Origin of the sequence: Acinetobacter chengduensis (genome assembly GCF_003664645.1) — a bacterium.
Classification (GTDB): Bacteria; Pseudomonadota; Gammaproteobacteria; order Pseudomonadales; family Moraxellaceae; genus Acinetobacter; species Acinetobacter chengduensis.
In genome coordinates this window covers 57,672-115,342 of record NZ_RCHC01000001.1, presented here as the reverse complement: position 1 = coordinate 115,342, position 57,671 = coordinate 57,672, and the positions used below count along the sequence as shown (strand labels likewise).

46 protein-coding genes (2 of these 46 cut by a window edge) are annotated in these 57,671 nt (G+C 40.5%); 26 read left to right on the top strand and 20 right to left on the bottom strand.

The features are described from left to right. Both D9K81_RS00505 and D9K81_RS00500 read right to left on the bottom strand, forming a co-directional pair. A protein-coding gene (locus D9K81_RS00505) for an acetate/propionate family kinase (protein WP_120374266.1) crosses the window boundary here: on the bottom strand, window positions 1–285 show its 5' portion. It extends 933 nt beyond the left edge of the window; only the first 285 of its 1,218 coding nucleotides appear in the window; its start codon is at window positions 283–285; its stop codon lies beyond the left edge, outside the window. A gap of 643 nt (window positions 286–928) precedes the next feature. After that, complete coding sequence (locus D9K81_RS00500; protein ID WP_120374265.1) at window positions 929–2,194, bottom strand: glutamate-5-semialdehyde dehydrogenase; 1,266 nt, start codon at window positions 2,192–2,194, stop codon at window positions 929–931. A gap of 301 nt (window positions 2,195–2,495) precedes the next feature. Here D9K81_RS00500 and D9K81_RS00495 point away from each other — a divergent pair, with 301 nt between their 5' ends. Continuing rightward, a complete protein-coding gene (locus tag D9K81_RS00495; RefSeq protein WP_120374264.1) occupies window positions 2,496–3,827 on the top strand; it encodes an alpha/beta fold hydrolase in 1,332 nt (443 codons plus the stop codon). A gap of 35 nt (window positions 3,828–3,862) precedes the next feature. On the opposite strand, the gene D9K81_RS00490 is transcribed toward D9K81_RS00495, so the two are convergent. Together D9K81_RS00490 and nagZ are read right to left on the bottom strand one after the other, a co-directional pair. Next, window positions 3,863–4,735: a class I SAM-dependent methyltransferase gene (locus D9K81_RS00490; RefSeq protein WP_120374263.1), complete on the bottom strand. Its 873-nt coding sequence runs from the start codon at window positions 4,733–4,735 to the stop codon at window positions 3,863–3,865. Between the two features lie 136 nt (window positions 4,736–4,871). Further along, window positions 4,872–5,897, bottom strand: a complete 1,026-nt coding sequence (gene nagZ / locus D9K81_RS00485) for a beta-N-acetylhexosaminidase (protein ID WP_120374262.1) — start codon at window positions 5,895–5,897, stop codon at window positions 4,872–4,874. A gap of 200 nt (window positions 5,898–6,097) precedes the next feature. Between nagZ and D9K81_RS00480 the strand changes: the two genes are divergently transcribed. The 5 genes from D9K81_RS00480 (at window position 6,098) to D9K81_RS00460 (ending at window position 17,150) form a co-directional block, all read left to right on the top strand. Continuing rightward, complete coding sequence (locus D9K81_RS00480) at window positions 6,098–8,296, top strand: carboxy terminal-processing peptidase (RefSeq protein WP_120374261.1); 2,199 nt, start codon at window positions 6,098–6,100, stop codon at window positions 8,294–8,296. 317 nt (window positions 8,297–8,613) lie between these two features. Further along, complete coding sequence (locus D9K81_RS00475) at window positions 8,614–10,677, top strand: bifunctional diguanylate cyclase/phosphodiesterase (RefSeq protein WP_120374260.1); 2,064 nt, start codon at window positions 8,614–8,616, stop codon at window positions 10,675–10,677. Between the two features lie 351 nt (window positions 10,678–11,028). After that, window positions 11,029–12,843, top strand: a complete 1,815-nt coding sequence (gene atzF, locus D9K81_RS00470) for an allophanate hydrolase (RefSeq protein ID WP_120374319.1) — start codon at window positions 11,029–11,031, stop codon at window positions 12,841–12,843. Window positions 12,844–12,861: 18 nt separating this feature from the next. Further along, entirely contained in the window at window positions 12,862–16,461 is a 3,600-nt protein-coding gene (uca, locus tag D9K81_RS00465) for an urea carboxylase (protein ID WP_120374259.1), read from the top strand. Between the two features lie 2 nt (window positions 16,462–16,463). Then, window positions 16,464–17,150 carry a GntR family transcriptional regulator gene (locus D9K81_RS00460; RefSeq protein WP_120374258.1) on the top strand — a complete coding sequence of 229 codons (687 nt, stop codon included), beginning with the start codon at window positions 16,464–16,466 and terminating at the stop codon, window positions 17,148–17,150. A 184-nt stretch (window positions 17,151–17,334) separates the two neighbouring features. Here D9K81_RS00460 and D9K81_RS00455 read toward each other — a convergent pair whose 3' ends face one another. From D9K81_RS00455 to D9K81_RS00440, 4 genes are all read right to left on the bottom strand, one after another. After that, window positions 17,335–18,693 carry a sensor histidine kinase gene (locus D9K81_RS00455; protein ID WP_227601994.1) on the bottom strand — a complete coding sequence of 453 codons (1,359 nt, stop codon included), beginning with the start codon at window positions 18,691–18,693 and terminating at the stop codon, window positions 17,335–17,337. Then, window positions 18,694–19,374, bottom strand: a complete 681-nt coding sequence (locus D9K81_RS00450; RefSeq protein ID WP_120374257.1) for a response regulator transcription factor — start codon at window positions 19,372–19,374, stop codon at window positions 18,694–18,696. 260 nt (window positions 19,375–19,634) lie between these two features. Continuing rightward, window positions 19,635–21,908 carry a TonB-dependent receptor gene (locus D9K81_RS00445; RefSeq protein ID WP_120374256.1) on the bottom strand — a complete coding sequence of 758 codons (2,274 nt, stop codon included), beginning with the start codon at window positions 21,906–21,908 and terminating at the stop codon, window positions 19,635–19,637. Window positions 21,909–22,054: 146 nt separating this feature from the next. After that, window positions 22,055–22,489, bottom strand: coding sequence for a Fur family transcriptional regulator (locus tag D9K81_RS00440; protein WP_120374255.1), 435 nt, complete (start codon window positions 22,487–22,489; stop codon window positions 22,055–22,057). A 1,245-nt stretch (window positions 22,490–23,734) separates the two neighbouring features. On the opposite strand from D9K81_RS00440, the gene D9K81_RS00435 reads away from it, so the two are divergent. From D9K81_RS00435 to D9K81_RS00415, 5 genes are all read left to right on the top strand, one after another. Further along, a complete protein-coding gene (locus tag D9K81_RS00435) occupies window positions 23,735–25,324 on the top strand; it encodes a peptide chain release factor 3 (RefSeq protein WP_120374254.1) in 1,590 nt (529 codons plus the stop codon). Between the two features lie 103 nt (window positions 25,325–25,427). After that, window positions 25,428–26,264 carry a hypothetical protein gene (locus D9K81_RS00430; RefSeq protein WP_120374253.1) on the top strand — a complete coding sequence of 279 codons (837 nt, stop codon included), beginning with the start codon at window positions 25,428–25,430 and terminating at the stop codon, window positions 26,262–26,264. Window positions 26,265–26,397: 133 nt separating this feature from the next. Further along, window positions 26,398–27,351, top strand: a complete 954-nt coding sequence (locus D9K81_RS00425) for an RsiV family protein (protein WP_120374252.1) — start codon at window positions 26,398–26,400, stop codon at window positions 27,349–27,351. A 12-nt stretch (window positions 27,352–27,363) separates the two neighbouring features. After that, a complete protein-coding gene (locus D9K81_RS00420; protein ID WP_120374251.1) occupies window positions 27,364–28,176 on the top strand; it encodes a TatD family hydrolase in 813 nt (270 codons plus the stop codon). 125 nt (window positions 28,177–28,301) lie between these two features. Continuing rightward, entirely contained in the window at window positions 28,302–29,108 is an 807-nt protein-coding gene (locus D9K81_RS00415) for an enoyl-ACP reductase FabI (protein WP_120374250.1), read from the top strand. A gap of 154 nt (window positions 29,109–29,262) precedes the next feature. Here D9K81_RS00415 and secB read toward each other — a convergent pair whose 3' ends face one another. The 4 genes from secB to rsgA form a co-directional block, all read right to left on the bottom strand. Continuing rightward, window positions 29,263–29,718 (bottom strand): protein-export chaperone SecB, encoded by a 456-nt coding sequence (secB, locus tag D9K81_RS00410; RefSeq protein ID WP_120374249.1) that lies wholly within the window; start codon window positions 29,716–29,718, stop codon window positions 29,263–29,265. Window positions 29,719–29,758: 40 nt separating this feature from the next. Beyond that, window positions 29,759–30,013, bottom strand: a complete 255-nt coding sequence (grxC, locus tag D9K81_RS00405; RefSeq protein WP_106985174.1) for a glutaredoxin 3 — start codon at window positions 30,011–30,013, stop codon at window positions 29,759–29,761. Window positions 30,014–30,031: 18 nt separating this feature from the next. Next, entirely contained in the window at window positions 30,032–30,439 is a 408-nt protein-coding gene (locus D9K81_RS00400; protein WP_120374248.1) for a rhodanese-like domain-containing protein, read from the bottom strand. Between the two features lie 94 nt (window positions 30,440–30,533). Continuing rightward, the gene (rsgA, locus tag D9K81_RS00395; protein WP_120374247.1) at window positions 30,534–31,592 is read right to left on the bottom strand and encodes a small ribosomal subunit biogenesis GTPase RsgA; all 1,059 of its coding nucleotides are present in this window, start codon (window positions 31,590–31,592) and stop codon (window positions 30,534–30,536) included. Between the two features lie 122 nt (window positions 31,593–31,714). Between rsgA and orn the strand changes: the two genes are divergently transcribed. Beyond that, a complete protein-coding gene (gene orn / locus D9K81_RS00390) occupies window positions 31,715–32,272 on the top strand; it encodes an oligoribonuclease (RefSeq protein WP_120374246.1) in 558 nt (185 codons plus the stop codon). A 61-nt stretch (window positions 32,273–32,333) separates the two neighbouring features. Here the strand turns inward: orn and D9K81_RS00385 are convergent, their stop codons facing one another. After that, a complete protein-coding gene (locus D9K81_RS00385; RefSeq protein ID WP_147395914.1) occupies window positions 32,334–32,540 on the bottom strand; it encodes a hypothetical protein in 207 nt (68 codons plus the stop codon). Between the two features lie 222 nt (window positions 32,541–32,762). Here D9K81_RS00385 and D9K81_RS00380 point away from each other — a divergent pair, with 222 nt between their 5' ends. Next, window positions 32,763–33,542, top strand: a complete 780-nt coding sequence (locus tag D9K81_RS00380) for a tRNA threonylcarbamoyladenosine dehydratase (protein ID WP_120374244.1) — start codon at window positions 32,763–32,765, stop codon at window positions 33,540–33,542. Between the two features lie 220 nt (window positions 33,543–33,762). Here D9K81_RS00380 and D9K81_RS00375 read toward each other — a convergent pair whose 3' ends face one another. The 7 genes from D9K81_RS00375 to D9K81_RS00345 form a co-directional block, all read right to left on the bottom strand. Beyond that, complete coding sequence (locus D9K81_RS00375; RefSeq protein ID WP_120374243.1) at window positions 33,763–35,178, bottom strand: efflux transporter outer membrane subunit; 1,416 nt, start codon at window positions 35,176–35,178, stop codon at window positions 33,763–33,765. A gap of 10 nt (window positions 35,179–35,188) precedes the next feature. Beyond that, the gene (locus tag D9K81_RS00370) at window positions 35,189–37,168 is read right to left on the bottom strand and encodes a MacB family efflux pump subunit (RefSeq protein WP_120374242.1); all 1,980 of its coding nucleotides are present in this window, start codon (window positions 37,166–37,168) and stop codon (window positions 35,189–35,191) included. A 2-nt stretch (window positions 37,169–37,170) separates the two neighbouring features. Further along, complete coding sequence (locus D9K81_RS00365; RefSeq protein WP_120374241.1) at window positions 37,171–38,502, bottom strand: MacA family efflux pump subunit; 1,332 nt, start codon at window positions 38,500–38,502, stop codon at window positions 37,171–37,173. Between the two features lie 170 nt (window positions 38,503–38,672). Beyond that, window positions 38,673–39,656 carry a DNA polymerase III subunit delta gene (gene holA / locus D9K81_RS00360; RefSeq protein ID WP_120374240.1) on the bottom strand — a complete coding sequence of 328 codons (984 nt, stop codon included), beginning with the start codon at window positions 39,654–39,656 and terminating at the stop codon, window positions 38,673–38,675. 12 nt (window positions 39,657–39,668) lie between these two features. Beyond that, window positions 39,669–40,226 (bottom strand): LPS-assembly lipoprotein LptE, encoded by a 558-nt coding sequence (locus D9K81_RS00355; protein WP_120374239.1) that lies wholly within the window; start codon window positions 40,224–40,226, stop codon window positions 39,669–39,671. A gap of 233 nt (window positions 40,227–40,459) precedes the next feature. Beyond that, entirely contained in the window at window positions 40,460–43,081 is a 2,622-nt protein-coding gene (gene leuS / locus D9K81_RS00350) for a leucine--tRNA ligase (RefSeq protein ID WP_121523074.1), read from the bottom strand. Between the two features lie 178 nt (window positions 43,082–43,259). After that, window positions 43,260–43,622 (bottom strand): DUF4124 domain-containing protein, encoded by a 363-nt coding sequence (locus tag D9K81_RS00345; RefSeq protein ID WP_120374237.1) that lies wholly within the window; start codon window positions 43,620–43,622, stop codon window positions 43,260–43,262. Window positions 43,623–44,323: 701 nt separating this feature from the next. Between D9K81_RS00345 and D9K81_RS00340 the strand changes: the two genes are divergently transcribed. From D9K81_RS00340 to D9K81_RS00280, 13 genes are all read left to right on the top strand, one after another. After that, entirely contained in the window at window positions 44,324–46,051 is a 1,728-nt protein-coding gene (locus D9K81_RS00340; RefSeq protein ID WP_120374236.1) for an acetolactate synthase 3 large subunit, read from the top strand. Then, a complete protein-coding gene (ilvN, locus tag D9K81_RS00335; RefSeq protein ID WP_120365147.1) occupies window positions 46,048–46,539 on the top strand; it encodes an acetolactate synthase small subunit in 492 nt (163 codons plus the stop codon). Before D9K81_RS00340 ends, ilvN begins: the two co-directional genes overlap by 4 nt. A 111-nt stretch (window positions 46,540–46,650) precedes the next feature. After that, window positions 46,651–47,667, top strand: a complete 1,017-nt coding sequence (gene ilvC / locus D9K81_RS00330; RefSeq protein ID WP_120374235.1) for a ketol-acid reductoisomerase — start codon at window positions 46,651–46,653, stop codon at window positions 47,665–47,667. A 58-nt stretch (window positions 47,668–47,725) separates the two neighbouring features. Next, entirely contained in the window at window positions 47,726–48,970 is a 1,245-nt protein-coding gene (locus D9K81_RS00325; RefSeq protein ID WP_121523072.1) for a hypothetical protein, read from the top strand. Between the two features lie 286 nt (window positions 48,971–49,256). Further along, the gene (locus D9K81_RS00320) at window positions 49,257–50,072 is read left to right on the top strand and encodes an XAC2610-related protein (protein WP_120374232.1); all 816 of its coding nucleotides are present in this window, start codon (window positions 49,257–49,259) and stop codon (window positions 50,070–50,072) included. Between the two features lie 158 nt (window positions 50,073–50,230). After that, entirely contained in the window at window positions 50,231–52,186 is a 1,956-nt protein-coding gene (locus D9K81_RS00315; RefSeq protein ID WP_147433932.1) for a sensor histidine kinase, read from the top strand. 86 nt (window positions 52,187–52,272) lie between these two features. After that, a complete protein-coding gene (locus tag D9K81_RS00310) occupies window positions 52,273–53,556 on the top strand; it encodes a glycosyltransferase family 4 protein (RefSeq protein WP_120374230.1) in 1,284 nt (427 codons plus the stop codon). A 54-nt stretch (window positions 53,557–53,610) separates the two neighbouring features. Then, window positions 53,611–54,162 carry a phosphatase PAP2 family protein gene (locus D9K81_RS00305; RefSeq protein ID WP_120374229.1) on the top strand — a complete coding sequence of 184 codons (552 nt, stop codon included), beginning with the start codon at window positions 53,611–53,613 and terminating at the stop codon, window positions 54,160–54,162. Between the two features lie 135 nt (window positions 54,163–54,297). Next, window positions 54,298–54,498 carry a Fe-S cluster assembly protein IscX gene (iscX, locus tag D9K81_RS00300; RefSeq protein ID WP_106986114.1) on the top strand — a complete coding sequence of 67 codons (201 nt, stop codon included), beginning with the start codon at window positions 54,298–54,300 and terminating at the stop codon, window positions 54,496–54,498. Window positions 54,499–54,608: 110 nt separating this feature from the next. Continuing rightward, complete coding sequence (ndk, locus tag D9K81_RS00295) at window positions 54,609–55,040, top strand: nucleoside-diphosphate kinase (RefSeq protein WP_106986093.1); 432 nt, start codon at window positions 54,609–54,611, stop codon at window positions 55,038–55,040. A gap of 123 nt (window positions 55,041–55,163) precedes the next feature. Then, complete coding sequence (gene rlmN / locus D9K81_RS00290) at window positions 55,164–56,399, top strand: 23S rRNA (adenine(2503)-C(2))-methyltransferase RlmN (protein ID WP_120374228.1); 1,236 nt, start codon at window positions 55,164–55,166, stop codon at window positions 56,397–56,399. A 15-nt stretch (window positions 56,400–56,414) separates the two neighbouring features. After that, entirely contained in the window at window positions 56,415–57,239 is an 825-nt protein-coding gene (gene pilW, locus D9K81_RS00285) for a type IV pilus biogenesis/stability protein PilW (protein ID WP_120374227.1), read from the top strand. Beyond that, on the top strand, window positions 57,230–57,671 hold the 5' portion of the coding sequence (locus tag D9K81_RS00280) for a helix-turn-helix domain-containing protein (RefSeq protein ID WP_120374226.1). Its footprint extends 347 nt past the window's final position; the window shows 442 of its 789 coding nt (coding positions 1–442); the start codon lies at window positions 57,230–57,232; its stop codon lies beyond the right edge, outside the window. The genes pilW and D9K81_RS00280 overlap by 10 nt, the downstream gene beginning before the upstream one ends.

The following is a 57,671-nucleotide window of genomic DNA, read 5'->3' as shown; positions in this document are numbered from 1 at the left end:
CAATTCAGCTTTGGTGAGTGTGCCACCATGTACAACACGGTGACCAATCGCTTGTGGGTTATGATGTGATAAACGCTCAAGAATTGTTTCCAATGCTTTTTCATGATCGGCATTTGGAATAGACAATTCAAGTTCTTGGCCACCAGTGGTAATTCCTTTGATTCGAGCTTCAGGTGAGCCTAGGTTTTCCGCTAAGCCGAAAATACGGTCTTCACGACGTTCAGAAACCAACGCATATTTAATTGAAGAAGACCCGCAGTTAATTACTAATACTGATGTAGACACGTTTTTCTTACCCGAATTCTAATTAAATTATTTATCCATTTTGTGATCTGAACACAGTGAGCTGCGTTGTAGATCAGTAATAATGATGTTTTATCATGTGTGTTTTTCTAGTCCTAGATAGACTTTAGGAGATTAGACTTAAGCACTATCGACCCCATGTACAATTATAATTAAAATTTATCAGTTGATAGTTTTCATTTACTAATGAAATGGTTCACCCAAGAAAAAATACCCTTTATCTTGTTCATTAATCATTAGATTAGCATAAAATTTATACTTGTTTGGGTTTAAAACTGTATTCAATTATTGCATTTTAGATTTGCATTTCTTTTAAAAAAATTAGAATAAACATTTATTTATTAAGGTTTTTGAGTGGATGTCTCAATGGTGACGGGCAACCAATTTCGCCTGCGCTTATCTTCCCTTTCTTTTTTTATTGTGTTTATCATAGTGCATGAGTGGCTAAATTGGTTTTTTAGTATTTGTGTTTAAGCCACACGGTTATCAGGCTGAATAGGCCATAACATTTTCATAAGAACATGAATGAGCATTTAAATAAAACTCGTGATCAATACTGAGATAGAAACCCCTCAGCAGATGACTCCACTGAGGGGATTAAAAAGATCAAACTCAAAAGACAGTTTTATTGACGGATTTGACCATCACCAAATACAACCCATTTCTGAGATGTTAAGCCTTCTAAACCAACAGGGCCACGGGCATGGATTTTATCTGTAGAAATCCCAATTTCAGCGCCCAGACCATACTCGAAACCATCGGCAAAGCGAGTAGAGGCATTAATCATCACTGAGCTTGAGTCCACACGTGCAAGGAACTGACGCGCTAGGCTGAAGTTTTCAGTAATAATGGCATCAGTATGATGTGAGCCATATTTATTAATATGGTCAATCGCTTCGTCCATACCAGATACAATTTTGATCGCTAAAATTGGCCCAAGATATTCTTCATACCAATCCTCTTCGCTGGCTGGCTTCACTTGGTCGCCTAAGATACGACGTACATTAGCGCAACCTCTTAGCTCTAACTGCTTTTCTGCATAGAGTTCCGCGATACGTGGTAAAAACTCATCCGCGATTTTTTCGTCGACCAACAAAGTTTCCATTGCATTGCACACGCCGTAACGGTGGGTTTTCGCATTTAAAGCAATTGGAAGTGCTTTTTGTAAATCGGCTTGTGCTTCTACATACACATGGCAGTTACCATCTAAATGTTTAATCACAGGAATGCGCGCATCATTAGTAATACGTTCAATTAAGCCTTTACCACCACGTGGCACAATCACATCGACATATTCAGACATCGTAATGAGCTGACCAACGGCCTCACGGTCTGTGGTATTAATGACCTGTACACAAGACTCAGGTAAGCCTGCTGTTTTGAGCCCATGTTGGATGGCTACAGCAATTGCTTGGTTTGACTCTAAAGCTTCTGAACCACCACGTAAAATAATGGCATTACCAGACTTAAGGGCCAATGAAGCTGCTTCTAAAGTCACGTTCGGGCGTGATTCATAAATCATACCGACAACACCGAGTGGTACGCGCATTTTACCCAATTGAATACCCGAAGGGCGATACGCTAAATCGGTAATTTCACCAATGGGGTCTGTTAGACCAATCACATCTTTCAGACCGTGTAGCATGCCTTTAAAGCGTGTGGGGGTAAGTTCTAAGCGATCAAGAAGCGCACTGTCTAAATTATTATTGTGTGCTTTAGCCATATCATTTTTATTGGCTGCTAAAATAGCCGATTCACTATTTTCTAAAGCAGTATAAATAGCAGATAAAGCATGATTTTTAATTTGGGTAGACGCACTGGAAAGCACGCGGGATGCTTGACGTGCTTGCTGACCTACCGTGTGCATATATTGTTCAATAGACTCTTGCATAGCGCTGTGATCACATAAAAATTACCCTTTGATATTAGCAGTCTATCTGTTCGCAAAGAAGTCTCAAGAAGAAAAAACGTATGAAACAGTTGCGTTATTCACATTTTGAAAATGTTTTTCACTTGAAAACAGATGAGTGGTGCAAGAAGCAGTTGCTTGTAAAAACATCTCCTGTATAGAATGAAACATAAAGGACATTGACGTCTGATAAATTCGCGATAGAGCAGGACGCTTGAAGCAAGCAGAGATCTCTACATGATTTCTTGCACAATAAAAATAAGCAAGGATGGAGGAAAGGAACATGAATTCCGTTATCCAAATGGAACCTGAAGTACAGGCAAGTACGCACTATGGTTTCTTTGATTTATATGACCGTAACAGCTTTAAACAACCCCCTCGTACAACTTGGATCGACGGTTGGAAAGTTGAATACATGGCCATTGCCCGTGCAGATACCTTACACAGAACACCAATGGTCATTATTGGTGGTGCTTTTCAAAACTTTAATTCTTATAAATATTGTGTTGAACAATTGTTTGATGCAGGCCCGATTATTCTGATTGATTTGCCTTCAATGGGCGCGAATCAACAAATTACCAATGTAGATACAGGCATCTCTGCAGGCACTTTAGAACTTGAAGATCTTGCAGGCATGCTTGGTACGTGGCTCGATTTAGTACACATGCCAAAAGTGGCTGTTTTAGGCATGTCTTTGGGCTCAGTGGTCGCATCTTGCTTAGCGCATCAACGCCCTGACGTTGTAGAACGCATGATTTTGATGGGTGTAATGCAAAAAACCCGTAAAAGCTGGCGCATGTTACTTGAAGAATCTTTGCATCTAATGAAAGAACAACGCATGGATGAGTTTGGCCAAGCAGTGATTTTGTACTTGGTGAACCATGCAAAAATGGATTTGACCCGCATGTCTCCGACAGCGAAACGTTTGTTCTTTCGTCAAATGGCAGAATTTACGGCCACAGAACAAGACCGTTATGACATTAACTGTAATCGCTTACTGCGTTTAACCAATGTCCCTATTCCTGAGTGTGAAGTTTTAGTCGCATGTGGTCAATATGACAGTTTTACCTTGCCCCATGAAAATGCCAACTTTGCATTACAATGTCCAAATATGCAGTTCGCCATGATTGCCAATGCAGATCATGTGCCTCAATTACAGCGCCGTAAAGAAACCATGGGTTTATTTGCAACCTTTTTACGTGGAGAATCGATCCAATCTTTGGATGGTATTATTCCAATGACACGTGAGCAAATGGCACGTATTGATCGTCGTGGTGAAGCCCGTGTGACTGTACAACAAGCAGATACAGTATTAACGCATCGCCATTCAGATTTGTGTCTAGAGACCACAATTGTTGATCTTAACTACTTTGGTGTATTACTCACTTTGCAAAGTGAACAGGCAGTTCTGCAAGCAACACAATATCCTCGTGATTTGGCACTCCATTTAGAAGATGAAGAAGGTCAATTTCAAATTGAATGTCTGATTTTTGAAACGGAGCAAAATGAAATTCGCGCTTTATTTAAGCATGGTAGCTTTGATATTGCTGAGCGTTTACTACGCTTTATTCAGCGTCAAAAAGTTCAAGTGGAGTTATTGGATGAGGTCTGTTAATTTTTTAGCATGCTTTTTCCAAACAAAAAACAGCGCTATGAGCGCTGTTTTTTTATGACCGCGTGAATGACCCAAACCAAGTCACCACCATGCTCATCAGGATTTAGAAAAGGAATCACATTGCTGGTCTGTTCTTGTCTAAGGCTATTGATGGGTTGTAAGACCTCAATCTGTTGAAAGCCAGCATTTTGAAAAAATTCATGAATTTGCAATGGATTGATAAAATGAAAAGTAAAAGAACTTCGAGACATTACTTTTAATAATTTACTGCTGGTCCAAATAAAATTGGCCAGCTTGTTTTTGACTGGTTCAGGGTAAATATCGGTCAAATAATGTAATTGTTCAAAATCTTGTCCATACTCGCTAATGCCTTGTAATAAACGATTGAGCAAGGTTTTATCGAAGTAGTTAATAAGGCCTTCACTAATAATCACTAAGGGGCGCTTCGGGTCAAATACTTGAAAAATACGCTCAAAGTCTTGGCTAAAAATATCTGCGGTGAGGACTTCAGGGGCATTTTGATCGAGTTTTTGTAGTGCTTGAGTTTTAATTCTTGCCATATCTGGCAAATCAAGTTCGCGATAATCGATGGTTGGAAATTTCTGGCGAAAGTTCCAACTTCGAGGGGATAGACCGCAGGCAATTTCAAGCACTTGGAGTTGTGGATGCTGTTGGATTAGTTGCGTTAATTCACGGTCAATTAAGGTGTGGCGCTGTTTGAGTGTAGTACGCATACTGCCACCCACATGCTTTTCGGCCCAGCTTTCTAAGGGATGTACCAATTTTGCTAAAAACTTCCCTTTAGATGTTGCGAAAACTGGATTGGAAATCCCCATGCTGTACCAAATATAGCCTGTGTAATGAGCTGTAAAAGAAATATGACGATGCACAGAAAGTTGTTGAGTCATGAGAATTAAGCCTTAGATTTTATTTTAATTTTTGCTTTATATTGCAATGTATTGTTATGTTCATCATAAAGAAAAAGGAACCACTTGTCGTGTTCCTTTTGCTTAAAAGTGTGGATTGATTCAGTCAAAATAGCGTTTAAATGCTTCCCCCTTGTTTAAATGCCGTAATACGGTCGCGGATACTTATCCATTCTGCACCCAACTCAAGTTGCTCACCAATGCTGATTTGTGGAATTTGCCCGCGCATACGTTCTAGACGCTCTTGATTTGGAAGGGGTAAATTTTCAATCCCTGCCAATGCAGTACACGCAGATTCGCGATTATTACAAACTAGGCCCATATCACAACCTGCATTTAATGCGGCTTGAATACGTGCGTCTGCACCGCCAGCCACACAGGCTGCTTGCATGCTTAAATCATCAGAGAAGAGTACGCCATCAAATTTTAACTCTTGGCGTAGGATTTTTTGAATCCAATAAGGCGAAAAGCCCGCAGGATTTGGATCGACTTTTTCATAAATCACATGCGCTGGCATTAAGGCATCTAATTGCGTTTGCAACTGAATAAAGCTTTGCATGTCCTTTTGATAAATTTCCTCATAGCTACGGCTATCTACAGCAGCTGCCACATGTGAGTCTGCTTGAACAGAACCATGACCAGGGAAGTGTTTACCTGTAGAGGCCATGCCTGCACGCTTCATCCCTTTCAAGAAGGCACTCGCTAAAGGCACAATATCTTGCATGTTTTTGGCAAATGCACGGTCACCAATCACATCACTAATGTCATTCAGATCTAGTACAGGTGCGAAACTAAAGTCGATCCCAACTGCTAATACTTCAGTGGCCATCAGCCATCCACATTGCTCGGCTAAGTCGAGGGCTTTTTCAGGTTCGGTTAAGTAAAGTTCGCCAAACTGTCCCATAGCAGGAAGCAACGTGAAACCATTTTTAAGACGTTGTACACGGCCACCCTCTTGATCGACTGCAATTAAAATGTCAGGGCGAACTTGGCGCATGTGGTCGGTTAAAGCACGTACTTGTTGTGGTGAGACAATATTTCGACCAAATAAAATCATGCCACCAACTTGCGGTGCCTTTAATAGTTCAATATCTTCTTGAGTAAGTTCTGTGCCAGCAATGTCGAGCATTAATGCGCCAATCATATTCGGGGGTCCGTGTTGGTATTTTTAGGGAAAAACAATACCTGAATTCTGCAATGTTTTGCTACACTTTGTCAGCACAGATTATGATAAAACTACACGACATAAACAGATTAAGTCATTTAAGATTTTGAAAATATTTAATTCTAGTCTAAAAATGGCAAGGCAATTTGGTTCGTAAACCAAGGAAGTACGACATAGATATGAAACTTCAAACTTTAGCTTGCGCCGTTGCCTTGGCAACAGGTGGTTTATTTTTTACACATGTGGTGAATGAAGCGATTGCTGCGGAAAATGCACCAGCAACCACGCAATCGATTCAACCAACGCAAGAACAAGCCTTGGTATCACGCCAGCTTGCTACCTTAGTAGATCGTCAGCATTATTTAAATCAGCGTTTAGACGCCAATACATCTAATCGAATTCTAGATTTTTATTTAGACAGCTTAGACCCTGAACATACTTTGTTCTTGGCATCTGAAGTTGAAGACTATAAAAAGCGTTTCGGTGCAAATTTTGGTGCCAATTTAAAAGCAGGCAACTTGTCTGGGCCTTATGAAATTCATACGCAGTATCGCGCACGTTTAAAACAGTTCTATAGCTATATGTTGGCTGAACTTAAAAAACCACAAAATTTAAATCAGCCGAATGTGGTGATTGAAACGGATCGTGAAAAAGCGCCGTTCTTTAAAACTGAAGCAGAGCAACGTGCACATTGGAACAAAATGTTGGTTTCTCAGCTGATCAATCTCACGATTAGCAAAGAAGAAGAGCAAGCCAAACAAAAAGCGCTGAAAGATAATCCTGAGTTAGCCAATGGACAAGACCTAAAAGGTCCAGAAGATTTAACACCAGTACAGACGCTGACCAAGCGTTATACCCGCCAACTTGAGCGTATCAGTCGTTTAAAAAGTGATGATGTATTAGATAAAACACTGAATGCGATGATGCTGACTTACGATCCGCACAGTAACTATTTCCCACCTGTAGATGCGATGGAGTTAAACCGTCAAACCACGCTTCAACTGGAAGGGATTGGGGTGTCAATTCGTCCAGAGCGTGGCAATGAAGATTACACCAAGATTGAAACCATTGTAGAAGGTGGTCCTGCAAGTAAATCTGGCCAAGTTAAATCGGGTGATCGCATCATTGGCGTCGCACAAGATGGTGACAAAATGGTGGATGTAGTGGGTTGGCCAAGCAATGAAATTGTGGGGCTGATTCGCGGTAAGCGTGGTACTAAAGTGACTGTACGTTTATTGGGTGCAGGCGCCTCAATGAGCCAAGCCCGTAATGTGACTATTGTGCGCGATGTGATTCAAGAAGAAGATGCGGGTGTACGTTCACGGACTGTTGATATTCAACGTGATGGCAAAACGTATAAGTTTGGGGTAATTGAAATCCCATCTTTCTATTTGAACTACCGTGCCCGTCGTGCAGGGGCAGAGTATCGTTCAGTGTCTGAAGATACCAACAAAGCATTAAAAGCTTTAAATGCTCAAAATGTGGCAGGGATTATTATCGACTTACGAAATAACCCAGGTGGTTCTTTGGATGAAGTATCGCGTATGTTGGGGCAAGTGATTAAGTCTGGCCCAGTGGTACAAATTCGTGACGGTAATGGCAATGTCAGCGTATTTGAAGATGACGACGGTGGTGCGCAAACCTATGCAGGCCCATTGGCAGTTCTGATTAATCTCGCATCTGCATCGGCAAGTGAGATTTACTCAGCTGCGATTCAAGACTATGAACGTGGGATTGTGATTGGTAGCACAACCACAGGGAAAGGTACCGCACAGGTTCAATTAGACTCGTTGGCTTACGGTCAAGCAACGCTGACACAACGTAAGTTTTACCGTATTACCGGTGGAAGTACCCAAAATAAAGGGGTTATTCCAGATGTGAAATTGGTCGATATTTACAATGAAGAGTTTGGTGAGCGTAAGGCAAAAAATGCCCTAAAATGGGATACGATTCCAACCGCACCATTCAAACGTGAAGGCTCAATTAAAAACTATGTGCCTGACTTGGTTAAATCTTCACAGCAACGTGTCAGCATTGATCCTCAGTTTAAGTACTTAGAGCAACGTACCAGCCTTGCGAAAAAAACTGATGAGCAAAAGCAAGTGGTACTCGATTTACAGCAACGTAAAAAAGAATTGCTTGATCTTGAGCAAAAAACCTTAGATGCAGAAAATGCTCGCCGTACAGCGACTGGATTGAAACCTTATAGCAATTGGGAGAGTTACCAAGCGTCTTTAGATGCATTGGTTGAAGCGCGTGCCAAAATGAAAGCGAACCAACGCCCAGCATTGCCAGAGGAAGAAACCTTTGTGAATGAAGCTGCTAATGTACTGTTGGATTATGCAAGTTTACAGGCGAAACATAAGCCTGCTTCTTAAAACCTCTTATCCGTAGAAAATGAAACCAGTGCATTCGCGAATGCACTGGTTTTTTTGTGGAAAAGTGTCATAAATCGGTATAAATTAGCAACTTCTGTCAGTTGAGTGACCTAATTCAAATCAAAATTCAGGATTTCGACAAGGGGTAATAAAACGCAGAATAAACACTTGACCTTATAGACAGAGTAATGGATTCTTAAGGCAATTGGTTGTTTTATAGGTAGTCTTTTAATAAAAGCCTATTCATCTACCTTTTTGTGTGTGTGGCATTTTGGGTGTAAAGAACAATAATCAGAGCTGATGCGGAAAAGCTAAATATGACTCATATACATTATGATTACAGTCTAGTGCTTGGATCAGTAGTAGTGGCCTTGGTGGTCTGTTATTTAGCAGTTTCTTTAGAACAGTTGTTATTTCGCAGTTCTAAGCCTAAATACGAAAGAATGATCTTAGTAGCAAGCGGTATCATTTTAGGGGTGGCAATCTGGTGCATGCATTTTATAGGAATGCAGGCAAGTATGATGCCTGGGCCTTATCATTTTGATTTTGGTTTAACGTTTACTTCATACATTATTGCTTTTATTGCATCAACCTTTGCTATTTGGTTAACCACACGTCCGACTTTGCCTTTCGCCCGCTTAATTTTAGGCGCTGTGTTAATGGGGCTGGGGATTTCTGGGATGCATTACACTGGTATGATGGGTCTCATGGTGAAAGGTCATGATATTTACTATGACCCATTGGTCGTCACCTGTTCTATTGTGGTTGCTATTTGCGGTTCAGGTTTAACCTTTTGGTTAGCCTTTAAAAATAAATTAAATCAGTACCGTAATCTTTTGGCTAAACTGGCGGTATCTGCAGCATTAACGATGACTATTGTGAGCATGCATTTTATTGGCATGGCTGCTACAAAATTTATAGAAATAGATGTACAACAAAGCTTAATTCAAGCGCAATCTAGCCATGATATGCTCCTGTTTACAGTACTTTTTATTACGGCTTTAATTTTTATTGCGGCTTTTAGTGTCGCGCTACTCGAACAACGTTTAGAAGACCGTAATAAGCAATTATCAAAAGCCAATAAAGAACTAGCAAATCAAGCAGTACAAGACAATTTAACCAAATTACCCAATCGTTTGTTTTTAGCAGAATATGCTCATTTACTGTTTACAGAACATCGAAGCAATCAAGAAAAAATTGCATTTTTATATATCGATTTAGATCGTTTTAAAGCAGTAAATGATGTTTTTGGACATCATGTTGGCGATCAACTACTCATTCAATTGGCTAATCGTATACACCGCTTGCTGGACTCACGTTCAAAACTATTAAGAATTGGTGGTGATGAATTTCTGATGGTGTTAGAACACACCGAAACTGAGCAAGCGACTCAAGTTGCCCAGCGCATACTTGAAATCATTCAAGAAAGCTTTTTAATTGCAGGCAAAGAAATTAACTTATCGGGCAGTATTGGCATTGCCATGTATCCTGAACATGGCAGTAATTTACAAGATTTATTAATCAATGCTGATGCGGCGATGCTGACCTCGAAATACCAAGGTCGCAATACCTATTCAATTTTTAGCTATACCATCGATCAACACGAAACCAAAAGCCAAACCAAACTCATTAATGATTTATATAAGGCCGTAGAAGAACAACAATTTATTTTGTTTTATCAGCCGAAGTTTAATGCTGGCGATTTAAGCATGTGTGGTGTAGAAGCCCTGATTCGTTGGAAGCATCCAACCTTAGGTTTGCTTACGCCAAATATGTTTATTGGGGGGGCAGAGAAAACAGGTCTGATTATTCCAATGGGGTATTGGGCACTTGAGCAAGCGTGCCGACAAATTCAACTTTGGGAAGACAGCGAAAATGAGCAGTTCCTTCCGATTGCGGTCAATCTGTCTGCGATTCAATTTGAACACAAGCATTTATTTTCAACCTTAGAAGCGCTGTTTGATCGTTATCGAATTAATCCCAATCATTTAATGATTGAGATTACTGAATCTACGGCCATGCATCATATTGATATTAGTATTCGTACGTTTGAGCATTTACGCAGTATGGGGATTAAGCTGGCTATTGATGACTTTGGTACAGGTCATTCGAGCTTTTTATATTTAAAAAACTTACCTGTGGATGAGTTAAAAATTGATAAAGGCTTCATTCATGATTTAACCGCATCTTCAAAAGAAGAAATGATTTTAGAAAGTATTGTACATTTGGCGATTAAGTTAGGCCTAACGGTAACGGCTGAGGGTGTTGAAACGCCATTACAAGCAGAAATTTTAACGCGTTTAGGTTGCCAACAGATGCAAGGTTATTTGTTGGGATTACCTGTAGATGTAGCGCGTCTAGAAGCGCGCGAATATGTTTGATTTCAATAGATGAGTATCAGTGTTTAATTTTGTGTCTCAGATATAGATATTGTTTTAAACAAGCCAAGAATAGATAGATAAGCTTGGCCGAAGATAAGCCATGAGAAAAATAATAGCCTAGCTCTAATGTCGCATTGAGATAGAGGATACGCGCAGTCACCTGAAACTGATGTGGTGCAAGTTGGGAGGCTCGATGATCTATTTTAGAACACAGCGATATTATAATGATTTAGATTAGAATGATTAAAATCTTTATTTAAATATTAAGTATTTGAAAAATAGTAATAAAATATTTTTGGCATGATGTGTGCAACACAGTATTCAAACTTGGATACAAGAATGAGCACATCAATGAACCCAATAAAAACTTTAGGCTGGACTTTAGCAGAATGGAAAGCGGGCTACGCGGACAACACAATTCAACTCGAAGACTTATATGCATTGGTCGAGCAATTTGATCGTGCAGATCCTGCATGGATTTCAATTGCATCTAAAGAACAATTAACTGCACAGATTGACGCATTAAAAAAAATTGAAAATGCGACAACTTTAGCTTTATTTGGTGTACCTATTGCAGTTAAAGACAATATTGATGTGGCGGGCTTTGCGTCAACGGCCGCTTTTAAATTATTCACATATTTAAAAACACAGGATGCTTATGTCGTACAACGCTTAAAGCAGGCAGGTGCGATCATTGTTGGCAAAACCAATTTAGATCAATTTGCCACAGGCTTAGTCGGCACACGTTCGCCTTTTGGCGCAGTACAGAATACTTTTAATCCTGACTATGTAAGCGGTGGTTCAAGCTCTGGTTCAGGCAGTGTGGTGGCTCGTGGTTTAGTGCCGATTGCACTGGGGACAGATACCGCAGGTTCGGGGCGTATACCTGCAGCCTTTAATAATATCGTGGGTTTAAAGCCAACCAAAGGACGCTTTTCTAATACTGGCTTATTGCCAGCATGTAAAAGTATCGATTGCATTTCAATCTTTGCTTTAACCGTTGCAGATGCCAACGATGTTGCATTGCTCATGGAAGGCTTTGATGTTCAAGATAGCTATTCACGTGTCAATCCTGCAACAGCACCTGCAAAATTGAGCGAAAAATTAAAATTAGCCATTCCCAAGCAATTAGAATTTTTTGGCGATACTCAGTCTGCTGATGCATTCCAACAAGCATTACTTCAATTGAAAAACTTAGGCGCAGAGATTACTGAAATTGATTTCAGTGCGTTTAATCAATTGGCGAGCCAACTTTACCAAGGTTCGTGGGTTGCAGAACGGACTGCTGCGGTCGCTGATTTATTAGAAACATCTGCTCAGGACTTTGACCCAACAGTTTTAGAAATTATTCAAAAAGGTAAGCAATACAGCGCAGTCGATACTTATCGGGCAGAGTATTTAAAACAAGATTTGGCACGTAACATTCAACAAACGTTGGCCCAATTTGATGCACTAGTAGTGCCAAGTTCGCCAACCATTCATACGCTTGCTGAAATGGCAGAAGCGCCGATTGAAAATAATAGCCATTTTGGTACGTATACCAACTTTACTAATTTAGCTGACCTGAGTGCCATTGCTGTACCCGCAGGCTTTCGAGCAGATGGCTTGCCATTTGGCATCACCTTAATTGCTCCTGCTTGGCACGATGCAGCCTTAGCCGACTTTGCACAAACATGGCAACAGCATCTGCAATTACCACTAGGTGCAATCAATAAAAAATGGCCTGAATCTTCTCGTGCTATTTCTGCACCCTCTGCACAGCATTTTCGTGTTGCAGTCGTTGGTGCACATCTCTCAGGGATGCCACTGAATTTCCAACTGACGACACGTCAAGCCGTACATGTGGAAACCACCACCACATCTGCTGATTATGCCTTATTTGCTTTGCCTGGGACTGTACCACCCAAACCTGGCTTGGCCCGTCAGGACGAAGGCCAAAAAATTATTGTTGAACTTTGGGATATTCCAAAAGCACGTTTTGGTGAATTTGTTGCAGAAATCCCAACGCCACTGGGGATGGGAAATGTAGAACTCGCAGATGGCCGTTGGGTTAAGGGTTTTATTTGTGAGCCTTATGGTTTAAATGGTGCGAAAAATATCAGTGAGTTTGGTGGCTGGCGCGCTTATATCCAATCACTACAACAAACAACAGCAAAATCAAATTAAAAAAATCGGGGAATAATCATGTTTAAAACAGTGTTAATTGCAAACCGTGGTGAAATTGCTGTTCGTGCGATTCGTACTTTAAAAAAGCTAGGCGTGCAATCGGTTGCCGTGTATTCAGACACTGATCGTTATGCTCAACACGTATTAGATGCAGATGTAGCCGTTTCACTTGAAGGCATTAAACCTGCAGACACCTATTTAAGTATTGAAAAATTGATTCAAGCTGCTCAACAAACGGGTGCTGAGGCGATTTTTCCAGGCTATGGTTTTTTATCTGAAAGTGCCGAATTTTCCCGCGCCTGCGAAGAAAATGGCATTGCTTTTATGGGGCCAACAGCTGAACAAATTTTAGAATTTGGTTTGAAACATCGTGCCCGTGAGTTGGCAGCAGCTGCTAATGTACCTATGACCCCAGGTACAGGGCTATTGGCTAGTTTGGATGAAGCACTTGCTTCGGCAGCTGAAATTGGTTATCCAATCATGCTGAAAAGTACCGCAGGCGGTGGTGGTATTGGTCTAACTCGTTGTGATGATGAACAATCACTCAAAGATGCGTACGAAAGTGTAAAACGTCTTGGTGAACAATTTTTTAAAGATGCTGGCGTATTTCTTGAGCGCTTTGTAGATAAAGCACGCCATGTTGAAGTACAAATTTTTGGTGATGGCTTGGGCCAAGTGGTGGCTTTTGGCGAGCGTGATTGTTCATTGCAACGTCGTAACCAAAAAGTGGTTGAGGAAACACCTGCACCGCATTTGCCTGAAGCAACGCGTCAAAAATTGCACCGTGCTGCCGTTGAACTTGGTCAATTGGTCAAGTACCGCAGTGCGGGTACGGTTGAGTTTATTTATGATGCCGCTCGTGATGAAGTGTACTTTCTTGAGGTGAATACCCGTTTGCAGGTCGAACATCCTGTGACTGAAATGGTAACAGGCTTAGATTTAATTGAATGTATGCTCAAAGTGGCTACAGGAGATGCTTTAGACTGGGACAAACTCAGTCACATTCAGCCAAAAGGCGCAGCCATTGAGGTGCGAATTTATGCAGAAGATCCAGTCAAAAACTTTCAGCCGAGCCCTGGTATTTTAACCGATGTATATTTCCCTGAAGATATCCGAGTAGATACATGGGTGTCTACAGGCACTGAAATTTCGCAATATTTTGACCCCATGATTGCCAAAATTATTGTGCATGCTGAAGACCGAGACAGCGCGATTGCCAAGCTAAAAACAGCGCTGGCTGAAACGCGATTGAATGGCATTAGTACCAACTTAGACTATGCGCATACGGTGGTGTCAGATGCACGATTTGAAAATATGCAAATCTGGACACGCTTACTAGACGATTTTAAATACGTGCCAAATGTGATTGAGGTGCTACAAGCAGGGACACAAAGTTCTATTCAAGATTATCCAGGGCGGGTAGGTTATTGGGATATCGGTGTACCACCATCAGGCCCAATGGATGATTATGCGTTTCAGTTGGCAAATCAAATTGTCGGTAATCCACAGTCAGCTGCTGGTTTTGAGTTTACCCTACAAGGGCCAAGTCTGAAGTTTCATGCGGACAGTATTGTGGCGCTTACGGGTGCACCATGTCGTGCAACTTTAGAGGGTAAAGATGTCGCTTTTTGGCAACCGATCAATATTCAAGCAGGGCAAACATTAACGCTAGGCCAAGTTGAATCTGGTTGTCGTACTTACTTAGCTGTAAGGAATGGTTTAAATGTGCCTGAGTATTTGGGTAGCCGTTCAACCTTTGCCTTAGGTAATTTTGGTGGCCACGCTGGGCGTGTGTTACGTGCTGGCGACATGATTAAAATGGTCAATCCAAGCTTGCCTTTAGATGGCTTGGAGCTTGCAACAGCCACACCGCAAGCTTTGGACGCACAGCGCATTCCGAGTTATGGAAAGGAATGGAAAATTGGTGTGCTTTATGGCCCGCATGGCGCACCTGATTTTTTTAAACCTGAATATATTGAAGAGTTTTTTGCTTCGACATGGAATGTTCATTTCAACTCCAACCGTTTAGGCATCCGTTTAACAGGCCCAACACCAAGCTGGGCACGTGAAAACGGTGGTGAAGCAGGTTTACATCCATCCAATGTGCATGACTGTGAATATGCGATTGGTGCGATTAACTTCACGGGTGATTTCCCAGTGATTTTGGCCAAAGATGGGCCAAGCTTAGGTGGTTTTGTTTGCCCTGTGACTATTGCTAAAGCAGAGCTTTGGAAAATTGGTCAGCTTAAAGCGGATGATAAGATCAGTTTTTATCCAATGAGTATAGAGCAGGCCAATGCACTCGAAGTGCAGCAAATTGCAGATATTCAAAACTTTGCAGATGCACCTGAATTTACAGAAGTCACTGATTTTGAATGTAAAGCTGAAGGTGTATTGGCTGTGCGTGAGGCAGATGAGCATGCACCCAAAGCGATTTACCGCCAGGCAGGAGACAGTTATATCTTGCTTGAATATGGTGAAAACGTCCTCGATTTAGCCTTACGCTTACGTGTCTATCGTTTAATGCAGTTGATTCGTGAGGCCAATATTGACGGAATTTTAGAGCTTTCACCGGGTGTGCGTTCACTGCAAATTAAATATGACGGTCTACGCTTTAGCCAAGCCAATTTAATCCAGTTTTTATTAGGGCTAGAAAATGACATGGGCGATTTGAGTCAAATCAAAATTCCATCACGCATTATTCATTTACCAATGGCCTTCGAAGATTCAGCAACTTTAGGGGCGGTCGAGCGCTATCAAGAAAGTGTCTGCGCAAAAGCGCCGTGGTTACCCAATAACGTTGATTTTATTCAACGTATTAATGGTCTAGACAACCGTGAGCAAGTTAAAGAGATTATTTTTGATGCCAATTACCTGATTTTAGGTCTAGGCGATGTGTATTTGACTGCACCATGCGCTGTACCAATTGACCCACGCCATCGTCTACTCAGCTCAAAATACAATCCTGCACGTACCTTCACGGCAGAAGGTACTGTTGGTATTGGTGGGATGTACATGTGTATTTACGGCATGGACTCACCGGGTGGCTATCAATTGATTGGCCGTACTTTGCCGATTTGGAATAAGTTTAAAAAGAACAAGCAGTTTGGTGATCAGCAATGGTTCTTACGCTTCTTTGACCAAATTAAATATTATGAAGTGACGGAAGCCGAACTCGATCAATTCCGTTCAGATTTTGCCAATGGTGTGGCTGAAATTAAAATTGAAGAGACCGAATTTGATTTTGCAACCTATCAAGCCTTTTTGGAAACAGAGAAGGAAAGTATTGCTGCATTTAAAGCTCAGCAACAGCAAGCCTTCACCACCGAAGTTGAGCGCTGGAAAGATGAATTCGATGCACCAGCAGAAATTGAAATTCTGCAAGACGATACTGACTATAGCCAATATGCAGCTCTAAATGCATCCATGACAGGCAATATTTGGAAGATCTTTGTTGAAGCTGGTCAGTCTGTAAAGAAAGGTGAAACTATCGCAATTATTGAAGCGATGAAAATGGAGTTGCCAGTGTATGCCGATGATGACGGCATTGTAAAAGCGATTATCTGCCGTGCGGGACAAACGGTACATAGCGGTGAGCCACTGGTTTATATGGAATAAATATGACCTCGACCACAACTGTTGGGAAAAGCTCAGACAATTTGTCTGAGCTGGTTTTCCAAAAAATTAAAAACGATATTTTTGATTTTCAGCTCAAACCTGGTGCGCGTTTTACAGAATCTGAAATTGCTGAACTATATGAAGTGAGCCGTACGCCTGTACGGCAGGCTTTGTATCGCTTGCAACAAGACGGTTATGTACGGGTGCATTTTCGTAGTGGCTGGGAAGTGAAGCCACTGAATTTTAAAGCCTATGAAGAGCTGTATGATTTAAGGATTTTGCTGGAATGCTATGCCATTGAGCAACTTTGTAACATGCCGTCTGAACAGCTCAAGCAGGCTTTACAGGAATTAGTCAATTTATGGTGTATTCAGCCTGCACAGTATTTACATGATTTAAAAACTGTGTCGATGCAAGATGAAGCTTTTCATTGTCAATTGGTTGAGGCAATTGGCAATACAGAAATGGCGAAGGTGCATCGTGATGTTAGTGAGAAAATCCGCATTATTCGTCGTTTAGATTTTTCTAAGGATTATCGCATTGATGCAACTTATGCGGAGCATCAAAAGATATTAGAACAGATACTGAGTAAAAATAAAGATTTAGCATTAAACAGCATTCGTGCCCATATTATTCAAAGCCGTGATGCTGTTAAAAAAATAACCTTAGAAATGTTGGCACTTTTATAAGTTTGGGATGGTCTTATTTGCTTCATATCTATTTAAGTTTAAGATTCACATTTTCAAAAATGCGTCGGGCAGAAGTAGATTGGGCCTTTTCTACTGAGTATGTGCGGAGCATGCTGTACATGCACATGAAACATAAGTGCGCGACTCAAGGCTGTGTTTATACGTACAAATCATTTGAATTAAATTATTTTTTAAAAATAACAGAGACTTTTAAGCCTTTTAACTGTTCGGAGCTATTCAGTTGAATGGATGCATGGATTGACTCAACAGCAGATTGAACGATAGAGAGCCCTAAACCACTTCCTATGACTTGATTTTGGGTTTCTTGTAGTCGTACGAAACGTTGGAACACTAAGTCGCGTTGTTCTTCTGATATCCCCGATCCACTATCATGAACTTCGAGATAAACATGCTGATCGGTGGCATAAATGACAATCAGAATTTGACCAAATTGAGGGCTATATTTCACCGCATTATCGATTAGATTCATGAGAATACTTTCTAATGATGAGTGCTTAGCAAGAACCGCAATATTTTCTGATTCACAATCTACTTGTATATCGATATTTTTATGACGCGCATTTGCTAGCATCTGCGATACACATTGCCTAACATAATCAATGAGGTGCAACGATTGTAGGGATTCATCTTGTAGCGTTTCTTGATGCGCCAACGACATTAATTGTCCAACTAAATGCGTCATGCGCTTTAGACTTAAATTTAAATCAATAATATTTTCATTATAAATAGGGCTGTCTGGTTTGGTTTTAATGAGTAAATCAGACTGAAGGCTCAATGACGTCAACGGTGTGCGAAGCTCATGAGCGGCATTGGCCACAAAGACTTTCTGCTGCATTTGTGCTTCCTCTATTCGTAAAAATAAAGAGTTGAGCTCATTCATAGCAGGCTTAATTTCAATTGGCAGTTCTTTAATTTGTATTTCAGATAAATCATTATAATCGCGCTGAGCGAATGCCAATTTTAATTGCTCTAATGGCCTTAAATGGAAACGAATTAATAAATAAATTGCAATAATACTGAGTGGCATCAGAATCAGGTAAGGCACTAGCATATTAAAGGCTAATTCTTTGGCCAAATTTTTACGGACAATGATCGGTTGACTGATTTGTATTTGTTGCGTTGCTGTTGGTTTTACATAGATTTTTAAAGTACCACGTGAAGATTTTTTAATCACAAATTGAGCAGCTTGAAGCTCTGGAACAATGTAGTTGTCTCGGTTACTTCTAGTTTCTAATGAGCTTTTATTCGTAATATCAATAAAAAGATCTCTTTCGCCATATCTTCTCTTAAAATCAAATACAGAACGTACTTCAGATTTTACTTCTCTCGATAAAAAGTTAGACATCTCAATCATTTGCTGATCAATGATTTCTTCTGATTCCTCTAAGGCAATCGAGTAGGCAGCCAATGCAAGCAGAATAAGTAGTATTACACTGAGTATAGAAATACTCCAAATCATTCGGGTGCTGAGTGCTTGATTCTTATATAAAGAATTAAATTTGCTGAAAGGCTTGATGTTCATCTATTCATCCAAATCTATGCAATATCCCAGACCTCTTACTGTTCGAATGAAGTCTTTGCCAAGTTTTTGCCTTAATTTGTGAATATGCACTTCAATGGCATTACTGCTGATTGGCCCATCCCAATCATAAAGTTTTTCTTCCAACATTTGACGTGAGAAAATTTGACGCTGATACATCATCAAAGGTTCTAAAATGGCCCACTCTTTGGGTGCGAGTTCAATTTCAATATTATTTTTCAGTACTTTATGTGTTTGGGGAAATAAGCAAACATCTTTTGCACAAAAACAGATTTCTTCAATCGCCTGATTAAATTTACCTCTTCTTAGTACTGTTTCAATACGTGCGACTAATTCATCAAAGTCATAAGGTTTAACAATATAATCATCGGCACCGCATTTTAGCCCTAAGATTTTATCTTTACTTTGATCTCGCGCACTAATGATGATGACACACATATTGGTTAAATCCGCTTTATTGCGAATATGTTTTAATATGTCTAGGCCTTCGAGTTCAGGTAAACCTAAGTCTAAAAGCACGATGTGATAGAGATTAGAAAATAATAAATTTAATGCTTCAGTGCCAGTTTTAGCCCAGTCTACTTCAAATTTTTCATGCTGAAGCAAATGAAAAGTAGTTTTACCAATCATGACATCATCTTCAACATATAAAATTTTTATCATTTAAAACACCAATTAAATATATTCATCTATCTGTAAAACGGATATATTGAATAAAACTAAATCTGTATGACTGAGCTCAGCTTAATTTATATATTGAGCTATATCATTGAATTGACTATTAAACTTGAGCATTTTAGATTTTAAGAATTATAACAATACATTTTGTAAGAATAGATTCTATTCGTGACAAAAATAGCCTCTATAAAGAGGCTATTTTTCAATTTAAATCTATGTACTAATGGATAGACTTAAGCATCAACTTAGTATTTGAAGTTCACAGATAATACTGCATTGCGACCTTCGGCTTCAGTTGTGTAATGTGAAGCGTATGCTTTGCTGAAGTAACGTTTGTCAGACAAGTTGTTAACGTTTAGTTGAAGATCAACATTTTTATTTACATTGTAGCGAGCCATTGCATCATAGCGGACATAGCCAGGAACCCAGATACTGTTGTTCGAGCTACCGTAAACTTTATCCGAAGCTACAGCACCTGCACCAACAGTAAATTGATTTGTTAGGTCATAGGTTGTCCACAGCGTACCGCTGTTTTTTGCCATTTGAGGTAATTGTTTGCCTTGGCTTGCGGTATCGTTATAAGCAACTTTAGTCAGTTCGCTGTCTAAGTAGCTGTAGCCAGCAAAGACTGCCCACTTGTCAGTAATATTACCTGAAAGTCCAAGTTCGAAACCATCAACCTTGCTTTCACCAGCATTGACAGTTGTATTGGCATCAATTGCAATACGGGTATTTTGTTTTTCAGTACGGAAAATAGCTGCAGTTACATTGAGCTTGTCATCAAACAAATCCCATTTTGTACCAATTTCAAATGTACGAGCTTCTTCTGGTTTTAGCTCGTTAATTGATGCTGATGTACCAGTACCAATATTTTCATTGTTGTCGCCGTCACCAGCATTGATACCTACAGGGTTTGCAGAAGTAGCAAAGCTAGCATAGATCGCGCCATTTTTAGCTGGCTTGAAAGTAACACCTAAATTGTAGCTCCAAAAATCAGGATCACTCTCATATTTTGTGCCTGCTGGAATTTTAACAGCTGCTGCACCACGTCCAGATGTTGCTTCTTGATTATACAGTAGCTCAGTGTCGAATTTATCCCAACGTAAGCCTAAATCGATTAGCCATTGAGGATTAATTTCAATGTTGTCTGCAAAGTAAACACCCGTGTTTTTAGATGTTTGAGTTGTTTTTGCTTTATTTTCTGAAATTGAACCTAACCAAGGATCACGTGAATTAGGCGAGGTTAGGGAAGTACACCAACCATTTGAAACAGGCAATGCACATGCGCCACCATTAATCACTGATGTATTCGGATCTGTGATGTCATAAGCGCCAATATCTGTTTTTTGATGGCTGTATTCGATACCGGTATTAAAATTATGTTTAAAAGCACCAGTATTGAACTTACCTTTTAAAGAAAGCTGATCGCTAAAAGTATCTGTATCAGTAATACGTGAGTTCGCACGACGCCATACTTTACCATTGGCTACGTTGCCTTGTGAGTCATCTGGCTGTGTCCAAGCATAATCATTTTTTGATTTGTTATAGGTCGCAACGTTGCTTAAAGTTAAATCTTCATTCAAATCATGTTCTAATTTGATTGTGCCGATGTGGTTTTCTTGTTTTTGGAAATCACGATTTAGCCAGCCGTAGTATGTGCCTTGCGGTACATTTACAGGTTTTCCGACTACACCATTTTTGCCTGTAACACTGTTATAGCCGTAGCTATATGGAATGCCTGAATCTGGTGTATCGTCAGATTTTAAATAGTAATAGCTTAATGTTGCACGGGTATCTGTATCTAAGCCAAAAGTGATGCTTGGAGCAATACCAAAACGTGCGTATTCAGCACCATCATCGCCTTGGCCTGCTTTATTATTATGATGACCCATTACTGCAACACGAGCTGCAACACCATTGCCGAAGTCTTTGTTACCATCTAAGGTAATACGTTGGTAATCATCAGTACCTGCGCCAACAGAACCTTCTAAAAAGTCGCCTTTTTTAGCCACTTTAGAAATCATGTTGATGCTACCGCCGACTGAGCCTGCGCCGCCCATAGATGATGCTGAACCTTTGGTGACTTCAACTTGCTCAACGGCAAACATTTCACGGTTTTGTGAAGATGAATTACGTACGCCATCCACATACATTGAGCTTTCAGAGCTATAGCCACGAATAAATGGACGGTCACCGTTCGGGTTACCACCTTCACCTGCACCTAATGTAATACCAGGAACAGTACGCAAAGCATCACTCAGCGTCGTTACTTGAGTATCTTCAATTAATTGTTTTGGAATAACAGTGACAGATTTAGCTGTATCTAGAAGAGGGGCAATGAACTTGCTATTCGCAGATTTGTCCACTTTTAAGCTTTTTGCTTGTTCAGTAACAACATCTTGGTGAATCGTTTCAAGTTTAGTCACTTGATCTTGTGCAATTGCATTTACTGCGATAACTGACAGTGAAGAGGCAATTGCAGAAGATACAATTTTCTTACGTGTTTTAATAAATGACATTAATAGGCACCCCAAAATTTAAAAATTTTGCGAATGATAATAATTATTATTTATTCTTGCAATACTGTAATTATCGTATTTTACAATAGGGGAGAGTTATTTGGAATAACTATCCTTAATAATAATTATTCCAAATAAGAAATTGCTTATTTTTTACAATGCTCACATGTGATTTGGAGTAAAGCGGAGAAAGAGTTTAATTGGGAGTTAATATTCTTTGCAGAGTTTTTAATATATGCTTCTAGTCCATCATCATTAATAAAATAAGTTCTTTTACATTCGCTACAAATCGCTCGAATGGAACCACTTTTCTTTTTTATAGAATAAAAAGCTTGCTGATCACCCACTTTAAATTTTTGAATGATTCCTGTTTCTTCAAAAGCACGTAAAGAGTTATATATTGTTGATATATATAGATCTTCATTATAATCTGTTGATATGATTTTATGGATATCAATTGCTGTGAGTTCTTTGTCTTTCTCGATTAAAGCACTCAATACTAAGACTCTTGGTATGGTGGCACGAAGCTTTTCACTGTGCAAAATGCCCATAATCACAGAATTAAATTCTTTTGATACCATACTAAAGAAACTGCCAGATTAAAATAATATCTATATATTAACAGTTAAGGATTAATTATTGTTGTAATTAATAATTAATATAATATCAATAGCTTAAGAAATCCTTAAGAATTGAATGTTATAATATATTTGATACTTTATTTATTTTTATAGTAAGTGTTTTTTATAATAATATTGTTGATGATTTATTTTTTAAATAAATATATTGGTTCTATTTTAAAGATCAAAAATATTCATTATTTTACTGCGAATTTACAAATGCATTTTCTTTGTGTAAGTCCATCGCTATTGGATGGAATACATTTAAAAAAGCTTTACGAAAATTTGCTTGAGCCAAAATATAGACAGGAATAATACGAATGTAGATGTCACAGAAATTCCAATTTGTTGTGTGCTTTATGGTGTGGTGTATAAGATCGAATTATTCAAACTCAACTTAAACGGATGCTGAAGTAGAGGTTTTTCTTTTTATAGAGAAAGGTGATTAGTAAGTTGATGCTGTTTAGCTGAGTAGCCTTCTGTTGTGATAGTTTTAATTTTACTTGGACAAGCTCGTATATTTTATAAGATGAGCGACAGAGATGTGAAAACATACGAACTACAATTTGTAGTGTGAGATCAGCATCTAAATTAAATGGAATGTTGGTGTGCTATCTTTTCATATAGCCAGCTAAGTTTTGAAGATTGAATAATATTAGTGTTTGAGTAAAATAGCAGATATATCGGCAATAAAAACTTATAAAAAACAATAGTTAATGCGTTTAATATATGAGCAAAGTAGAAAGCTAGCGGGCAGCCTAAAAAAGATGAAAAGCCATTAAAATCATACATGAGTAGCCTATTGAAATTCTAGAAAGAACAATACTGGAGAACTGTGAAGCAGGTTTGAGGAAAGGAAATATATACAGTGCTGCTACTACGCTATCAACTGAGATATACCAACATATCAAGATGAGATGAGATGAGATGAGTGGCTTGGCAGGCGATGTGGATGGAGTTATTGTCTTTTCAATAGACAAAATTGAGTTTAGATCGAGGGATAATGATTTGTAATAGATTATGGAGCAAAAAGTGTGGTTGGTTATTCAACCATATCTATTAGATAGTGGGTTGCTCCAAATGATAAATAATATTGTATAACCAAAAAATAAGTATAAATCTGCTACAATTGCGCCAATTTTAAGTTATCACTGCACAGGCTTAATACACATTGATAAGTGTGTGCACATATTGAAGATTTCCCTTATGTTTAAAGAGCAATTAGCTAAAGAAGTAGCGACTCGCAGGACTTTTGCGATTATTTCCCACCCCGATGCCGGTAAGACCACCATGACAGAAAAACTGTTGTTATGGGGGCAAGCGATTCAAGTTGCGGGTATGGTAAAAAGCCGTAAGTCTGACCGTGCGGCGACATCTGACTGGATGGAAATGGAAAAAGAACGTGGGATCTCAATTACCACGTCAGTAATGCAGTTCCCATTCAAAGACAAGATGATTAACCTTCTTGACACCCCAGGGCATGAAGATTTCTCTGAAGATACTTATCGTACATTAACTGCTGTTGACTCAGCGTTAATGGTGATTGATGGTGCAAAAGGTGTCGAAGACCGTACCATTAAATTGATGGAAGTGTGTCGTATGCGTGACACACCAATCATTTCATTCGTCAACAAAATGGACCGCGAAATCCGTGAGCCCTTAGAACTGTTAGATGAAATTGAAAACGTATTAAAAATTAAATGTGTACCTTTGACTTGGCCTTTAGGTACTGGTCGTGACTTCGCAGGTGTATTTAACCTGATTGAAGAAAAATTCTATGTATATAAAGCAGGTTTTGGTTCAACCATTACTGACATTGAAGTACGTGATGGCTATGACCATGCTGACCTTCGTGAAAAAGTGGGTGAGTTGGCTTGGGCTGCATTTGAAGAATCATTAGAATTGGTACAAATGGCCAATGAGCCACTCGACCGTGAAGAATTCTTAGCTGGTCGTCAAACTCCAGTATTGTTTGGTACGGCATTGGGTAACTTTGGTGTAGACCATGTGTTAGATGCATTCAGTAACTATGCACCTGAGCCGAAAGCACATCCGACTCAAGATCGTAAAGTAGAAGCAACTGAAGAGGGCTTCACAGGCTTTGTATTTAAAATTCAAGCCAATATGGATCCAAAGCATCGTGACCGTATTGCATTCATGCGTATCTGTTCAGGTAAGTATGAAAAAGGTTTAAAAATGAAACATGTACGCTTAGGTAAAGATGTACGTATTTCAGATGCTTTAACTTTCTTAGCTGGCGACCGTCAGCATTTAGAAGAAGCGTGGCCGGGTGATATTATTGGTTTGCATAACCACGGTACAATCCAAATTGGTGATACATTCACATCAGGTGAAAATCTTCAATTTACGGGTATTCCGCACTTTGCGCCAGAAATGTTCCGCCGTGTACGCTTAAAAGATCCATTGAAATCTAAGCAATTACAAAAAGGCTTAAAAGAGCTTTCTGAAGAAGGTGCAACTCAGGTCTTTATGCCACAAAACAGTAACGACTTAATTGTGGGCGCTGTCGGTGTGCTTCAGTTTGAAGTGGTGGCTTATCGCTTGAAAGAAGAATACAAAGTTGACTGTGTATACGAGCCAGTAAGCATCAACACAGTGCGTTGGGTATCGTGTGATGATGAGAAAAAATTCAATGAATTTAAGAAAAAAGCACATGACCAACTGTCTGTCGATGGTGGCGGTCATTTGACTTATCTTGCGCCGAGCCGTGTAAATTTACAGTTAATGCAAGAGCGTTATCCTGATATTGTGTTCCGTAATACGCGCGAACACTAAAAGTACACTCTTACTTTGATATGATCTATTGCAAACAGCTTCTTAGGAAGCTGTTTTAATTTGTGATAAATTTAATTTAACTTTTATAGGTTATTTGCTTGTTATGAAGCTTCTTAAGCACACTGCATTTTTATCATTCATCGCGCTCAGTTTAGGCTTGAGCGCTTGTGATGATCGTGCAAAACCATCAGCATCCGATGCGAAAGTGGCTTCAGAATCTGTACAGCCTGTACCTAAAAAAGAATTGGCAGAAGTCTTACCTTATTTGAATATTCAAGAGCAAACCGCACAAATTGCTTTGCCATTTTGTGAAACTAAAAACTGTCTTGAGCTCGAAATTCAAACTTTAAAAACCAAAGACAGTTGGCTAAATACATGGATTGAACAAAAGCAGGCGCAAGTGATTCAAGACCAAATTGGTTTAAAACAACAAATGAGCTTGCAGCAAGCCGTGAATGCTTATGTGAAAAAGTCAGATGCATGGCAAGCCGAGTTTAAAGCCAATCATGCCTATGAGTTGGCGGTATATACGCGAATTCCGTATCAGCGAAATCAATTTGTTTTGATGCAAGTGGGTGTCGATAGCGCCCAAGAAAATATTAAAGTAAAAGAGCGCTATTACTTTTTTGTCGCGGATCGACGGACACAAAAAAACTTAACCGCGCTTGATATTATTGAGCCGAAACAACAAGCTCAAATGGATACCTTTGTGCAACAAGCCTATACCCAGTGGCTTAAAGAACAAAATACATTGGCGCGCAGTGCAGCACCTAAAAAATTATATTGGGGGCAGGCAGATTGGTTTTTTGACCAAGAGGGTATTGGTCTGCATTATCGTTCCAACGAGATTGTGAAAGATGGGCAACAGTTGGATATTTATTTAACAAAAGAACAGACGCAACAAGTACTAAAAGCGGATATCTACCCATCCATGTTTTAAGTAAAATACTGAAATTTGATATAAATACGTATCGGTTTAGTGATGTAAATAGGTACATTTTGTGTATAGAAAATGACAAAGCACGCAATCACTGACATGATGTAAGTGCACCTTTAGGCGATAGGTTAATAAAATGGTAAAGCATAAAAATATTGGATTATTCAGCATTTTAGTGTTGTCGATGGGCTTAGTTGCATGTCAACCACCACAAGCTGAGCCTAAGGCTGAACCTGAAAAAGCGACCAAGCCAGCACCAGATTTAAGTGCCAAACTCATTGGTGATGCAGAAAAGTTAAAAATTCAATTGCCTGACTGTAATGGCAAAAGCTGTCCGGAAATTTCGCTAGATCGTCTGAACAGTAATCAAAGCTTTATTGATGAGTTTATTGATCAGAAAATTTTAGAGCAGTTGGGCGCAATGCTGTCTATAGAGCCTGAACAGCAAAAGGCAAACTTAGTGGCAAGTGAGGTTCAAGCAGCATCTGAAGTAAAATCATTGGCCAATGTACAAACGCCACAAATCAAAATGCAACAGCAGGTCGAGCCGTATTTACACGCATTTTTGGCTTTAGATAAAGAGTTAAAGACCTTAAGTTCAGCACAACAAATTAGCTTGATGATTAAGCCTAAGATCTTAAATTCTGGACAGCCTATCGCTACGGTTGTGTTAAATAGCAGTAGTTATTTAGGTGGGGCGCATGGCGCCGCTGCACAGCAGTATTATAACTTTGATCTTAAAAGTAAAAAATTAGTCAGCTTAGATGATTTGCTTTTGCCAAAACAAAAGCCTCGTTTAGAACAATTAGCACATGAAGCTTTTAAAACATGGGTGATGGATTCGAAATTAGCCGACAATGTGCAAGATTATGAACAGGCATGGAAATTTAAACTGAGCGAAAACTATTACTTATCTAAAGATGGTCTAATTTTACAATATGGCGAATATGACATTGGACCTTACGTAGTGGGACTACCTCGTTTAACGATTCCATATACGCAACTAGAAACAGTGCTAAAAGCGCAGTATTTACCTGCCAAGGTAGAAGCAGTCGCGTCAGAAGCTCAGCCAAAAGCTGCGTCGAAGTAACAGACTGAATTTATGCAACTGTTTGATACTCATACGCACTTTGATGTGCCTGATTTTGATGCAGATCGGGCTGAACTCGCTCTAGCCGCCAAGGCTGTGGGGGTAGAGGCCTTGGTGCATATTGGTTTTTTACAGTCACGCTTTGCAGAATTAATTCAAAGTCATCATTTTGTACAGCAGTTGTCCAATGCACCACGTAGTTATTTGGCTCCAGGGTTGCATCCCTTTTATATAGAACAGCACCATGAACAGCATTTGCTAGATTTAGAGCAGATTCTACAAACCGAGCACTGTGTAGCCATTGGCGAAATTGGTTTAGACACTTTTATGCCCCAGCATAAGCAAGTTGACATGTTTGCACGGCAACAGTATTTTTTTGCCAGTCAAATGACACTGGCGCAGCATTACCAAAAGCCGATTTTATTGCACATTCGTAAGTCGCATGCTGAGGTATTAAAAATGCTGAAAAGCCAGAAATTTCGGCAAGGTGGAATTGCGCATGCATTTAGTGGTGGGGTAGAAGAGGCCAAAGCCTTTGTGAAATTGGGTTTTAAAATTGGTGTCACAGGGCAAATTAGCAACCCGAATGCCAAAAAATTACATGCAGTGGTACAGGCAGTAGGGTCTGAGCATTTGGTATTAGAAACTGATTGCCCTGATATGACACCACTGTGTTGCCAGCACGGAGATGGTGCCCGAACGCGTAATACACCTGTTAATTTGCCTTATGTATTGCAAGCCTTGGCGCAAAGTCTGGGACAAAATGAACAGCAACTTGCAGCACAGTTATGGCTTAATAGTTTGGATGCTTTATCATTGGCTTAAACGTGACTCTTGGTTTGACTGACACGAAGCTAAACTAATAAAGTTTAAAAAAAGGTGCATTATGCAATGTCTAAAATGCTTTAGACTTGGCATTATGCTTAAAAATTTTTTCGAGTGAGATTCACATGGCACAAGGACTATTGGCAGGTAAGCGCTTTTTAATCGCAGGGATTGCCAGCAAATTATCAATCGCATTTGGTATTGCACAAGCATTACATCGTGAAGGTGCTGAACTTGCTTTTACCTATCCAAATGAAAAATTAAAAAAACGTGTTGATGATTTTGCAGAACAGTTTGGTTCAACCTTAGTATTCCCATGTGATGTTGCTGTCGATGCTGAAATTGACACCGCATTTGCAGAATTAGCGAAGCATTGGGATGGCCTAGATGGCGTTGTACATTCAATTGGTTTTGCGCCAGCACATACACTAGACGGTGATTTTACAGAGGTCACAGACCGCGAAGGCTTTAATGTTGCGCATGACATCAGTGCGTATAGCTTTATTGCAATGGCTCGTGCAGCGAAGCCTTTATTGCAAGTGCGCCAAGGCTGTTTACTTACATTGACCTATCAAGGTTCTGAGCGTGTAATGCCAAACTACAACGTGATGGGTATGGCAAAAGCGTCTTTAGAAGCAGGTGTACGTTATTTAGCTTCTAGCTTAGGTGCAGAAGGCATTCGTGTAAATGCCATCTCTGCAGGCCCAATTCGTACCTTGGCAGCATCAGGCATTAAATCTTTCCGTAAAATGTTAGATTTGAATGAAAAAGTTGCACCATTACGCCGTAATGTGACCATTGAAGATGTGGGTAATGCTGCATTATTCCTATGCTCACCGTGGGCAAATGGTATTACGGGCGAAATTTTGTATGTAGATGCAGGCTTTAATACTGTCGGTATGAGTGCAGAATTAATGCTGGATGCTGAGTAAGTCATTTACAGTCCCCCTTTTTTAAAGGGAGATTTAGGGGGATTTTAGTTATCTCATCAATAACCTTTCCCTAATCCTCTCCTAGAAAGAGAGGGGATAAATAGAGCATAAAAAAGACCGCAAGAGCGGTCTTTTTAGATCTGAGGCTTTACGATTAAGCTTGGCCTTCAGCTGCAGTCGCTTGAGCACGTTGCATATTTGCTTCAAACTCAGCATCGAAGTTGATTGGTGTAAGAAGTAGTTGTGGGAAGCTACCTTTAGTAACCATATCATTTACTGCTTCACGCAAGAATGGGAACAAAATATTCGGGCAATATGCGCCAAGAATGTAAGGTAGGCGTTCTTCTTCTACGCCATCAATCAAGAAAATACCAGATTGAGTTACATCTACGATAAATGCTGTGTCACCTGCATTGTTTGCTTGAACAACAACTTTTAAAGACACTTCAAAATGAGTTGGATCAACTTTTTCTGCAGAAGAAGATAGGTTGATGTTTAACTCAGGTTGCCATTCTTTGGTAAAAACTTGTGCCCCAGGTACTTCAAAAGAAATATCTTTAGTATAAATGCGCTCTAATGCTAATTGCGGAGCTTGTTGTTCTTCACTCATTCTTTAATCCTTACTATGAAGATATGATGTTTATTGATCATTAAGCCAATAAATCATCGAGTTTGCCTTCACGCTCTAAAGCATAAAGTTGATCAAAACCGCCAATAAATTGTTCGCCAATAAAGATTTGTGGCACAGTACGGTGATTAGTGCGTTGCATTAACTCTACACGAACTTCAGGCGCTTCATTGGATAGATTAACTTCTTTATAAGCTACGCCTTTGCGCTCAAGGAGCTGTTTTGCACGAATGCAGTATGGGCAAACAGTAGTAGAATAAATCGTTACTTCAGCCATGTTAAATCTCCTCAATCTTTATTTTGCTTTAACCAAGGGTAAGCCCTGAGCTTTCCAGTTGCTGATGCCACCATCTAAACGATAGGCATCTGTATGTCCAACTTGTTGTAAAGCTGAACCTGCAACTTGACCCAAATTACAGACGAATACTAATGGGCGATCAGAAGTTTTAAGTTCATCAAGATGTTTTGTAATTTGGCTGTATGGAATATTACGGCTACCGCTGATATGACCTTCACGGAAATCTTTAGCATCACGTAAATCAATCAACATCGCATTTTTAGCTTTCACTAAAATACCCAATGATTGCGGTGAAATTTTACGACCATTGCGTTGGCCTTCAAGGATAAAGAACAGCACCACCAATACAGCGAGTGTTCCAAATAAGAAGGGGTGATTCCCCATAAATTCGAACCAACGTTCCACAAGTCACCTAAATTACAATTCAAAAATTGCCAAGAGTATAGCTCATAAATATGGTGATCAAAATCACCGCTTCAAGGGCTGCAACAGAATAAAACTAATTTTTTTGCTGAGCTTCGGTAATTTCATCAATTAAACGTAAGAAGCTGTCTAAGCGACGTTGTAAAATTTGACCTTCTTCAGCGGCAATACGCAAAGCACATTTTTTCTCATGTTTATGCGTACAGTTACGAAATTGGCAATGCCCGAGTAAATTATGAATTTCGGGGAAGCCATTTTGCACATTTTCAATATCTAAATGCCAAAGGCCAAATTCACGAATTCCGGGTGAGTCAATTAATGCTGCATTTTGACCAAAAGAAATTAAGCGTGTAGACGTCGTGGTGTGCTGACCTAAAGCTGAGTTTTCAGAAATGATATTGGTTTTTTGCGCAGCATCAGGAACAATCGTATTGATGAGAGAGCTTTTACCCACGCCCGATTGGCCCACAAATACAACCGTTTCACCAGCTAAGCGCTGTGCCAGCTCAGAAAGATCGCCTGTCGATTGGGTCAACAGTATTTCATAACCTAAGTTTTTATATTCTTCTACAAGATCTAAAATTGGATCTGCTTCTTTCACCAAATCCATTTTATTGAGCACCAATAATGCTGGAATATTGGCATCTTCACAGGCCACTAAGTAGCGGTCGATCAGACTCGGTGCAACTTCTGGAAAGGCGGCAAATACAATCACAATCAGGCTGACATTGGCTGCTACAGGCTTAACTTTATGATAACGGTCGGGACGCGTAAGTAAAGATTGGCGTGGATGAATTGCGGTAATAATACCTAGACCTGTATTTGGGTCAGCTTGCCATTTTACACGGTCACCTGTAACCAATGCTTCTAAGTTGGTACGGGTATGACAACGCCAAATACTGCCCAATTCAATGGCTTTCCAAAATGGTTCAGGCTCACCTGCAGCAACAGTTGGTTTTTCGGCATGAACAGCAGGTTCACTGAGCGCTTGAACTTCAAGTTGACGCCCATAATGTTGTACCACCAGTCCTTCAAGATCATTCGATGTATCGATGTCTTCTTGACGGGATTTATGCTGTTTTTGAATGCGGCGCTGCTGTTGTTCGGTCAGGCGGCGCTTGCGAATTAAGGCCATTCGTGTCCTAAAAAACCATGGAAACTAGACCGCAAAAATAGCATGAAGCGGGGGCTAATTACAGCGCAGGCCCAATAAATTTGCTACTATAGATTTTTTATGCCTAATAAGATTGCACATTTATGAGCAGCACACCGGATACTCGCCTCATTTGGATTGACCTAGAAATGACAGGTCTCGATACAGATAACGATCAAATTATTGAAATCGCAACGATTGTGACGGATGATAATTTGAATATTCTGGCAGAGGGGCCTGTGCTTGCAGTACATCAGTCAAATATCATTTTAAATGCGATGGATGAATGGAATACACGCCAACATGGCCAGTCGGGTCTGATTGAACGTGTACGCCGTAGTAAACTAACTGCACAAGATGTAGAACAGCAAACTTTAGAGTTTTTGAAAAAGTGGGTGAACCCAAAAACGTCACCTATGTGTGGTAACTCAATTTGCCAAGACCGTCGCTTCATGCATCGCTTAATGCCTGAACTTGAGCAATTCTTTCATTACCGTAACTTGGATGTATCAAGTGTAAAAGAGCTAGCAAAACGCTGGCGCCCAGAAATTATGGGTGGCTTGAAAAAGAATGCCTCACACTTGGCTATGGATGATATCCGCGATTCGATTGCAGAGCTCAAGTACTACCGCGAATACTTCTTTATTATGAATAAAGACTAAGTTGTGGTGGATTGAAAAGAGGCGAAAGCCTCTTTTTTATGGCCCATTGTTGGATCGGTAACTATTCCTTCGCTACGTGCTGTGGCAACTTCTTTAAATGAAAAGCTTCAAAAACCACCCATAAGCACATCATCACGATAAATTGTTGTTCGCTCGTATGGTATGCCAATGCCACCATGCAAAATAATGCTAAAAACAGCACGCGAATAATGATACTTAACTTTAGATTTTTCTGTTGGCGGATCAGAACATAAGTTGCAAATGCCATAACCAGAAGGCCATTGAAGCATAATAAAAAAGTAAAAAGCATCATCAGCTTGCACCGTGGAGTTTCACAATATTGAATCATTTTGGTTTAAATTTTAATCAAAATGATTGTGCGGAATTTACTAAAGAAGTGCAAGTGTAGTGTGCTACGTAAATATTAGCGCAGTCAAAACATGCTTAATTTGTTAATATGTCGTTCTTGTTTTTGCTGTTTTGAACCTTTATGACTGACTTACTTCAAGATGATGAATATGACCGCCGTTTTGCAGGCGTCGCTAAAATTTATGGCGAAGAAAACTTTAATCATTATGAAAAAAGCCATGTCATGGTCATTGGCATTGGCGGTGTAGGTTCATGGGCAGTTGAAGCACTGGCACGTACAGGTATTGGTGAATTGACGTTGGTTGATATGGATGTGGTGGCTGCATCAAATATTAATCGTCAGTTACCTGCTATGAGTACGACTTTAGGTCATGAAAAAATTGAAGTCATGGCAGAGCGTTGCCGCGCCATCAACCCACGCATTAAAATTAATTTGATTGACGATTACTTAACACCCGAAAATGTTAAAGACATTTTGGCAGCTAATCCAGACTTAGTTTTAGATTGTATTGATGATGTGAAAGCCAAGTTTGCACTGATGCTACATTGTCGTTTTAACAAAGTACCTCTCATTGTATCGGGTGGTGCTGGCGGTAAATTAGACCCACTTAAAATTCGTGTGGCAGATTTATCCAAAACAGAGCAAGATCCGATGTTGGCCAAACTACGCGCGCAGTTACGTAGTAAAGGCATTTGTAAAAAGCCCAAAGATAAATTTGGGATCACCTGTGTGTATTCTATAGATAACCCATTTTCAAGTGCCGATGTATGCCCAAGCGCAGGCTTACGTTGTGGAGGGTATGGCTCAGCGGTGGTCGTAACGTCGAGCTTTGCCATGGTAGCTGTATCTGAAGTACTCAAGAAATTAGATCAAATTGCGACTAAACGTAAATTGGCTTAATCAGTTGTGATTGCCTAATGTAGGTCATGCAGTGACTGAGTTTTGCAGCGACTAAGCATATTTTAATCAAATGCTGATGGCCATATTTTGATAAATTCCGAGTAGCTTGAGGCCGTATAACATTTAGTCATTTTGTGCAGGTCAATTTTTTAGTGCAAGACTTAGCTCAGTTCAATACGCATAATAAAAAAGCCCCTCGGGGCTTTTTTATTATCAATATTTAAGGCAACTGCTTAATTGGACTCCCACCCAAAGCCTGCATCAAGGTTACATAAGCATTGTATTGACTTTGCTTGGTTTGTACCAAAGACAGTCTTGCATCGCGAGTCGTCTTCTGCGCATCAATCAAGTTTTTTAACGCGATTGCACCATTACGGTAACGTACTTCGGTTAAACGCTCCGTCTTTTCAGCCAGTTGTACATTACGCTCTTGTAGTTGGACTTGTTTGCCTAGCTCATTACGTGCAGACAACGCATTTTCTACATCTGCCAAAGCCTGATATAGCGTCTGACGGTACTGAATAATCGACTTTTCATATTCTAGCTCATTGACTTTTAAATCACGTTTCATGTCATTCCATTGTAAAAATGGTAAAGACAAACCCGCACCTAAAATAGCTGCTGGATTCGATAACACTTCAGTCAATGATGTACTGCTACCACCCGTTGTAAAACTACCTGTTAAGCTGATTGAAGGATAATAGCTGGCTTTATTCGCATCCTTGGTTGCTAGGGCTTTACGTAAACGTAATTCAGAAGCAGTTAAGTCTGGACGGCGTGACAATAGCTCGGCTGGTAGGCCAGCTGAAATATTGGGCAGGGCTGTGCGTGGCAAACGTGAAGGTTCTGCAATATTTAATTGCTGTACAGGACGTTGTAATAACAGTGCCAAGGCGGTACGAGCTTCTACTTTTTGCTGTTCAATTTGGCTTAAAGTGGCTCTTTGGCTTTGTACAGCCTGTTCAGCAGAAGTTAAGTCCAAACCCGAAACAGCACCAGCTTTATATTGAACTTTGACTAAATCATAAGTCTTTTGCGTGCTGGCTAAATTTTGCTGTGCAACGGCAAAGCGTTCATTTAAATAGCCTAACTGCCAGTACAAATTGGCAGTAGTGGCAATCAAACTTTGTGTAGTTGCTTGCAAATCTTGTTCCGAGGCCAACGCTTCCCAACGTGAAGCTTCAGTCTGATTTGCCAGTTTGCCAAACAAATCTAGTTCATAACTCAGCCCTGGGTAATTGAGCGAAATACCATTCGATGAATTGCCATCACCATCTAAGCTAAAACGATGCCCAACTGAAGCCCCCGCTGTACCAATACGAATACCTTGCTGGCTTTGGCTCTGTTTGGCTTGAATTCGTGCTTGTTGTAAGTTAATGCCCGCAACGGCTAAATCACTATTTGTAGCTAGAACTTGATCGACCAATTGGTTTAATTGACTATCACCAAACAAAGTCCACCATTGATCGGCATAGGTATCAGCATGTATTTTTTGATTTGTTGCCTTGCCATTTGCAAAGCTAGCAGGCATATCAATTGCTGGTTGTTGATAAGGCGATTTTACCATGGCCGCACAACCCGTCAGGCTCCCGCCAAGAATCAGTGCGCCTGCAAGTTTGGTTAAATTCAGTTGCATCATTATTTCCTTATTCTCTAGACAGGGCATCTACTGGATTGAGTCGGGCGGCATTACGTGCAGGAATGAAACCAAACACAATACCAATCAAGCTTGAGCAGATAAAGGCAGCGACAATAGAGGTGGTTGAATACGCCATTTGGAATGTGCCTCCAGCAAAGTGACTAATCAATTGTCCAATACCTAAAGAAAGGAGCACACCTAAAATACCGCCTAAAATACACACTAAAATCGCTTCGATGAGGAACTGTTGCAAAATATCGCTTTGGCGTGCACCAACAGCCATACGCACCCCAATTTCCTGTGTCCGTTCAGTGACCGACACCAGCATAATATTCATTACGCCAATACCACCAACGACTAAGGAAATAACCGCAATCGCAGAGACCAGTAGCGTCATAGTTTGTGTGGTTTGCTGAATGGTTTCACGGATACTGTCTGAGTTTTGAGTAAACACATCTTGTGCACCATGACGTTGCACCAATAGATTTAAAATCGCATTTTCAGCAGCAGCGCTAGGGTATTCGTCTTTCACGCGTACAATAATGCTACGCACGTTAGATTGGCCCAACATACGGCTCATGACAGTTGAATAGGGCAAATATACATTTAAGCTATCACTACCGCCCATCATGCCTGTTTGTGCTTCAACTACGCCGATAATTCGGCTAGGTACACTGCCGAGTAAAATCACTTGTCCAACAGGATCGGTACCATCACTAAAAAATGTCTTTTTAGTATTGTCATCAATCACCACATCCTGAGTTTGTTCAATCACACTCTCTTTATCAAAAGGCTGCCCAGAGGCGAAGTCCATGCCTTTAACATAGAAATAGTCTGCACTTACACCATTCACAGTGGCAGAAGCTTCTGTATCTTTAAAGCGGGCTGTAACACTGCTACTAACAGTAGGACTCACGCCTTCAACATAAGGCTGTTCAGAGAGTGCCGTCGCATCTGCAGGAATAAGCGTTTTGACTTGTGAGGATCGTGAGTTATCGCCAAAACCTCGGCCTTGGTACACCGTAATGGTATTTGTACCCAGACTGCTAATATTTTCTAAAATTTGCTTTTGTGAGCCATTACCGAGTGCCACAACTGAAACCACGGAAGCAATACCAATAATAATGCCCAGCATGGTGAGGAAGGTACGCATACGGTGTGCATTCATGGCTAACAATGCCATACGAAAGGCTTCAGCTAAACGGTCGACCACTGAGCGCCATGCAGACGTTCTTTTTTTAATAGCAGGTTGTAATTCCTGCTGTACTAAAGCTTCGCCTTCAACCTCAGGCACATTAGGCGTGTCTGAAATAATATTGCCGTCGCTGATCTCGATAATACGCGTGGCATTTTTAGCAACATTATGGTCATGGGTGACCAAAATAATTGTGTGACCTTTTGCGTTGAGTTCACGCAAAATGCGCATGACTTCAATACCGCTATTTTTGTCCAATGCACCTGTGGGTTCATCGGCCAAAATCACGTCGCCCCCGTTCATTAATGCACGGGCAATGGATACACGTTGCTGCTGACCCCCCGAGAGTTGGCTTGGACGGTTTTGGGTTTTTTCACCTAGACCCAGCTCAGTCAGTAAGTCTTTTGCGCGAGTTTGCCGTTCAGATGAATCCACACCTGCATAAATCGCTGGAACTTCGACGTTACCTGCAGCATTTAAATCTCCCAGCAAGTGATAGCGCTGGAAGATAAAACCAAAATATTCACGGCGTAGCTGTGCCAGCTCATCGGCTTCAAGTTCACGTGTTTCGCGTCCTTTGACTTTATAACTACCCGCTGTGGGCTGATCAAGACAGCCCAAAATATTCATCAGGGTCGATTTACCTGAGCCAGACTGACCGACAATCGCCACCAATTCGCCTGGGTAAATCGAAAGATTCACCCCTTTTAGAATCTGAACCGTGGTTTCACCCGCAGGGAACTCACGTGTCAGATCTTTCACCTCAAGTAGAGGTTGTTGATTTTGACTCATGATTACATTCTCATTGGGCCAGCGCCACCACGGTTGCTGCTACGTTTGGCAGAATCATTGCTTGTGTCTGAACCATCGGCAATAACGACTTTTTCGCCTTGTTTTAGACCTTTCAGTACTTGCGCAGTCACACGGTTGTTTAAGCCAATTAAAACAGGCTGAGGTTGAGCCGAGCCATCTGCCTGTACGACGCGCACCATTGCCATAGAGGCTTTACCTTGTTTTACTAGCGCTTTTTCTTCTACGGTGAGTTCTAAACGACTTGGTCGTTTTGTTGCATCACGATTGGCATTTGACGCTTCAGGTGCGCTTGCTTCTGTACTGCTAGATGCTTTACGTGGACGGTTCGAACTTTGAATTGCTGCTGAAGGTACAGTCAGTACATTTCGTGCTTCATCTAAAATAATATAAACCTGTGCTGTCATATCAATACGCAGTTTGCCGTCAGCATTGGGTACATCAAACAATGCATTGTAGTAAACCGCGGTGCTAGATGATGAAGTTGAACTATTGCTGGTTTCATTATTAATTGAAGATGGTGCGGGTTCGACTTGGCGTAAAGTTGCGTAATGTTTAGTTTCACTGTCGCCAAGTGTTGTGAAGTAAACACGCTGGCCTTTTTCAACTTTCATGACATCTGCTTCAGAAATTTCAGCCTTGATGGTCATGTCGTCAAGTTTTGCCAATTTAACGATAGTTGGCGCACTTTGGTTAGCATTCACCGTTTGGCCTTCTTCGGTCACAATTGCCACAATCGTGCCATCCATAGGCGCAACAATTTGCGTATAGCCTAAATCTTCTTTGGTTGTGGCTAAGGTGAGGCGAGATTGTTCAATTTGAGCATTAATCGCTACGATATCTGCTTGAGCAGTTTTATAGCTGGCCAATGCAGATTCAAGCTCTGCACGTGATGTCGCATCTTGTGCATACATCGCTTGCTGACGCTGATATTCGGCTTCAACTTTGGCTAAATTTGCCTGTTTAACCGCGAGCTGTGCTTGTTGGTTTTTAATGCTGGCTTCTGCAGTTTTTAATTCATTTTGTTGACGTACAGAGTCAATTTGCGCAATCAGCTGACCTTGTTTGACTTGGTCGCCCAGTTGCACATACATTTTTTTAACCTGACCCGACACCTGAGCACCAACGCTCACCATTTTGGTCGCTTCTAGTACACCTGTGGCTAATACAGAGTTCTCTAAATCACCGCGGGTGACTTCAGCAGTAATATATTGTGGTTGTTGTTCTTTCGGTTTCAAAAAGTACCATGCCGTAAGGGCGATGGCGAGAGTGCAAATGATGGCTATGAGCAGTTTCGCTGGTTTTATTTTCGGCATGTTGGTCGGAAAATTTAAATGAGAATGCTTCAAGTATAAATTTTAATTACGGATAAATCGTGAATTTTTTATACAATTAGAAATGATTATTATTATATAAAGGCTGAATGTTTAAGAAGACAGCAGACTTAATCTTGTGCAATTGAGTCTATAGATCAGCTATCACAAAATTAAAATAGGTTTCGACCGCATAAGCTAGCAATGGCTTGTTCGACTAAATGCTCTGGATTTTCATGACCGAGGCCTTTAATGGATACATCAATACGTAATAGCAGGGCAGGCCATGCTAAAAAAACACTCGGATTGAGGCGACGCAAGGCTTGTTGATACAGACTGACTTTGGTTTTCCAAATCCCCAGTTGCAGAGCATTCTGTGGTTGTTCAAACAGCGCCATCAGTAAACGCATATCTTTACTGATGCTCCATAAGATCAGGCTCATCGGTTCGCCAGATGCGATTAAATACTGAAAAATTTTAATCGATTGTGCCAAATTGCCTTGTAGCATGGCGTCGTTTAAATCGTAGGTGGTGTAACGCGATTGATCTTGTAAACATGAATACAAATGTTCAATTTGAATTATATCGACATCGGCAAAGGTATCACTCACACGCATCAGGCTATTTTTAGCCGCTAACAAGTTGTGCTCATGGTGTTGTTCTAACCATTGCCACGCATCATTGGCTAGCTTTATACCTAACTTTTCTGCTTCAACAGCCAAAATTTGTTGACGGTCTTTGGCATAGTTTGCGGTTAATGCAACATTGACACCATTGGCATCAATAGTCTGGAAGAATGCAGTTTTTAAGCTACTGGCATCTTGCTTGGGCATCACCACCAATAACAAGTTTTGCTCATTGTGCTGCAAATAACTTTTAAGTTCTTTTAAGCCATTGGCATCGGGTTTGATGTTGCCATGTACTTCAATGGCCAACTGACTCGAAAACAGCGATAAGCTATTGAGGGCATTAAAGACCGTTTTCCAATCGCTGACACTTGTAATATCAAAGCGCTGACGCTCGATTTCTTGCTTTTGCCAACTGGCCCGAAAGGCATCAATTAAATTTTGCTCAAGTAGCGGTTCTTGGCCATGCAACACCCATGCGCCTCGAGCTTCATCAACACGTTTTAGGGCTTGTAGATAATCGAGCTTCATACGGTTTTAAGTTTATTCCGTAGCAGATGCAGGTAAAGTAACGTTCACGGGAGCTTGTGTACGCTGTACTGCTGGCGGTAAACGATTAGATGAAATTTGACGTGCAATTTGCTGTGCAACATCATCAATAATGACTTTCTTTAAGTATTCTTGTTCTTGGTCGTCAGTGTTTACCGTTGCTACATCGTATTGGTAAGTACGTGTTGCCATGACTGTACGAGGCTCAGTCACTGGGTTGCCTTGAGCATCTTCAATACGGAAAGTGACATTCAGACGCAGTAAAGTTTCAATCAGTTTCCCGTTTAGCTCAAGGCGGCGTGGAGTATATTCAAGCACACGTAAAACATAGTTATTACTGTCATTGCTCACTTTAATACCAGCAGCACCAAGATAAATCTGAAGTTTTTCTTCGAGGTCATCTGCATTTTTGGGCAAAGACAAGCTCATGTTGGCATACATGACAGGGGCAACATTTGGATTAGTGCCTTTCAAATGAAAGCCGCAGCCTGTTAGGCCTGCACCTAGACCCAAGGTTAATACAATTGCAGCAACACGTTGAACCAAATGCATACAGTGTCCTCTAGAGAAATGTCTCAATTCATTCTGCTGAATTTGAGATGAATATTGTTTTGTTCAATGCATGGGATTGTAAAGTCAAAGCCCGTTGACTGGCAACGGGCTTTGTTTGGGAATTGTTTTTTAATCCCTACCTTTTTCTATTTAGAGATTTAATCCCTCCAAACCTCCCTTTAAAAAAGGGAGGCTTTTCCCCTCTTTGAAAAAGAGGGGCTAGGGGAGATTCTTTAAACCACCAAATTCACTAATTTATTTGGTACAACAATTTCTTTCTTGGTCGGAGCCGTTAAGTATTGTTGAACTTCTGGAAGTGCTTTCGCCATGGCCAAAATATCGTCTTTAGACGCATCCACTGCAACTTCTAGTTTAGCGCGAAGTTTGCCGTTAATTTGAACCACAATCGTTTGTGTATTACGTGTTAAAGCAGACTCATCCACAGTTGGGAATGTAGTCGCAGTTAACTCGGTGCCAAACTCAGCCAATAAAGTTTGGCTTAAATGTGGTGCAAATGGAGCAAGTAGAGTCAAAAGTGTAGTGATCGATTCACGAGAAACCGCGATATCGTTGTCATCTTTTGCTTCAAACTTGTTGTTGGCGTTTAGAAGTTCCATCATGGCTGCAATTGCAGTGTTAAACGCATGACGACGTTCGATGTCATCACCCACTTTTTGGATGGTTTCATGTGTTTTACGGCGTAAGTCTTGTGCATCTTTAGATAGATTTGCTGTATCAATTGCAGTCGCTACATTGCCTTTTTCAAGGAAACCAGTCGCCAAACGCCATACACGTTTTAAGAAACGATTCGCACCTTCAACACCTGCATCTGACCATTCAAGAGATTGATCTGGTGGTGCAGCAAACATCATGAATACACGTGCAGTATCTGCGCCGTATTGGTCAATAATGGCTTGTGGATCAATACCGTTGTTTTTAGACTTCGACATTTTCTCTTGACCGCCAACGATGACGTCTTGACCATCTTCTTTGTATTTCGCAGAAGTGATACGACCTTTTTCGTCTTTCTCAAGTTCGATGTCAGCAGGGTTGAACCAAGTCTTTTTACCTGATTCCGCTTCACGGTAGTAAGTATCCGCAAGTACCATACCTTGTGTTAACAAGTTAGTGAATGGCTCGTTACCTTGTACTACACCTTCGTCACGCATGAGTTTGTGGAAGAAGCGAGCGTAAAGTAAATGCAGAATTGCGTGTTCAACACCACCAATATATTGGTTAACAGGCAACCATGTTTGACCTGCAGCAGGATCCACCATACCGCCAGTAAAGTCTGGAGATGCATAACGTGCGTAGTACCAAGAAGATTCTACGAATGTATCAAGCGTATCTGTTTCACGACGCGCATCGCCGCCACAGCATGGGCAAGTGGTTTCGTAGAATTCAGGCATTTTATTCAATGGGTTACCTGAACCATCTGGCACAACATCAGTCGGAAGCACAACAGGAAGTTGCTCTTCAGGTACTGGCACTTGACCACATGTATTACAGTTAATCATTGGAATTGGACAACCCCAGTAACGCTGACGAGATACACCCCAGTCGCGTAAACGGAATTGAACTTTAGAATTCGCAAGTTCAGCAGGTTCTAATTTCGCAAGGAATGCATCAAATGCAGCTTGGAAGTCTAAGCCGTCAAATTCGCCTGAATTGACTAATTTACCTTCTTTAGAACCGTACCATTCTTGCCATACAGTAGCATCAAAGTCAGCCTCATCAGCGCCTTTGGCATCAATCACTTGCTTGATGGTTAAGCCGTATTTGTTAGCAAATTCGAAGTCACGTTCGTCATGTGCCGGAACAGCCATTACTGCACCTGAACCGTAAGACATCAATACGTAGTTTGCGATCCAAACAGGAACTTCTTCGCCTGTCACTGGATGTGTTACAGAAAGACCTGTTGCCATGCCTTTCTTTTCAGCTTGAGCAAGATCTGCTTCTGCAACAGAACCCATACGGCATTCTTCAATAAATGCAGCCAATTCTGAGTTTGTTTCAGCAGCTTTTAATGCCATTGGGTGCTCTGCAGCAACCGCAACATAAGTTACACCCATGAGCGTATCGGCACGTGTGGTGTAAACAGTTAAACCATCTGCATACACTGCTGGGTTTGCAGAAGGGAAGGTGATTTCCATCCCTTGCGAACGGCCAATCCAGTTACGTTGCATGGTAAGAACTTGCTGTGGCCAGCCGTCTTTTAATGTGTCTAAATCATCTAATAATTCTTGCGCATAATCTGTGATGCGGAAGTAATACATTGGAATATCACGCTTTTCAACCAATGCACCTGAACGCCAGCCACGACCATTTTCAACTTGTTCGTTAGCTAAAACAGTTTGGTCTACTGGGTCCCAGTTGACTGTTGAAAGCTTACGGTAAATTAGGCCTTTCTTATAAAGCTGAACAAACAACCATTGTTCCCAACGGTAATATTCAGGAGTACATGTTGCAAATTCGCGATCCCAATCGACTGCAAGCCCAAGTTTTTTCAACTGGTTGCGCATGTAGTCAATGTTTTCAAATGTCCATTTTGCAGGAGCAACTTGATGGGCAATCGCTGCGTTTTCTGCAGGCAGACCAAAAGCATCCCAACCCATTGGCTGAAGGACAGTCTCACCTTTTAGGCGATGAAAACGACTGATCACGTCACCAATCGTATAGTTACGCACATGACCCATGTGAAGTTTGCCACTTGGATAAGGGAACATCGAGAGGATATAACGACGTGGGCCTTCTACTTGGTCGGCAACTTTAAATGCTTTATTGGTTTCCCAAGCTTGTTGAACTTGAGGTTCAATCGCGCTCGCTTGATATTCTGGGTCGATGTGAGTAGTCATATACGTATATAGGAACAATGGTTAAAAAGTTTGTGACACAGCATAGCGCAAAACACACCTAAAAGTGAATTTTGACGATGTTTTAAAATGGGAAAAAGCCACGGATATCTTTAAACCAAAGTTTGTTGTTACTTTTTAGCTTAAAGAGCGTGGCTTTTTATAGCGCAAACAATGCTATTTAACGAGCATTTGCTGATGGTGCACTTTGTGGCGGTGTTGGATTACTTATCTGTGGTATTGGCGTATTTTGTGTTTGATGGTTGCTTGTTTGCGCTGGAGTAGTCGTTGGTGCATTTTGAGGTGGCGTTACCTGTTCGCTTTCAGATGCATTGTTTGCTTTAACAGCAGGTGTTGTTTTCCAGCCATAAGTTTCAACTTTGCTTTTCTTTTTGGCGTTACTTGGTGGCGGAGTTGCCGTGTAATGTGTCGAACCTTTCGCATCGACCCATTTATAAAAGTTTTGTGCAAATGTGCTTGGTGCAAGACCAGTTAGTGCAATTGAAAGGCTCAATAGGCCTATCTTTGTATAAGTGTTTTTCATGTCGATGAGATATCCTTTTTTTAGTCAATAACAGATCATGATAATGAAAATTATAGGGAAATTTTGCGCCTTTTTTTATGAACGCGCTATGTCTTTTTGTGTGACAACAGATGAGTGGTGTTTATTAAATACAGTGTTTTAAAAATAGGCAGTTATTGCTTGTAAATTCATCAATATTTAAATGGTCATAGAAATTGAATTGAAGGGAATTTAGGGTTTGGAAAATGAAGAATGATTTTTATATTTAAATTATTTATTCAATATATAAAAGTTTTTTATTTGTTTTAAAAATTTATGCTCATAAATCAGTGCAAGACAAGATTGCGCACTACTTCACAAAGACTAAAAAGTAAACGGTCTCTAAATAAACAAGAAAAAGCTAATTTTTAAACTTGACATTAAAGGTTTAAACCACAAAAATGCTGTCTTTAGTTTTATATGTCTTAGATCGATCACCCTTCGAATAAGTACATTTTAGCAATGGACTTCCTCTCTAGCCGAGAAGATGAACAAAGCCAACAAAATATGTTTATCCCAACATGTTTTAGACCCCATATTGCTCAAACAGCAAGTAGGTCAGATTTTTTTCTTATTGCTATGAAAACTATGAAATTTGTGTGCTATAACAGTGCAGACAATCAATGAATGAGCGTCGCAAATATCTCCTATTTGTCGACGAAAAAAGATTAGGGTGAATCAAGTTGGAACTTTTATCTGGTGGTGAAATGCTTGTTCGCGCATTAGCGGACGAAGGCGTTGAACATGTTTTTGGATACCCAGGCGGCGCAGTACTGCATATTTACGATGCGCTATTTCAACAAGAAAGAATTAACCATTACCTCGTACGTCACGAACAAGCTGCTGGCCACATGGCAGATGCTTACTCACGTGTAACAGGTAAGACTGGTGTTGTTCTCGTAACATCAGGTCCGGGCGCTACAAATACAGTCACTCCAATTGCTACAGCCTACATGGACTCAATCCCAATGGTGATTTTGTCAGGCCAAGTTGCGAGTCACTTAATTGGTGAAGATGCATTCCAAGAAACTGATATGGTCGGTATTTCTCGTCCAATCGTAAAACATAGTTTCCAGGTGCGTCATGCTAGCGAAATCCCGGCAATTATCAAAAAAGCATTCTATATCGCTTCATCTGGCCGTCCAGGTCCTGTGGTTGTCGATATTCCAAAAGATGCGACCAATCCTGCAGAAAAGTTCGCTTACGAATATCCTGAAAAAGTGAAGATGCGTTCTTACCAGCCACCTCACCGTGGTCATTCAGGTCAAATTCGTAAAGCAATTGAAGAGCTTCTTAGCGCTAAACGCCCAATTATTTATACGGGTGGCGGTGTTGTACAGGGCAATGCTTCAGCTTTATTGACAGAACTTGCGCATTTATTGGGTTATCCAGTAACTAACACGTTAATGGGCTTAGGCGCATTCCCAGGCACTGATCCACAATTTGTGGGCATGTTGGGTATGCACGGTACATACGAAGCTAATATGACCATGGCGAATGCGGATGTGATTTTAGCCATTGGTGCGCGTTTTGATGACCGCGTAACCAATAATCCAGCTAAGTTCTGTCCAAATGCCAAAGTGATCCATATTGATATCGACCCTGCAACGATTTCAAAAACCATTATGGCGCATATTCCAATTGTAGGTGCAGTTGAACCTGTACTTCAGGAAATGTTGGCTCAATTGAAACAGTTAAATGTTTCTAAGCCAAATCCAGAAGCAATTGCCGATTGGTGGAAGCAAATTAATGCATGGCGCGAAGCACATGGTTTGAAAATTGTTGCGCCAACTGACGGCACAATGAAGCCTCAGCAAGTTGTTGCAGCATTGGACAAAATTACCAATAGCCAAGCCATCATTACTTCTGACGTAGGTCAGCACCAAATGTTTGGCGCGTTGTACTACAAATATACGCGTCCACGTCAATGGATCAACTCTGGTGGTCTAGGCACAATGGGCGTTGGCTTGCCGTATGCAATGGCGGCTAAGCTTGCATTCCCAGATCAGCAAGTGGTGTGTATCACAGGTGAAGCATCTATTCAGATGTGTATCCAAGAACTTTCTACATGTAAGCAATATGGCTTAAATGTAAAAATTCTATGCTTGAACAACCGTGCCTTAGGTATGGTGAAACAATGGCAGGATATGAACTACGAAGGTCGTCATTCGAGCTCTTATGTAGAGTCACTACCAGACTTCCCTAAATTGATGGAAGCATACGGTCATGTTGGCATTCAAATTGACCATGCGGATGAGCTTGAGTCTAAGCTTGCTGAAGCCATGGCAATTAATGATAAATGTGTATTCATTAACGTGATGGTTGATCGTAGTGAACACGTTTATCCAATGTTAATTGCTGGCCAGTCAATGAAAGACATGTGGTTAGGTAAAGGGGAGCGCACATCATGAGACATATCATCTCTGTACTTGTAGAAAATGAAGCAGGCGCGCTTTCACGTTTGGTGGGTTTATTTTCTCAACGTAATTATAACATTGAGACTTTAAACGTAGCGCCTACTGAAGATCCAACACTGTCACGCCTAACGTTGACGACTTATGGTGATGACCACAAGATTGAGCAAATTACTAAGCAACTCAATAAATTAGTTGAAGTTGTAAAAGTAGTTGATTTGTCTGAAGGTGCACACATTGAGCGTGAACTGATGCTGATTAAAGTGAAAGCATTAGGTTCAGCACGTGCTGAAATCAAACGCACAGCGGATATTTTCCGTGCTCAAGTGGTGGATGTAACCCCGACGACGTATACGATTCAAATCGCTGGGACAACTGAAAAGATTGATGGTTTTATTGATGCCTTGGCTGAAAATACCATTCTTGAAGTTGTGCGTTCGGGTGTTTCAGGCATCGCGCGTGGCGAAAAAGTTTTAACCATCTAATTTTTTAAACAGACATGTCTGCCCATGAGGGCAGACGCTTAACACGGCGAAAATAAACAGCCTCAACGTGTTGAGTTAAGGAAACAAAAAAGCATTTTAGCGGAGACAGCAATGCAAATTTTTTACGATAAAGATACTGACTTATCTATCATCCAAGGCAAAAAAGTAGCGATCATTGGTTATGGTTCACAAGGCCATGCGCATGCGCTTAACCTTAAAGATTCTGGCGTTGACGTAACTGTAGGTCTACGTGCGAACTCTACTTCTTGGAAAAAAGCTGAAAATTCAGGTCTTAAAGTTGCTGAAGTTCCTGCTGCTGTAGCACAAGCTGACGTAGTAATGATCTTGACTCCAGATGAATTCCAATCTCAACTTTACCGTGACGTAATTGAGCCAAACATCAAGCAAGGTGCAACTTTAGCATTTGCTCACGGTTTCTCAATTCTTTACAACCAAGTTGTTCCACGTGCTGACCTTGATGTAATCATGGTTGCTCCAAAAGCACCTGGTCACACAGTACGTTCTGAATACCAACGTGGTTCAGGTGTTCCTGACTTAATCGCGATTCACCAAGATGCTTCTGGTAACGCTCGTAACGTAGCACTTTCTTATGCTTCAGGCGTAGGTGGTGGCCGTACTGGTATTATCGAAACTTCATTCCGTGAAGAAACTGAAACTGACCTTTTTGGTGAGCAAGCAGTTCTTTGTGGTGGTGCTGTTGAATTGGTTAAAATGGGCTTCGAAACTTTGGTTGAAGCTGGTTATGCACCAGAAATGGCTTACTTCGAATGTCTACACGAACTTAAATTGATCGTTGACTTAATGTTCGAAGGTGGTATCGCGGACATGAACTACTCTGTATCTAACAACGCTGAATACGGCGAATATGTAACAGGTACTGAAGTAATTAATGAACAATCTCGTGAAGCGATGCGTAATGCGCTTAAACGTATTCAGTCTGGCGAATACGCGAAGATGTTCATTCAAGAAGGTGCTTTAAACTATCCTTCTATGACTGCTCGTCGTCGTCAAAACGCTGCTCACGGTATTGAAGTAACTGGTAACAAACTTCGTGCGATGATGCCTTGGATTCAAGCAAACAAGATCGTTGACAAAGAAAAGAACTAAGTTCTTTATTTAGCTGATTTTTATGCTATAAAAAACCCTGCGGAAGCGGGGTTTTTTTATGGATGATAAGAAAAAGAAGAACTTAATGAGAGATTGTTGGGTGAAGGGTAAAGTTTTTATTAAATTTTTATGGGGAATGTTTCTTTATATAATTTTGCCATTATTCATTTGTTTTATCTTTGCAAATTATCTTTGGGGAGTTTACGTTGAGAAAGTAGGTAATCCCTTTAATTTTAAAATACTATGGGAGGGAGATACGCCACGAAATGCATTGGGTGCTTTTGGTGATTTCATGGGGGGATTGTTAAATCCTCTGTTTGCATTTCTCAGCCTTATGGGGGTTTTGTGGACATTAAAGTTAACTAGAGAAGGGTTATCTGAAAATCGAGAGCTAATTAGCGCTCAGCTTGAAAAACAGGCATTACAGCAATTTGAAAGCATTTATTTGTACTCACTTGATCAGCTAAATATTTTATCTAAGAAAATCGATCATGAAAAACTGAATGAAATTGTAAAAGAAAAGATGAATCCCCCTGAAAAATTTGGAAAAATAAAAAATGATATTGGGGTTGATCATGGTATATGCGCATACCGTGATTATTTGGTTCTAATATTAAAAAGACTTGATCGAATGAATATAGCGGATTCTGAAAAATATGATTATGTTCAAATGATCACAGCTCCTTATACAAAAGGGTTGGTGTTTGCATTGCATATTTCTTTTTATTATTTATTGGTTTCGCAGGATGATGAAATTTTAGACGTAGACTTGCACCAATTATTAGCTAAATATAATTTATTTAAGAATCTTAAACTTATTAATTTTAGTGACGCAGAATTTACATATCATTCTCTTGGTCTAATGAAAGTATTGCAGAATTCCTTATATCAAAGCTCATTAAACTACGGTGAAATAGTAGATGAGAAGTCTTGGGGGTATAAAAGTGTTTTGGATGGTTATAACTCAAAGAGTTCAATGCTCTTTGTACATAGTTTATTAAAGGGCAGAGATAATTATATTTCTGATTGTTCTAGGCTTTCAGCAAAAGTTGTTAAAAATGGGGTTGAATTGCTAGTTGATGATAAAAAAATAGGTTTTATTTGTTTTAACCAAAGTTTACACACACTTGAGAGAGATTCATTGCAGTACCTTGGTGAGAATAAAATATTAGGATTTGGATTTGAATTGTATGTAACATGTCAGTATGCAAAATTAGAATTGAAATGGTTGAATCTTGGAAACCCAAATGATTTTGCGCTTGAATTTTGTTGCAATCATGAGCTATTTAGCTTTCACTCCTGAGGTTCAGAGGGTTCATGTTCAACTGTATAATTTCCATCTCCCAAGCTGAGGCATGGCTTAACAGCTCAAGTTTTATTTTTACTAATTCAATAAATTGCTTGCATATCTTTTTATTAAATAATCATGTCATCAATCGAACTCAGTTTATAAATCTAAACAATTTTTGACACTGCAAATTTTCTTACTCATTCACAACAAATCAAAGGGGCTTATTGTAGATTAGGTATAATTTTAATTGTGATACAGTAGGCATAAATTCATTCTCCTTTATGAAAGCAGATTCACAATGAATAGCAAAATTCTCCTTTGTACTGCTGTATTGGCTCTCCCAAGTGTAGCATTTACACAAACAGCGCAAACCACATCTGCCAGCGAACAGCTCAAGCCTTTAAATAACGTGCGTGTTTCTATGCAACGTATGCTTCGCTCTACCGATGGTCGTTACTTTTTAGATCTTTATGCAGGCATTTGGAACCCGCATGGCTCTTTATATGATCAAACGCGTGCGACGAGCTATGCACTGAAAGGCACACAAAAAGCAGATCAAATCAATTTGCTCGCTGTGAGTGCTGATGGTATGGCAACACCGAACAATGAAACTTTAAATGGTACGCTAAATGCCAACACTGGCATCATGCAGGCCAGTTGGAATACCTCGGCAGCTAAAACATCACTCAATTTTGAGCCTGCTTTTAAAGCATCCGATAAACCCGTTGTAGTATTCAAATTTTATGGTGTAGACAATGCGCAATATCCATCGGGAAAAATCTTAAAACAGGTGGATGTAATTGATAAAAATAGCAATAAATTATTACAAAGTTTGACGGGTTTTACTGCCTTTGCAAATAGTATTGGTTATATGGATGTAAACTTTGATGGCTATTATGATGTGGTGCTTTCAGATGTTTCCGATGGTAAAAAAATAGAAGATAAACGATTTATCTATTGGATGTTTAATCCAAAGACCCATCAGTTTCAGCGCTCTGCACAATTAGATGCATTGGTTGGTTTTCCGCGCTTGCGTGGCGATAAGCAACAAATCGATTTTGGCGAAGGACAGTTATTTCAGGTTAAAGATGGCTTAATGTATCGAATACAGTGATTGACACTGAGCATCATTTGATAAGGTGGGGTGATATTCGCCCCACAGATAAATCTGACAAACGATAATGAATATTATTATAAATTTTTATTGTACTGGTTATGTAAGCGTGCGTATGATTGAGCAACTTTATAATTTAAAAAAATAAGGTGACGCTTTTGGCGTTTTTCCAGTATGCATTTTGCAATTTACGCTTAAGTTTCACAGGTATTGATCATGTGGATGTGGCATACCTACGCCAAATATTTTTGAACCTCTGTCTACTATTATTGTCAGTTTTCATCAGTTCACAGGCGCAGGCATATCAGTATGCGACCAAATGTCATGCAGAACTCCAGCACATTCAAAGCGCAAAAGGGATTGGCCCACAAGGTAAAAGTCGCCCAGAAGCTAAACAGTGGCAAGCCATTGCAGCTACGCCAGATTATTGGAATGACCGCTGGCCCAAATTTAGTGGTACGGTTTGGTATAAGTTGACATGGCAATTCCATTGCGAAGAAAAGCAAAATCAGCCCATGATGCTGTCAGTCAGTTTCATAAATATGGCTGGACAGGTTTATATTAATGACCATTTTTTGTGGCAAAACAAATCACTCGAAGAACCTTTATCACGCAACTGGAACATGCCCAGGCGCTGGATGTTGCCAATTGGTATCTTAAAAACAGGTGAAAACACTGTTTATATTCGAGTGGAGGGTGTTTCAGAGCTGAATCCAGGTATTGGTTCGGTCTACATTGGGGACTATGAATCCACAATGGCAAAGTATCTGCGTGCCTGGCTAGAGATGCGAGATTTACTCACCTATACACTTTGTGTAGAGGTTGCATTAGGATTAATTGCTATTTTTGTTTGGGTATTTAGGCCCAAGGAAAGCGCATTTGGTTACTATGCTTTAGCGACTTTACTTTGGGTGCTGTATATCGGTATGAACCTTGTTGTAGAGCCATTATTTGCATTAAAAACATTAGATTTTGCACGTATTCAAAGTCTGGTTTTTCTGGGGTTTGTTTTTTTTACTTGTTTATATGCATGGCGCTTTGCAAATTATAAAGCACCTCAATTAGAGCGTTTATTTGTCTGGTTGTTTTTAGTTTTTTTCTTATCCATTTGGTTTGCACCTGCACAGTATTTAGATTTTCTACTTAAAAGCAGTTTTATTGTTGGCGTTGGTATTTACCTATTCAACTGTTTGGTTTATCCAATAATTGCTTATCGTTCTAAACAGCCAGAAGCTTATTGTTTAGCCTTTGTGATGTTTTTGGTGTATTTGCCTTTATCAGTGCATGATTGTTTAACGATTTATCAGCATAAAGGAAATTTATTAACCGTTTATGCATCACCTTTTACTGCGGTAATTTTAGCCTGTATTTTTGCTTTACGCTTAACCCGCAGTATGAATGGTGCAGAGCGTTTTAACGCCCGCCTTGAACGTACCGTTAAGCAGGTGCGTACAGAGCTGGAAGATAGCTTGTTACACAGCCATCAGTTAGAGCTAAAAAATGCTAAATTGCAGGAGCGAATTCAATTTGCACATGACCTGCATGATGGGGTGGGGAGTTCATTAGTGCGTTCTATGGCATCAATTGAACACAACAGTGAAAATTTAAATAACCGTCAGTTTTTATCAGTACTTAAGCATTTGCGTGATGACTTAAGACTTATGATTGATTACGGATCAAGCTTCGATACTGTTGTACCAGGCACGCCTATTTTATGGGTTGCACCAACACGCCATCGTTTTAATCAGTTGTTCGATGAATTGGGTGTAAGCATCTGTTGGAAAATACCGGACAACTGGCAAGGCATGCTGACTCCAGCAGAATGTATTGCATTGCAACGCGTCTTGGAGGAATGCCTCGCCAACGTGCTCAAGCATAGTCAGGCTGATTGTGTGGAGGTCAGTTTGAGTTTTCAAAATCAAGAGTTAGTTGCTTTTGTGCAGGACAATGGTGTTGGATTTGATACCACGGCAGTGAAAGAGTCAGGCTTGAGTGTGGGCTTAAAGAGCATGCGCACGAGGTTGAATAAAATCAATGCTGAGCTTGAAGTGGAATCGAAGCCAGGTTGTACACGTGTTACAGTAAGAAAGAAAATGATTGGTTTAATGTCCTAATGATTGTCAAAAAAGTGTCATCGAATCCACATTAAAATGCAAAGAAATCTTAGTAGGCTAAACAAAAAAACATAAATAGGTGGCCTATGTCTGATCAAGTCGCGACAAGCCTGTTCAAGCAACCGCAATTTCCAGAAAACTTGCGCTTTTATTTTAAAAATAAAAACTCCAATCATATTAAAGCGGATAGACGTGAGTTGAATGATTTGGTGCGGCCACGATTAAAAATTGCGATTGTGACAGAAACATGGCCACCAGAAATTAATGGTGTCGCGCTATCTTTGCTTCAATTATGTAAAGGCTTACAGGCACTGGGTCATAAAATTTTACTCATCCGCCCACAACAAAAAAATCCATGCTTGAGCTTTAAGCCCTATCAGGAATGTCTGGTTGTAGCGCAGTCGATCCCGCGTTATCCGAGTTTAAAATTTGGCTGGCCACAGTTTTTAAAAGTTTCAGGCGCAATCGAAAGTTTTGAACCTGATGTTGTGCATATTGTAACGGAAGGACCACTGGGCTTGGCGGCATTACAAGCGGCTAAAAATAAGCAAATTCCAATCTCTAGTGGTTTCCATTCTGCCTTTCAAGATTTTAGTCGGTTCTTTGATCTGGCTTTTTTACTTAAGCCGATTCAGCGTTATTTATGTTGGTTTCATAACAGCACACAATTAACCTGTGTACCTAGTGAAGGCACAGCCAAGTTGTTGCAGTCTTTAGGCGTAACGTGTCCAACTGTAGTGGTTGGGCGTGGGGTAGATGTTGATATTTTCCATCCTCAGCATACATCTGTTCGGGTGCGTCAGCAGTGGGGTGCAGATGAAAATACGAAGGTGTTGCTTTATGTGGGGCGCTTATCTCCCGAAAAAGAACTTCATGTGTTGATTAATGCCTTTATTGCCTGCCAAGACCACCAAACAAAGCCTATGTGTTTGGTTATAGTAGGTGATGGTCCTGAGCGTGAAAAACTTCAGCGTTTGGCTCAGGGGTATCGCGTTATTTTCATGGGTAGCTTGAGTGGTATTGCATTGTCAGAAGCTTATGCTAGTGCTGATGCTTTTGTCTTTCCAAGTCAAGTTGAAACATTTGGTAATGTGGTGTTAGAGGCTATGGCCAGCGGTTTACCTGTGGTTGCTTATGACAAGGCTTGTGCGCATCAATATGTGCGTATGGGGCACACGGGGTGGTTGGCAGATTTGGGGCAACTTACACAATTTAGTGAATTGATAAAGATGTTGCCTGCACGTGAAATATTAAAAACCATGGGTATACAAGCACAAGTAGATGTTCAGCATGTAGGATGGAAGCATCCTGTACAACAATTTGAGCAGGCTTTATATAGTGTTGCTAGGCGAAGTATTGCACCAAGCTAATCCAGCTCTATTAAGCGATGAAAGGAAGGTCGTTGACCACCTGAGGAGAGAGCCATGAAATTCAAAAATGCAAAAATAAGAATGCTTGATCTCGATTTAAAAGGTTGTATTTATCTCAATACGTTTTCTCACTCCGAGCGCGTCGCCTACTTTTTTAAAATGATTAGCCGTCTGGGCGATGGGATATTTTGGTATCTCATGTTGATGGCTGTGTGGATGCTACAAGGACTAATGTATGCATTTCAACTGCTATACATCGCACTGAGTGGTTTGCTGGGAACCAGTATATATAAGTTGCTTAAACAAAAAACCGTACGACCACGGCCTTATCAAGTGCATCAAGTGATTCGTTTGGGGGAACGACCTTTAGATCATTTTAGCTTTCCTTCGGGGCATACTTTACACGCGGTGATGGTGACGACCGTATTGGGATGGATACAGCCCATTTTACTCATCTTGATGTTACCTTTTACTGTACTGGTCGCCTTGTCACGTATGGTTTTGGGATTGCACTATCCTAGCGATGTGGTCATCGGGGCATTGATTGGTGCTGTAGTGGCAACAGGAATTATTTTGAGTGCACCTGTTTTAAATATTGTGCTTTAACCTAATGTAGCTGTAGGGCAGGTCATAAAAATTTGGCAAGACTATAAAATGATATTTTGTTGATTGAATATTTAGGCAGTGATTTAGAAATTTGCTAAAGTACAGCATCATTTATTGGATGTAGGGATAGCGCACATGGGCTTACGCTGGACAGATACGATTGATATCGCAATTGAGCTTTATGAAGCTCATCCAGATGTTGATCCACAATGGATTCGCTTTACTGATTTACATGCATGGGTGTGCGCTTTGCCAGACTTTGCGGATAACCCAGAAAAATCGACAGAAGGTTTACTGGAAGCGATTCAAATGGCTTGGATTGACGAAGCAAGTTAACACTGCATCGAAAAAAGCAATTTTTTTACATCTCAAAAGCAGAAAACAGCGCATTATTCGGTATAATGCGCCAAATTTTCCTGTCAACTTTATGACTTAAGGAGTCTACCATGGCTATCGAACGTACTTTATCTATCGTAAAACCAGACGCAGTTGCTAAAAACAACATTGGTGACATCTTTGCTCGTTTTGAGAAAGCTGGTCTTCAAATCGTTGCAACTAAAATGAAACACTTGACTCAAGCTGAAGCTGAAGGCTTCTACGCTGAGCACAAAGAACGTGGTTTCTTTGCTGACCTAGTTGCATTCATGACTTCTGGTCCAGTTGTTGTTTCTGTTCTTGAAGGCGAAAACGCAGTTCTTGCTCACCGCGAAATCCTTGGCGCAACTAACCCTAAAGAAGCTGCTCCTGGTACAATCCGCGCTGACTTCGCTGTAAGCATCGACGAAAACGCTGCTCACGGTTCTGACTCTGTAGCATCTGCTGATCGTGAAGTTAACTACTTCTTCGCTCAAACTGAGATTGCTCCACGTACTCGTTAATTCGAAGTATTCAAACCAGATAAGTGTTATTATACTTATCTGGTTTTTTTATTCTCTGAATAATCCTTTGCTCACATATTGAGCATCTCCTTTCATCTTTAGACATGGTTTAGGTAATTACACATGAGTACTGAAGTAGTCGCTACATCAGTTGTTTCTGATGCACAGCAACAATCTCCATCCGCTCCAACCCAGCAAAAGTCTGTGGAAAAAGTGAATTTACTGGGCATGTCACGTCCACAAATGGAAAAATTCTTTGAAGATATGGGGGAGAAGAAGTTCCGTGCTGGGCAAGTGATGAAATGGATTCATCAATTCTTCGTGACAGATTTCGCTGAAATGACGAACATTTCAGGTAAATTGCGTGAAAAATTAGAAAAAATTTGTGAAATCAAAGCCCCAGAAGTGGTGCATAAAAACTATTCGAAAGACGGTACGCGTAAATGGGTATTCCGCGTGGGTGATGGCGAAGGTTCACTGGTTGAAACTGTCCTGATTCCAGCAGAACATCGTAGTGGGCTACGCCGTACTTTGTGTATTTCATCGCAAGTCGGTTGTGCGCTCGATTGTTCATTCTGTTCTACAGGTAAACAGGGTTTCCAGCGCGATTTAAATCAGGCTGAAATCATTGGTCAGCTGTGGATGGCCAACTATTCTTATATGGAAGACGTACCAGTCCTTGAGCGTGAACGTTCTGTGACGAATGTCGTGATGATGGGAATGGGCGAACCACTACTTAATTATGATGCAGTACTAAATTCTATGCGTACGATGCTCGATGACTTTGCATACGGCATGTCAAAGCGTCGTGTAACTTTATCAACTTCTGGTGTTGTGCCAAAAATTGATCAAATGGTGAAGGATATTGATGTTGCATTGGCAATTTCATTACACGCGCCAAATGATGAGCTTCGTAATGAACTTGTGCCGATTAATAAAAAATATCCTTTGGAACAATTGATTGCAGCTTGTCAGCGTTATATTGCTAAAGATGGTAATGAAAGCTCACGTAAGCATGTGACAATTGAATATGTGATGTTGGATGGCGTAAATGATCATCCTGAACATGCACAGCAAATGATTAAATTGCTGAAAAACTTGCCGAGCAAAATCAATTTAATTCCATTTAACCCGTTCCCGCATGCACCATACGGTCGTTCAAGTCGTAACCGCATTATTTCTTTCCAAAAAACTTTGTCTGATGCTGGATTTGTGTGTACGATTCGTCAGACACGTGGTGATGATATTGATGCTGCGTGTGGACAACTTGTGGGGCAAGTTGCGGACCGTACTCGTCGTGCGGAGCAATGGAAAAAGAAAGTTGCGGCAAAGAATGAGATTCTGCGCTCGCAAGGATAACAAAGAGGCAGCCAATTGAGAAAGTCGACGTTTAAAATTGCTTTAATTTCATCGCTATGTATTGCTTTAGGTGCAATGGCAGGGTGTCAAACCACGGGTACGAATAATCTCGGTGGAGGGGTTTTAAAGAAAGACCCTGAAAAAGCAGCGAAAGTACGAACTCAAATGGCTGCTGAATATATTAAAAGTGGTGATCTTGACACAGCAAAGCGTGAGCTTGATCAAGCCTTAGAAGCGAATAGTCGCGATGCACAGGCGAATATGATGATGGGGGTGCTTCTACAACAAGAAGGAAGTGCAACCAATATTCAAAAAGCGGATGCTTTTTTTAAGCGCGCTTTATCATCTGAACCTAAAAATGCGCAAGTACGTAACAACTATGGTACGTATTTATATCAAGTTGAACGCTATAATGATGCGCTTGAACAGTTGAATATTGCCGGCTCTACGTTGGGGTATGATCAGCGTGCAAGAGCGTTAGAAAATGCAGGGCGAATTTATCTTAAATTAGGTGATGTCGCGAATGCTGAAAAAACATTCAAGCAAGCCCTGCAAGCCAATCGTGATTCTTATGTTTCGATGTTAGAGTTGGCAGAAATTTTTTATTTGAACCAGCAGACTGCTGATGCGACACAGATGTATGAAAGATTTGTGCGTACAGTAGGTCAGAACAACCAAAGTGCACGTGCGCTTTGGATTGGTATTCGTACCGCACGTGCGAATAAAGACGACATTGGTCAGCAGGTATTAGTGAACCAGCTACGCGCTTTATTCCCGGAAAGTCCTGAATATCAACGTTATTTGCAATTACAGTACAGTACTGAGGCCGTATGGAAGTAAATCCTAATTCACCGCAATCGAATAGCTCGAGCGCAGCCCCAAATGCGTTAGGAAATGTTCAGCGTCCAGGTGAGTACCTACGCCAGATTCGTGTTACGCAAAAGTGTGATTTGGATGAAGTTGCACAGGAGTTAAACATTCCTGTAAAGACCTTGATGGCATTGGAACAGGATGACTATAAGTCATTACCTGAAGCGACCTTTATTAAAGGTTACTACCGTACATACGCAAAATTTTTAAAAGTTGATGCCACGAATATCATTCAACGTTTTGATGAAATTTATGCCAATGATACGGGTCTATTGCCAAATCATGCTTTAAATAACTCTCCAATTAAAATTATGGGCAAATTGCCAGGTTCTAACCGCGATCGTAATCGTAAGTGGTTAAAACGCGGTGCGTTGGCCATTGTGGTATTGGTGGTATTGGCTG

Bases quoted from the DNA above. Each gene is read 5' to 3' on its own strand.
- atzF (WP_120374319.1), top strand. From the start codon at position 11,029: ATGAACCCAATAAAAACTTTAGGCTGGACTTTAGCAGAATGGAAAGCG.
- D9K81_RS00365 (WP_120374241.1), bottom strand. From the start codon at position 38,502: ATGCCGAAAATAAAACCAGCGAAACTGCTCATAGCCATCATTTGCACT.
- iscX (WP_106986114.1), top strand. From the start codon at position 54,298: ATGGGCTTACGCTGGACAGATACGATTGATATCGCAATTGAGCTTTAT.
- D9K81_RS00355 (WP_120374239.1), bottom strand. From the start codon at position 40,226: ATGCATTTGGTTCAACGTGTTGCTGCAATTGTATTAACCTTGGGTCTA.
- D9K81_RS00415 (WP_120374250.1), top strand. From the start codon at position 28,302: ATGGCACAAGGACTATTGGCAGGTAAGCGCTTTTTAATCGCAGGGATT.
- D9K81_RS00375 (WP_120374243.1), bottom strand. From the start codon at position 35,178: ATGCAACTGAATTTAACCAAACTTGCAGGCGCACTGATTCTTGGCGGG.
- D9K81_RS00320 (WP_120374232.1), top strand. From the start codon at position 49,257: ATGAATAGCAAAATTCTCCTTTGTACTGCTGTATTGGCTCTCCCAAGT.
- D9K81_RS00475 (WP_120374260.1), top strand. From the start codon at position 8,614: ATGACTCATATACATTATGATTACAGTCTAGTGCTTGGATCAGTAGTA.
- uca (WP_120374259.1), top strand. From the start codon at position 12,862: ATGTTTAAAACAGTGTTAATTGCAAACCGTGGTGAAATTGCTGTTCGT.
- rsgA (WP_120374247.1), bottom strand. From the start codon at position 31,592: ATGGCCTTAATTCGCAAGCGCCGCCTGACCGAACAACAGCAGCGCCGC.
- D9K81_RS00460 (WP_120374258.1), top strand. From the start codon at position 16,464: ATGACCTCGACCACAACTGTTGGGAAAAGCTCAGACAATTTGTCTGAG.
- D9K81_RS00385 (WP_147395914.1), bottom strand. From the start codon at position 32,540: ATGGCATTTGCAACTTATGTTCTGATCCGCCAACAGAAAAATCTAAAG.
- D9K81_RS00445 (WP_120374256.1), bottom strand. From the start codon at position 21,908: ATGTCATTTATTAAAACACGTAAGAAAATTGTATCTTCTGCAATTGCC.
- nagZ (WP_120374262.1), bottom strand. From the start codon at position 5,897: ATGATTGGCGCATTAATGCTCGACATTGCTGGCACAGAACTTACTCAA.
- rlmN (WP_120374228.1), top strand. From the start codon at position 55,164: ATGAGTACTGAAGTAGTCGCTACATCAGTTGTTTCTGATGCACAGCAA.
- D9K81_RS00305 (WP_120374229.1), top strand. From the start codon at position 53,611: ATGAAATTCAAAAATGCAAAAATAAGAATGCTTGATCTCGATTTAAAA.
- D9K81_RS00310 (WP_120374230.1), top strand. From the start codon at position 52,273: ATGTCTGATCAAGTCGCGACAAGCCTGTTCAAGCAACCGCAATTTCCA.
- D9K81_RS00325 (WP_121523072.1), top strand. From the start codon at position 47,726: ATGGATGATAAGAAAAAGAAGAACTTAATGAGAGATTGTTGGGTGAAG.
- D9K81_RS00345 (WP_120374237.1), bottom strand. From the start codon at position 43,622: ATGAAAAACACTTATACAAAGATAGGCCTATTGAGCCTTTCAATTGCA.
- D9K81_RS00490 (WP_120374263.1), bottom strand. From the start codon at position 4,735: ATGACTCAACAACTTTCTGTGCATCGTCATATTTCTTTTACAGCTCAT.
- D9K81_RS00430 (WP_120374253.1), top strand. From the start codon at position 25,428: ATGAAGCTTCTTAAGCACACTGCATTTTTATCATTCATCGCGCTCAGT.
- D9K81_RS00380 (WP_120374244.1), top strand. From the start codon at position 32,763: ATGACTGACTTACTTCAAGATGATGAATATGACCGCCGTTTTGCAGGC.
- orn (WP_120374246.1), top strand. From the start codon at position 31,715: ATGAGCAGCACACCGGATACTCGCCTCATTTGGATTGACCTAGAAATG.
- D9K81_RS00495 (WP_120374264.1), top strand. From the start codon at position 2,496: ATGAATTCCGTTATCCAAATGGAACCTGAAGTACAGGCAAGTACGCAC.
- leuS (WP_121523074.1), bottom strand. From the start codon at position 43,081: ATGACTACTCACATCGACCCAGAATATCAAGCGAGCGCGATTGAACCT.
- ilvN (WP_120365147.1), top strand. From the start codon at position 46,048: ATGAGACATATCATCTCTGTACTTGTAGAAAATGAAGCAGGCGCGCTT.
- holA (WP_120374240.1), bottom strand. From the start codon at position 39,656: ATGAAGCTCGATTATCTACAAGCCCTAAAACGTGTTGATGAAGCTCGA.
- D9K81_RS00440 (WP_120374255.1), bottom strand. From the start codon at position 22,489: ATGGTATCAAAAGAATTTAATTCTGTGATTATGGGCATTTTGCACAGT.
- D9K81_RS00370 (WP_120374242.1), bottom strand. From the start codon at position 37,168: ATGAGTCAAAATCAACAACCTCTACTTGAGGTGAAAGATCTGACACGT.
- D9K81_RS00420 (WP_120374251.1), top strand. From the start codon at position 27,364: ATGCAACTGTTTGATACTCATACGCACTTTGATGTGCCTGATTTTGAT.
- ndk (WP_106986093.1), top strand. From the start codon at position 54,609: ATGGCTATCGAACGTACTTTATCTATCGTAAAACCAGACGCAGTTGCT.
- D9K81_RS00455 (WP_227601994.1), bottom strand. From the start codon at position 18,693: ATGAACATCAAGCCTTTCAGCAAATTTAATTCTTTATATAAGAATCAA.
- D9K81_RS00435 (WP_120374254.1), top strand. From the start codon at position 23,735: ATGTTTAAAGAGCAATTAGCTAAAGAAGTAGCGACTCGCAGGACTTTT.
- D9K81_RS00425 (WP_120374252.1), top strand. From the start codon at position 26,398: ATGGTAAAGCATAAAAATATTGGATTATTCAGCATTTTAGTGTTGTCG.
- D9K81_RS00480 (WP_120374261.1), top strand. From the start codon at position 6,098: ATGAAACTTCAAACTTTAGCTTGCGCCGTTGCCTTGGCAACAGGTGGT.
- ilvC (WP_120374235.1), top strand. From the start codon at position 46,651: ATGCAAATTTTTTACGATAAAGATACTGACTTATCTATCATCCAAGGC.
- D9K81_RS00450 (WP_120374257.1), bottom strand. From the start codon at position 19,374: ATGATAAAAATTTTATATGTTGAAGATGATGTCATGATTGGTAAAACT.
- grxC (WP_106985174.1), bottom strand. From the start codon at position 30,013: ATGGCTGAAGTAACGATTTATTCTACTACTGTTTGCCCATACTGCATT.
- D9K81_RS00500 (WP_120374265.1), bottom strand. From the start codon at position 2,194: ATGCAAGAGTCTATTGAACAATATATGCACACGGTAGGTCAGCAAGCA.
- secB (WP_120374249.1), bottom strand. From the start codon at position 29,718: ATGAGTGAAGAACAACAAGCTCCGCAATTAGCATTAGAGCGCATTTAT.